The 57,671-nt window shown below is 68.0% G+C and carries 47 protein-coding genes and 1 tRNA gene (2 of these 48 cut by a window edge); 16 read left to right on the top strand and 32 right to left on the bottom strand.

Features of this window, described 5'->3' with window-relative positions; all coding sequences use genetic code 11:
- From ABD798_RS17405 to ABD798_RS17390, 4 genes are all read left to right on the top strand, one after another.
- A protein-coding gene (locus ABD798_RS17405; protein WP_344875983.1) for an AAA family ATPase crosses the window boundary here: on the top strand, positions 1 to 10,762 show its 3' portion. It extends 5,075 nt beyond the left edge of the window; only the last 10,762 of its 15,837 coding nucleotides appear in the window; its start codon lies beyond the left edge, outside the window; the stop codon is at positions 10,760 to 10,762.
- Between the two features lie 141 nt (positions 10,763 to 10,903).
- Entirely contained in the window at positions 10,904 to 11,467 is a 564-nt protein-coding gene (locus ABD798_RS17400; RefSeq protein WP_344875981.1) for a hypothetical protein, read from the top strand.
- On the top strand, positions 11,464 to 12,534 hold the full coding sequence (locus tag ABD798_RS17395; protein WP_344875979.1) for a C40 family peptidase: 1,071 nt from the start codon (positions 11,464 to 11,466) through the stop codon (positions 12,532 to 12,534). Before ABD798_RS17400 ends, ABD798_RS17395 begins: the two co-directional genes overlap by 4 nt.
- A gap of 100 nt (positions 12,535 to 12,634) precedes the next feature.
- Positions 12,635 to 13,489 carry a hypothetical protein gene (locus ABD798_RS17390; RefSeq protein WP_344875977.1) on the top strand — a complete coding sequence of 285 codons (855 nt, stop codon included), beginning with the start codon at positions 12,635 to 12,637 and terminating at the stop codon, positions 13,487 to 13,489.
- 89 nt (positions 13,490 to 13,578) lie between these two features.
- Here ABD798_RS17390 and ABD798_RS17385 read toward each other — a convergent pair whose 3' ends face one another.
- From ABD798_RS17385 to ABD798_RS17310, 16 genes are all read right to left on the bottom strand, one after another.
- Positions 13,579 to 13,896 carry a hypothetical protein gene (locus tag ABD798_RS17385; RefSeq protein WP_344875975.1) on the bottom strand — a complete coding sequence of 106 codons (318 nt, stop codon included), beginning with the start codon at positions 13,894 to 13,896 and terminating at the stop codon, positions 13,579 to 13,581.
- Positions 13,893 to 15,326 carry a hypothetical protein gene (locus ABD798_RS17380; protein WP_344875973.1) on the bottom strand — a complete coding sequence of 478 codons (1,434 nt, stop codon included), beginning with the start codon at positions 15,324 to 15,326 and terminating at the stop codon, positions 13,893 to 13,895. The genes ABD798_RS17385 and ABD798_RS17380 overlap by 4 nt, the downstream gene beginning before the upstream one ends.
- A 40-nt stretch (positions 15,327 to 15,366) precedes the next feature.
- Entirely contained in the window at positions 15,367 to 16,899 is a 1,533-nt protein-coding gene (locus tag ABD798_RS17375) for a hypothetical protein (RefSeq protein ID WP_344875971.1), read from the bottom strand.
- 430 nt (positions 16,900 to 17,329) lie between these two features.
- A complete protein-coding gene (locus tag ABD798_RS17370) occupies positions 17,330 to 18,904 on the bottom strand; it encodes a relaxase/mobilization nuclease domain-containing protein (protein ID WP_344875969.1) in 1,575 nt (524 codons plus the stop codon).
- Positions 18,901 to 19,350: a hypothetical protein gene (locus tag ABD798_RS17365; RefSeq protein WP_344875967.1), complete on the bottom strand. Its 450-nt coding sequence runs from the start codon at positions 19,348 to 19,350 to the stop codon at positions 18,901 to 18,903. Before ABD798_RS17365 ends, ABD798_RS17370 begins: the two co-directional genes overlap by 4 nt.
- 467 nt (positions 19,351 to 19,817) lie before the next feature.
- Positions 19,818 to 20,225, bottom strand: a complete 408-nt coding sequence (locus ABD798_RS17360) for an SDR family oxidoreductase (RefSeq protein WP_344875965.1) — start codon at positions 20,223 to 20,225, stop codon at positions 19,818 to 19,820.
- 94 nt (positions 20,226 to 20,319) lie between these two features.
- Positions 20,320 to 21,234: a phosphoadenosine phosphosulfate reductase domain-containing protein gene (locus tag ABD798_RS17355; protein WP_344875963.1), complete on the bottom strand. Its 915-nt coding sequence runs from the start codon at positions 21,232 to 21,234 to the stop codon at positions 20,320 to 20,322.
- 95 nt (positions 21,235 to 21,329) lie between these two features.
- Positions 21,330 to 21,935 (bottom strand): hypothetical protein, encoded by a 606-nt coding sequence (locus ABD798_RS17350; RefSeq protein WP_344875961.1) that lies wholly within the window; start codon positions 21,933 to 21,935, stop codon positions 21,330 to 21,332.
- 152 nt (positions 21,936 to 22,087) lie between these two features.
- Positions 22,088 to 22,339 carry a hypothetical protein gene (locus ABD798_RS17345; RefSeq protein ID WP_344875959.1) on the bottom strand — a complete coding sequence of 84 codons (252 nt, stop codon included), beginning with the start codon at positions 22,337 to 22,339 and terminating at the stop codon, positions 22,088 to 22,090.
- 158 nt (positions 22,340 to 22,497) lie between these two features.
- Positions 22,498 to 22,911, bottom strand: coding sequence for a hypothetical protein (locus ABD798_RS17340; RefSeq protein ID WP_344875957.1), 414 nt, complete (start codon positions 22,909 to 22,911; stop codon positions 22,498 to 22,500).
- Between the two features lie 399 nt (positions 22,912 to 23,310).
- Positions 23,311 to 24,042 (bottom strand): hypothetical protein, encoded by a 732-nt coding sequence (locus ABD798_RS17335; RefSeq protein ID WP_344875955.1) that lies wholly within the window; start codon positions 24,040 to 24,042, stop codon positions 23,311 to 23,313.
- 152 nt (positions 24,043 to 24,194) lie between these two features.
- Positions 24,195 to 24,782, bottom strand: a complete 588-nt coding sequence (locus ABD798_RS17330; protein WP_344875953.1) for a hypothetical protein — start codon at positions 24,780 to 24,782, stop codon at positions 24,195 to 24,197.
- A gap of 697 nt (positions 24,783 to 25,479) precedes the next feature.
- Positions 25,480 to 26,151 carry a hypothetical protein gene (locus ABD798_RS17325; RefSeq protein ID WP_344875951.1) on the bottom strand — a complete coding sequence of 224 codons (672 nt, stop codon included), beginning with the start codon at positions 26,149 to 26,151 and terminating at the stop codon, positions 25,480 to 25,482.
- A 568-nt stretch (positions 26,152 to 26,719) separates the two neighbouring features.
- On the bottom strand, positions 26,720 to 27,739 hold the full coding sequence (locus ABD798_RS17320; RefSeq protein WP_344875949.1) for an adenine nucleotide alpha hydrolase family protein: 1,020 nt from the start codon (positions 27,737 to 27,739) through the stop codon (positions 26,720 to 26,722).
- Positions 27,740 to 27,808: 69 nt separating this feature from the next.
- Entirely contained in the window at positions 27,809 to 28,351 is a 543-nt protein-coding gene (locus ABD798_RS17315; protein ID WP_344875948.1) for a hypothetical protein, read from the bottom strand.
- Positions 28,352 to 28,437: 86 nt separating this feature from the next.
- Positions 28,438 to 28,899 carry a hypothetical protein gene (locus ABD798_RS17310; protein ID WP_344875946.1) on the bottom strand — a complete coding sequence of 154 codons (462 nt, stop codon included), beginning with the start codon at positions 28,897 to 28,899 and terminating at the stop codon, positions 28,438 to 28,440.
- A 733-nt stretch (positions 28,900 to 29,632) separates the two neighbouring features.
- Here ABD798_RS17310 and ABD798_RS17305 point away from each other — a divergent pair.
- Positions 29,633 to 29,806 carry a hypothetical protein gene (locus tag ABD798_RS17305; RefSeq protein WP_344875944.1) on the top strand — a complete coding sequence of 58 codons (174 nt, stop codon included), beginning with the start codon at positions 29,633 to 29,635 and terminating at the stop codon, positions 29,804 to 29,806.
- Between the two features lie 445 nt (positions 29,807 to 30,251).
- On the opposite strand, the gene ABD798_RS17300 is transcribed toward ABD798_RS17305, so the two are convergent.
- The gene (locus ABD798_RS17300; RefSeq protein WP_344875942.1) at positions 30,252 to 31,922 is read right to left on the bottom strand and encodes a DNA cytosine methyltransferase; all 1,671 of its coding nucleotides are present in this window, start codon (positions 31,920 to 31,922) and stop codon (positions 30,252 to 30,254) included.
- A 469-nt stretch (positions 31,923 to 32,391) separates the two neighbouring features.
- Between ABD798_RS17300 and ABD798_RS17295 the strand changes: the two genes are divergently transcribed.
- Positions 32,392 to 32,856, top strand: coding sequence for a hypothetical protein (locus ABD798_RS17295; RefSeq protein WP_344875940.1), 465 nt, complete (start codon positions 32,392 to 32,394; stop codon positions 32,854 to 32,856).
- A gap of 240 nt (positions 32,857 to 33,096) precedes the next feature.
- On the opposite strand, the gene ABD798_RS17290 is transcribed toward ABD798_RS17295, so the two are convergent.
- Positions 33,097 to 33,636 carry a hypothetical protein gene (locus ABD798_RS17290; RefSeq protein WP_344875938.1) on the bottom strand — a complete coding sequence of 180 codons (540 nt, stop codon included), beginning with the start codon at positions 33,634 to 33,636 and terminating at the stop codon, positions 33,097 to 33,099.
- Positions 33,637 to 33,685: 49 nt separating this feature from the next.
- Positions 33,686 to 34,177: a hypothetical protein gene (locus ABD798_RS17285; protein ID WP_344875937.1), complete on the bottom strand. Its 492-nt coding sequence runs from the start codon at positions 34,175 to 34,177 to the stop codon at positions 33,686 to 33,688.
- Between the two features lie 1,097 nt (positions 34,178 to 35,274).
- Between ABD798_RS17285 and ABD798_RS17280 the strand changes: the two genes are divergently transcribed.
- Complete coding sequence (locus ABD798_RS17280) at positions 35,275 to 36,516, top strand: tyrosine-type recombinase/integrase (RefSeq protein WP_344875935.1); 1,242 nt, start codon at positions 35,275 to 35,277, stop codon at positions 36,514 to 36,516.
- A gap of 113 nt (positions 36,517 to 36,629) precedes the next feature.
- Here ABD798_RS17280 and ABD798_RS17275 read toward each other — a convergent pair.
- The 3 genes from ABD798_RS17275 to ABD798_RS17265 all read right to left on the bottom strand — a co-directional run bounded on the left by ABD798_RS17275 (position 36,630) and on the right by ABD798_RS17265 (position 38,312).
- A tRNA-Pro gene (locus ABD798_RS17275) sits at positions 36,630 to 36,703 on the bottom strand.
- A 96-nt stretch (positions 36,704 to 36,799) separates the two neighbouring features.
- Positions 36,800 to 37,222, bottom strand: coding sequence for a Pycsar system effector family protein (locus ABD798_RS17270; RefSeq protein WP_344875933.1), 423 nt, complete (start codon positions 37,220 to 37,222; stop codon positions 36,800 to 36,802).
- Entirely contained in the window at positions 37,212 to 38,312 is a 1,101-nt protein-coding gene (locus ABD798_RS17265; RefSeq protein ID WP_344875931.1) for an adenylate/guanylate cyclase domain-containing protein, read from the bottom strand. Before ABD798_RS17265 ends, ABD798_RS17270 begins: the two co-directional genes overlap by 11 nt.
- 223 nt (positions 38,313 to 38,535) lie before the next feature.
- Here ABD798_RS17265 and ABD798_RS17260 point away from each other — a divergent pair, with 223 nt between their 5' ends.
- The 4 genes from ABD798_RS17260 to ABD798_RS17245 all read left to right on the top strand — a co-directional run bounded on the left by ABD798_RS17260 (position 38,536) and on the right by ABD798_RS17245 (position 45,587).
- A complete protein-coding gene (locus ABD798_RS17260) occupies positions 38,536 to 39,342 on the top strand; it encodes an SDR family NAD(P)-dependent oxidoreductase (RefSeq protein WP_344875929.1) in 807 nt (268 codons plus the stop codon).
- Between the two features lie 497 nt (positions 39,343 to 39,839).
- Positions 39,840 to 43,472: a transglycosylase domain-containing protein gene (locus ABD798_RS17255; protein ID WP_344875927.1), complete on the top strand. Its 3,633-nt coding sequence runs from the start codon at positions 39,840 to 39,842 to the stop codon at positions 43,470 to 43,472.
- Between the two features lie 315 nt (positions 43,473 to 43,787).
- Positions 43,788 to 45,077 (top strand): aspartate--tRNA(Asn) ligase, encoded by a 1,290-nt coding sequence (gene aspS, locus ABD798_RS17250; protein ID WP_344875925.1) that lies wholly within the window; start codon positions 43,788 to 43,790, stop codon positions 45,075 to 45,077.
- Between the two features lie 9 nt (positions 45,078 to 45,086).
- Complete coding sequence (locus tag ABD798_RS17245) at positions 45,087 to 45,587, top strand: hypothetical protein (protein ID WP_344875923.1); 501 nt, start codon at positions 45,087 to 45,089, stop codon at positions 45,585 to 45,587.
- Here the strand turns inward: ABD798_RS17245 and ABD798_RS17240 are convergent.
- The 5 genes from ABD798_RS17240 to ABD798_RS17220 form a co-directional block, all read right to left on the bottom strand.
- Entirely contained in the window at positions 45,584 to 46,108 is a 525-nt protein-coding gene (locus tag ABD798_RS17240) for a hypothetical protein (RefSeq protein WP_344875921.1), read from the bottom strand. The genes ABD798_RS17245 and ABD798_RS17240 overlap by 4 nt on opposite strands.
- On the bottom strand, positions 46,105 to 46,461 hold the full coding sequence (locus ABD798_RS17235) for a DUF6114 domain-containing protein (protein ID WP_344875919.1): 357 nt from the start codon (positions 46,459 to 46,461) through the stop codon (positions 46,105 to 46,107). Before ABD798_RS17235 ends, ABD798_RS17240 begins: the two co-directional genes overlap by 4 nt.
- Positions 46,461 to 47,063: a DUF6230 family protein gene (locus ABD798_RS17230; protein ID WP_344875917.1), complete on the bottom strand. Its 603-nt coding sequence runs from the start codon at positions 47,061 to 47,063 to the stop codon at positions 46,461 to 46,463. Before ABD798_RS17230 ends, ABD798_RS17235 begins: the two co-directional genes overlap by 1 nt.
- Before the next feature lie 323 nt (positions 47,064 to 47,386).
- Positions 47,387 to 47,911: a hypothetical protein gene (locus ABD798_RS17225; RefSeq protein WP_344875915.1), complete on the bottom strand. Its 525-nt coding sequence runs from the start codon at positions 47,909 to 47,911 to the stop codon at positions 47,387 to 47,389.
- Entirely contained in the window at positions 47,908 to 48,801 is an 894-nt protein-coding gene (locus tag ABD798_RS17220) for a hypothetical protein (protein WP_344875913.1), read from the bottom strand. Before ABD798_RS17220 ends, ABD798_RS17225 begins: the two co-directional genes overlap by 4 nt.
- A gap of 144 nt (positions 48,802 to 48,945) precedes the next feature.
- Here ABD798_RS17220 and ABD798_RS17215 point away from each other — a divergent pair, with 144 nt between their 5' ends.
- Positions 48,946 to 50,103, top strand: coding sequence for an outer membrane protein assembly factor BamB family protein (locus ABD798_RS17215; RefSeq protein ID WP_344875911.1), 1,158 nt, complete (start codon positions 48,946 to 48,948; stop codon positions 50,101 to 50,103).
- 9 nt (positions 50,104 to 50,112) lie between these two features.
- Entirely contained in the window at positions 50,113 to 50,529 is a 417-nt protein-coding gene (locus ABD798_RS17210) for a hypothetical protein (RefSeq protein WP_344875910.1), read from the top strand.
- 1 nt (position 50,530) lies between these two features.
- Here ABD798_RS17210 and ABD798_RS17205 read toward each other — a convergent pair whose 3' ends face one another.
- Positions 50,531 to 51,400 carry a class I SAM-dependent methyltransferase gene (locus tag ABD798_RS17205; protein ID WP_344875908.1) on the bottom strand — a complete coding sequence of 290 codons (870 nt, stop codon included), beginning with the start codon at positions 51,398 to 51,400 and terminating at the stop codon, positions 50,531 to 50,533.
- Complete coding sequence (locus tag ABD798_RS17200) at positions 51,397 to 52,281, bottom strand: NAD(P)/FAD-dependent oxidoreductase (protein WP_344875906.1); 885 nt, start codon at positions 52,279 to 52,281, stop codon at positions 51,397 to 51,399. The genes ABD798_RS17205 and ABD798_RS17200 overlap by 4 nt, the downstream gene beginning before the upstream one ends.
- Before the next feature lie 78 nt (positions 52,282 to 52,359).
- On the opposite strand from ABD798_RS17200, the gene ABD798_RS17195 reads away from it, so the two are divergent.
- On the top strand, positions 52,360 to 52,953 hold the full coding sequence (locus ABD798_RS17195) for a helix-turn-helix domain-containing protein (RefSeq protein WP_344875904.1): 594 nt from the start codon (positions 52,360 to 52,362) through the stop codon (positions 52,951 to 52,953).
- A gap of 356 nt (positions 52,954 to 53,309) precedes the next feature.
- Here ABD798_RS17195 and ABD798_RS17190 read toward each other — a convergent pair whose 3' ends face one another.
- The 3 genes from ABD798_RS17190 to paaI are packed head-to-tail and all read right to left on the bottom strand — an operon-like array spanning position 53,310 to position 55,574.
- Positions 53,310 to 53,906: a TetR/AcrR family transcriptional regulator gene (locus ABD798_RS17190; protein WP_344875902.1), complete on the bottom strand. Its 597-nt coding sequence runs from the start codon at positions 53,904 to 53,906 to the stop codon at positions 53,310 to 53,312.
- A complete protein-coding gene (gene paaK, locus ABD798_RS17185) occupies positions 53,899 to 55,203 on the bottom strand; it encodes a phenylacetate--CoA ligase PaaK (RefSeq protein WP_344875900.1) in 1,305 nt (434 codons plus the stop codon). Before paaK ends, ABD798_RS17190 begins: the two co-directional genes overlap by 8 nt.
- Positions 55,200 to 55,574 (bottom strand): hydroxyphenylacetyl-CoA thioesterase PaaI, encoded by a 375-nt coding sequence (gene paaI, locus ABD798_RS17180; protein ID WP_344876340.1) that lies wholly within the window; start codon positions 55,572 to 55,574, stop codon positions 55,200 to 55,202. The genes paaK and paaI overlap by 4 nt, the downstream gene beginning before the upstream one ends.
- 118 nt (positions 55,575 to 55,692) lie before the next feature.
- Here paaI and ABD798_RS17175 point away from each other — a divergent pair, with 118 nt between their 5' ends.
- Together ABD798_RS17175 and ABD798_RS17170 are read left to right on the top strand one after the other, a co-directional pair.
- Positions 55,693 to 56,859 carry a thiolase family protein gene (locus ABD798_RS17175; RefSeq protein ID WP_344875898.1) on the top strand — a complete coding sequence of 389 codons (1,167 nt, stop codon included), beginning with the start codon at positions 55,693 to 55,695 and terminating at the stop codon, positions 56,857 to 56,859.
- Between the two features lie 25 nt (positions 56,860 to 56,884).
- Positions 56,885 to 57,671 carry the 5' portion of a 3-hydroxyacyl-CoA dehydrogenase family protein gene (locus ABD798_RS17170; protein ID WP_344875896.1) on the top strand. The gene runs 62 nt beyond the window's last position, so only the first 787 of its 849 coding nucleotides appear in the window; its start codon is at positions 56,885 to 56,887; the stop codon falls past the right edge of the window.

Genomic DNA, 57,671 nt, shown 5'->3' with positions numbered 1-57,671 from the left:
AGCCCGCGTGGCCCGTGCCGCGGCTTACCGGGAGGCGATGGACGAACTCCGCCACGAAGCCACAGCGGAAGCCTTGCGTCACGGCCATGAACCCGTGCTCGCGGAGCGCTTTGCGGAGTGGTATCTCGCGATCGTGGAAGGCCTGATCCCCGACCAGCGACCGGAATTCGCCGTGTCGCTGAAGGTGTGGGGCGAACTCGGCTCACCCGACGCGCGTTCCCCCGGCCAGAAGGTCAATCCGCGCCGACGCCCCTCCGAAGCAGCCGAGACCTTCGACGCACTCGGCGCGCAGCCACCCGCGAAACCGACCGCAGAAAGCATCGAAGCCGCGATCGCCTCATCCGCAGTCCTGTCCGCCCTGCAGGAAGGCGAACCGCACCCGAGTATCCCGCTGGCCACCACTGCTCGTGGTCAGGAACCTCCGCGCCGCAGCCGCCAGGGTTCCGTCCACGGCCTCGCCGAGCGCCGTGGGCGCGCTGGCGAAAGGCGGCCCGCAGCCACGGCGGAACGAACTCGCGCCGCGTTGCCGGATCTGTTGCGGGAATGGGGGAGCGCTACCGGACACCGGGTCGAGATCAACACCGTGACCCGCGACGGCGATACCCGCACGGTTTACGCAGTCGACGACACCACTTTGGAACGTCACCACCTCATCGAGGTCATGCGAACCGGCACGCTCACCTGGCCCCTACAACCCGTCCCGACCCAACTCGACGACGCCACGCGCACGGCGGCACACAACCTGCTCAGGAGTCTGGACGTGGGCGCGCCCGCCCAGCGCCGAGCGCGGCTGGAGGATGAGATCGCCGCCGCCGCCTACCGACATCACCGGGCCGACGGCGCCGGAATCGGCGTTCTCGATCACGACCGGAGAGAAGTCGTCACCGACTCCTCAGGATTGCCGGAGGATGAACTCCTCGCCCTCGCAGCGCACGTGCACTCCCTGCGCCAGCACCTCAACCGCGACGCCGCGACCGCAGCGATCGAGACGCTGCTCGGTGATCCCACGCTGGAGCACGGCCGAACATCGCAGGTGGACGAACGACTGACCGCACTGGGTATTCCCGGGCACGAGCTGGCTTTCACCCGAAGCACGCTCCGTACCGCTTCGGCCCTGCGGCTGCTCGCCGCCGCAACCGACTCCCGCGATGCCCGTCCGCTGACCACGCTCGACGGAGCACCCGTCGATGCCGCAACCGCGCTGCCGCCCGAAGGCGGTGCCGAGCGGGCGTTGCGCTGGGGTGAGCTGACCATCACCGTCGCCACCGCACTTGACGGCGCGGTCGCCGTCTCCCTCGCCCTGCCCGACGCCCAGCACGCCAACCACGCCTTCGGCGTCGACACCGCCACTCCGTTCACCAAGCCGCAGCTGGAGCAGCTTCTGCAAAGCACCAACGCGGTCGCGGCCCAGTTCCGTGAGAAGCTCGTGGCCGCACTCGCGCTCGCTCACCCAGCCGGCACCCTGCAGATGCCACCCAGCCCACCCGCAACCGCCGAGGCCACCACAGGCTCGCGGGTGCTGCCCGGCGAAGCAGCCACGCCACGTTCGCCGTCCACTGTCTTGCCGGACCTTCGGACGGAGCTGAGCCTCACCGACGCCCAGGCTGACTGGGTTCGCCATCACCTGATCGCTCTCGCCCTGAGCGACGAGGTACGTGCTGCGGTCGCCACGACGTCGGACACCCTCGATCCCACCGTGACTCGGCTGCTGCTGCAGATCATGACCGACCCCGCAACCCAGGCGAAGCGCCCCTACGGCTCGGCCGTGCACCCGGAGTTGCTCGCGCTGTCGGAGCGCTACACAGACAACCGCGACACCCTGGCGCCACGGCTTCGCGATGTCGCTGTGAATGTCGTTGCCGCACGGGTGAAACGAGACCTCACCGCTGACCTCACCGCGCTCGTGGACAACCTGGTTGCCGACCTTGGGCAGGCGGCTACCCCTCGGCAGATGGCGTGGCTTCGGTCCTGGATCAGCGACGCCGCCGCCGACGCCCGGATGCGGCAGTCCGCGCGCGTCAACCACCGCAGCAACTTCGGCTTGGTCCTGCACGATCACATGATCGACTCCGCCGTCGCAGCCGAGTCTGTCGAGGGAATCGAGGTTCCCGAGGACATCCCGGAGTACATGCTGGGCCCCGCGCCCGGCGAACTCGACACCGCTTTCCTGTGGCGCGAAGCCGCGCGGCACGCGATCTACGACAACGTCCACGGCATCCACGACCACGGCCTCCCCACCGAACCCGAAACCTCATCCACCTCGACCGCAACGGAAACCCAGAAGCAGCAACCAAAACCGGTCGCGCCGAGTGCGGGCGGTGAGCGATCCAGCGGTGGCCCTGAACTCGGTGCGATGGCGGTGGCGCACTACTCCCGCGACTACGGCGTGCTGATCTACCACGAAGGCAACGAAGACGGCATCGGCGCGGTCTTGGCCCAGGAGAATGCGCAGTGGGAGCAGGGAGTTCTTGCCACTCCCGCCGGGGATCGTCCGGCCTGGAGGCTGCCACGCAGCCGGGGGAGTCCGCCCGAGGGCAAACGCGGTGTGCGCTTCCACGATCGCCTCGTGGTCGTGCTCAGCGACGTCGTCCCCGCGCTGCGGCTGGCGGGCATCCCCACCCGCGTGGACCTCCCGGACGGCGCGCTCGCGGCGGATCGCCTCGCCGCGCTGCTGTTGTCCCCGGAGTTGCTCGCGGTGCAACCGAGCGACCCGCGCGTGCTGACCTCCAGCGAGCACCAGCTCCAGGTGCGTCGGCAGCAGGAACGCAGAGCGGCGGAGGCCGCGAAGCTCAACGGCCTGACCGAGGACCTGCGGCACGAGCTGAAGAGCGCCTCCTACAGCTGGCGGCGCGATGCCACCCCGGAGGAGGAACCGCGCTGTGACCACACCGCGCGCACCGTTCATACCGGCGCAGGCCTCACGCGGTTGGAGGAGATCAACGACCTCATCGGCCTCGTTGACGAGGTCACCGATCACCGTGCACTGCTGCGGACGAAGGCCCGTGCCGCACTCGACGCGCTGTCCGCCCAGGACGACCGCCGCCCAGCGGTCGAATCCGCGGTGGTGGAGGCGGAGACCCTGGACTCGCTCGCCTCGGACGTGCGCGCTGGTTCCCGGGGCGTTCCGGGTGCCTTCCTGATCCCCGGGCCGGTGATTCACTCGCTGCTCAACGAGTTCACCACGACGCGCACCTTGGCCTACTTCGCCCGTTGCGCGCGCGCCGAGACCAGTCCCGCGGGCACCGCGCCCGAGAGAGATTTGTTCATCCCCAGCGATCACCTGCGTTTCGGCGCCGCCACCATCACCTTCGCGCTGGACGAGCAAGACGAGGTCACCGCTGTGCTCGCCCCGATCTCGGGGCTCCCGCCGCTCAGGCTCGCCATCCCCGAGCAGTGGCTGGAGGACCCTCGTGGAGGCGAGCGAATCGAGGCGTTGCTGCGCGCCCGCTTGGATGCTCCCGCCCGACGCGCCGATGACCTCCGCCACCAGATCCTCGCCCCGCCACCTGAGCCAGACGTGCCAGGGTTGGCCCCAGGTTCCGCCGCTGCCCGCGCCCGTGTCAGCGACGCCCCCAACTCGGAGGCGCTTGCACAGCGCCAGACCGCCGCGAGCGCGACCGACCTGCACGATCAACTCCCGGCCAGGGACCAGCCCGGCGAGCCGGAACCGGAGTTGCGGTGGAGCCGCCGCTTCCAGATCGAGACCGAAGGCCGACTCCCCGTCGTCACCGGCACGACAAAGGACGATCCCGCAGCCTTCCGGAAAGCTCTGCACGCCAACGGGTTCACCTTCAACCGCGCTGTCGATGGCTGGATTTTCAGTCCCACCAAAGCCAAGGGGATCACCGCGGAGGCCGGTGTCGCTGCTCTGCACTCTGTGTTGGCTGAGCTGGACTCGGTGCGCGTCATCGAGAAGCCAACGTTTCCCCCTACTCCACAACAGCAGAAGATCATCGACGCCGCGCTGGCTGGGCAGACGATCGCGGTGCTCGCGTTGGCCGGGACCGGCAAGACCACCACGCTACGCCTGATCGCCGAGCAGATGCCGCAGAAGCGCATCGTCTACGTTGCCTTCAACTCCAGCATCGCCCGCGAGGCCCGCGGCGCCTTCGGCGCCAACGTGAAGGCGATGACCATGCACGCCATGGCCCGGCGAGCCCTCGCGTCCAATCCCGACTACACCGCGAAACTCGCCGACGTCGCAGCCAACGACGGCTTCGCCCGCGACATCGCCCCCAACCTGGGGCTTGATCCGAAGCGGGAATACACCTTCCACGCCAACGGATACACGACCTCCAGAAGCGGCCAAGCCCTCGCGACGTCCGCAATCGCGACCGTCAAGAAGTTCCGGGAGAGCGCCGATCCCAGCATCACCGCAGCGCATCTTCCCGACCTCGGCCCGGACGCCTCTCCTCGACTCGGTGACCAGGTTCTGCGACACGCCAACGCGATTTGGGGCGACAAGCTCGACCCGCACGGGCGCCTGCGATTCACCCACGACGACTACCTGAAGATGTGGGCGCTCACCAACCCTCGCATCAACGCGGACGTGATCTTCTTCGACGAAGCCCAAGACGTCAACGCCGTCCAAGCCCATCTCGTCCAGCAACAGGAAACTCAGACAGTCGTAGTGGGCGATTCCTACCAGTCGATCTACGGATTCCGAGGCGCCGCAGACTATCTCGCCACCTGGCCAGTAGACGCCGTGTTCCCGCTGACCAAGTCCTGGCGCTTCGGCACCCCAGTCGCTGACCTCGGCAACGATTTCCTTCAGCTGCTTGATGCCACGCTCACCCTGGAAGGCAACGCGGCGAAATCCACCGAGATCGGCGTCGTTCCTGAACCTGATGTCGTGCTGTGTCGCAGTAACGCCGCCGCAGTCAGCACCGTGCTGACCGCGTTGGAGGCCGGAACCCGAGTGGCTCTGGTCGGCGGAGGCGATGAGATCAAGAAGATCGCCACCGCCGCACAGAATCTCCAGTCCGGACGCCGCACCCAACACCCAGACTTCAAACGGTTCGGCTCCTGGCACGAGGTCCGTGGTTACGTCCGGGACAACGAGGACGCAAAGTCCCTGCGCACCATCGTGAAACTGATCGATGAGTACGGCCCCTCCGGGCTCATCGACATGGCCAACCAACTCACCGACGAAGCGATCACCGAACCCGACCTCGCAGCACAGCTCGTGGTCTCCACCGCTCACAAAGCCAAGGGACGCGAGTGGGACAACGTCGTCATCGCCGACGACTTCCCACAACCCGGAATCGACCCGCGCACCGGCCAGAATGTCCTGCCCGATGCGGAGGAGCTCCGGCTGGCCTACGTCACGGTCACCCGTGCCCAACGCCGACTGAGCCTGGGATCGCTGTCGTGGATCACTGACTACGCCGACCCGATCCGTTCTGCCGCAACAGAAAAGCAGCCCGCCGAAGAACGCGCTCCCGGCGGCGAAATCACAGCGGCCGTCGACAGCACACCTGTCGACGCTCTGTCAGAGGACCCCGACGAACTCCCGATGCTCGGCGAGTTGCCCGGAGTGTCGGAGCTGTTGCGCACGCACGGCTGGCAGCTGCTGGAGCGCGAGGTCACGGAGTTCGGCGGCGTGGCCACCGAACACTGGAGGCGCGCGGACACCTCGATCGCGCTCGGCATCGACCTCGACGACCAGCCCGCGGTGTGGATGGCCCTGCGCCACGGCCCCCTCGACACCCCGTGGACACAGAGCCACGAACGCGAGGTCGACACCGCCACCCTCCGCGCGATCATCGAGCACGCCGGGCTGCACGGCCTCGCCCATCCCGCACGGCTGCCCGGACTGTGGCGCGTCACCACCTGCGACACCGCAGCCGTCGCCGACACCCTCGCCGCCAACGACCCCACCGGCCGCCGCGTCCGCCGCTCCCCGGACCAGGTGGCGTGGGTCGATGAGAACGAGGTCACCCTCCCGGTAGCGCCGCCACTACCAGAGATCGCGGTCGACACCGACGAGCAGGTGAAGCACTACGTGCTCGGCGAGCACCGCGCGGATGCCGCGATCCGCACCCAGGTCGCGGTGATTCTGGGCAAACGCACCTTCCAGAAGGTCACCCCCGAGGACGCGGTCGGCGAACTCCAGCAAACCGCACCCGAGGTGTACCGCCGGGCCGTGACCGCCTCCGTCGGCCGCAAGCACCACCGCGTGCCCTTCGACGTCGACCGAGCGCGAGAAGCGCTCGTCCGGCTCGCCGAAGGCGATCCGAGCCTGCCCCTGAACAGCATCGGCGAGTACATCGAGTTCAGCGAACGCGACCTCACCCACGACCCGCAACCCCTGGAAGAACCCCGCCAGCGCACGGAGCGCGGACTCATCGAGCGCGTCCTAGCCGACCCACCGCACCGCCTGACGATCATCGTCGAACGCGACGTCCCCGCCGTCACCGGCCACACCCGCGCGGCGGTGACCGTCGAGCCCGACGCGACCCTGACCCGGCTCGACCCCGCCAGCCGCCCCACCGTCCAGCAGCGCGAAGCCGCTCGATCCGCGCTAACACCGAGGATCGCCGCCTACCAGGCCAAGCACGGCCCACCCGGTCCCGAACCCGGAGCGGCCCCAGCACCACCGCCTCCCAGCCCAGCCGCAGCCCGCCGCGCCAGCGAACTCGACCACATCCTGCGGCAACTTCGCGACACGAACCGAGTCGTGAACGCCCTGGGAGACAACGAACGCATCACCACCGAACACCGTGAGAACGCCGTGTTCCACACCGTCCACGACCTCCGGCACGAGGACGAATGGACGACGCTGCGCCGCTGCGACTCCACCACGCGCGAGGATGCCGCCAGCACGCACCAGCGCACACTGCGCGAAGCCGACGCCACCCTGCGCCGCCACGCCGCGATCCTCACCCACTTCGGTACACGCAGCGGCGCGGCCCTGTTCACCGGCGCCCCCGGCAGCGACGTACCGCCCGAGCAGCTCTACCTCAGCGAGTTCCCCGTCACCCTCTCCGCTGCCGACCTCCTCGACCGACAGGTCTTGGCCGCGCGCCTGCACAACGCTGCGGAGAACCTGCCGGACACCGAAACCGCAGCCCGCCGGGCGCTGCTGATCACTCGCCAACTCGTGCTCGACGACCGCTCTGTGGTTCCGGCGCATCTGCTCGCTCGGCGCAGTGCCGCAACAGATCCGTACCCGCTGCACACCGCCGTGCGCCTGGGGCAGCTCGCCGGGATGCTGAACGACCTCTCCGACGAGCCCCACTCGGATGCCATCCGGCTCGCCGACGGCCCGGAGGAGCGCGCGCTCGACGCGCATCTCCACGACACCGCAGCCGCTCTGCGCGCGCTGGGCGCCGATCCCGTCGCCCTGCACCGGGCTCGCCTCTCCCACCTCTACGACCTCGTGCCTGCCGAGGCGATCCGGAGATTCCGAGCGGGGCTGCGCGCAGGCCGCCCTGTCAAACCCTCCACGTTCCTCGGTCAGCCACTGCCACCGAGCATCCCCGCGATGGAACCGCTTGTCCTGGACACGTTCACCGCCGCGCTCGCCGCCCGCGCCCGGAACCTGCCCCTGGACCCGCGCAAGCCCCTGCGCGGCGTGGTGGGCACCGGCCGCGAACCGGCCGTCATCGCCGCCCTGCGCGCGCTCGCGGAGGAGGGACGGCGCCGCTGCGTGGAACCCGCCGCCGCTGCCCGCGTGCTGCGCGAGTGCGAGCTGGCCACGATCTGCGATCACCTCGACGCTGTCGCCGCTCGCGTGGAGCACGACAGCGGCCTCACTCCGCGCACGGTCGACGAACCCACCTCCGACCGCGAGAGGCCGACCCAGCCGGAGCGAGTCGAGCCCGAGCCGATCACCGACGACGACCTCGCCACCGTCCTGCACCACCTGCCCGCGACCGCGATCGACGCCGCACGCCCACCAGCCCCGCTGCTCTCCGTGCTCGCCGAGCAGGTGCTCCCCGCACACCACACCCGCGGAGACACCATCGTCGAATGGGTGCCCACCGACGCCGGGATCGTGGTCACCGCGACCTCCCCGACCGAGGTCCGCTCCTCCCACCTGCGCTGGTCCGAGGTAGCCACCTGGCTCAACGCACCCAACACCGCCTCCCCGCGACACGCGATGGAGCAAGGGCTGCGGACGCTCCAGGGATTTCGCGACGCGGCCCTGGGCTTCGACGTGCTCGGCGAGCGCAGCCTTGCTGAGCGCGCCCGCGCCGAACTCGACGCCCACATCGCAGCCGCCCAGACCCGGCTCATCACCACCGCGCGCCACGCCCGCACAGCCGACGCACCGCCAGTACTGCTCACCACCGCACCGGCCGACACCCACACCCTGAACCGGATCGGCGAGCTGGCAGCCGCGCTGCCCGCCTCGGCGCGCAGCGTGCCCCGCCGCGCACTCACCGAGGGCCACGTCATCCTCCACCCGAGCGTCCCCGACTGCGCCCTGCGCCTGACCGAACCGGCCACCATGACCGCCACCCACGTCACGGTCACCGGCGCGAACACCTTCACCGGGCGGCCCGACACCGTGCAGCTCGACGGCCCACCCGACCAACCGATTCCCCTGGTGCCGCTGCCCAGCTCGCTGCGGCAACTGGGACCCGACCCCGCGCGCGCGGACGGGCCCCCCATCACCCCGACGACCACGATCACCGTGCCCGAAGACCTCGACCCCACGACTTTCGGCTGGCAGCGCACCCGCCAAACGTTCAACACCACCGGGCCCCTCGAACACTGGGAGCGCGAAGCAACCCGCCTGACCCTGCAATGGACAACCAGCGACAACGGCGACCTCCTGCTCGTCTCGCCCCTGCGCGTCAACGACATCGCCGTCGCGATCGCGACCGTCGACGACGTGACCGAAGTACTCACCCAGGCCGGGCACTTCGGCATCGCCCACCACAACGGCCACACCTGGCAGGTCACCCCCACCCCGACCGCCGCCTCAGCCGACACCCAACGCCGCGCCACCCACCACCCCGTGCACCGAACCCACGCAGGCTGGGCCTTCACCACCACCGACCAGCCCCTGGCCACCGCGCCCGCCCCAGCACCCGCACCCCGGCCTGCCAAGCCCCGCACGCCCCCGCCCGCCCAGAACCAGATCGGGCTCTGGGACCCCACCTACCCCGACGCCGTCACGACCCCACCAGCGAAACCTCCACCGCCACACAGCGCCGACACCACCGCCCCCGAGGCCCCCGCGCGCCCACCACGCCCATCCACCGACGTCGCCAAACCTGCTGCACACGCCCAGCCCGACGACGCGACGCCGCAACCGACCCCGACGCCTGCACAACGCCGTCCCACCCCGCCCGCGCGCCCGCCTAGCGCCACACCGGAACTCACGTGGGAGAAGCTGGTCGACCTCGCCGAGGCGTGGGGCTACACCGTGATCAAGCAACGATCGGCCACCAAGGCATTCCGGCTGCGCGAACTCTCCACGATCACCATCCCCTGGGTAGCCGAGCCCGAAGCCCGCGCGCTGCTGCACACCCAACTGCGAACCATGCTGCACGAGCGCATCGCTCACCACATCCACGCCAGCCTGCCCACAACAACAGAAACCGTTGCCTCACCGGAGAAGACGCACACCGAGGAACCTGCCCTCGCGCAGGCCACCGACCCCGGCGCCGAACGAGCGCCGACCCCGACTCGCATCCCAGCTGACAACACCGCCCCCGAGACGAGCCCACCGCGCGTCGACGACACACCCACAGCCGCCGCTGCCAGCGAACCGCAGCAGCGACCGACCGAGCCTGCCGAGGACTCCTGGGAGGAAGTCGTCGAGCAGCCGCCGCCCGCCACACTCGCCGACCTCGCCGACCTCTACGCCGACTTGGCCGATGCCGACGAACTCGACCCGGAACCCGTCTCCACCCCGCCCACGACCGCCGCCGCACCCCCACCTCCGGAGCGCGCCACACCAGCAACCGCGCCTGCCCCGGCGACAGTCGAGGACGCACGACGCTCGCCCCAGCCCCAGCCCCAGCCCCAGCCCCAGCCCCAGCCCCAGCCCCAGCCCCAGCCCCAGCCCCAGCCCCAGCCCCAGCCCGGCGCCCGGCCCCAGCGCCCGGCCGAGGCTGACGTCTCGGCGGAGATCGGCAGGCACTGGTCCGCTCTCCGGGCGCGAGCCGCCGCACACGGATACTCCGTGCACACCTCCTACGACGGCTCGTCACGCATCGATCGCGCTGCCCGCACGATCCACATCGCCGGGAACCAACCGCCGCTGGACCGCCTGGTCGCGCTCGCCCACCAGGTCGGCGCGCTCGCCACCGCCACCCCACCACCCCCTGCGTCCCCGCAGCCGAGCACCCGCCCGGCACCGGTTCCCGCCGCGCGAGCACAACGCAACTCCACCGCGCCTACCACCGACAACTCCAACCCGACCAGCCCCGTGCCTGACACACGAAACGCTGCTACGCCAACACAACCGCACGGCGAACCGAAGCCGATCACCGAGGATGCGCGCGAAGGTCCACATCGCTCCGCGACGATGCCGGAAGGCGTCCCGATCGATGATCCACGGTGGGCGGACACCCCAATTTTCGCGCAGATGCAGCGGGACTATCCGGGCTACGTCACCGTGCCCGATTCACTGCCCACCCCGGCACCGGGCCGAGGGCCGCGTCGCGGCGACCGCGCCACGACGCACACCGGCCGCACGAGTTCGATCACCGAACGAGGCGGCGGACGCAGCCCCATTCCAAGGCACAGCAACGCAAACCTGATCATCGCCCCGCCCATCGTCATCAACTCCCAGCACCGATAGGAGAGCCCGACACAACGCCCTGACCAGAACCGCCAACTCGACGTGGCAACTAGTCGTTCGCCGTCGCGCCCGCCCACAACTCAGCGAGGCTCGCGAGGAACCGACTCGGAGCGCTTCGTCCGACGCACCTCGGGGGGACCCATGAAAACCACGCCGACCACGAACACGCCGACACCACGTCGAAGAAGGACGCTCGCCGCTCTGGCCGCGACGGTGATCCTGCTCGCATCCGCCTGTACCCCACCAAACACCCCGCCCACCACGGAGGGACCCGACGCGCTCGATGCTCGCCGTACCGACCGGATTGCCTTCGGGCTGTGCTCGGCCTACACCGTCGCCGCGCTGAGCAACAACACCTTCACAGACACCGGCCCCGCCGACGCCCGTACCCGAGCAGCTGAGCAGTTCGGCACCCCAGCGTTCATCCGCGCCGCACAAGGGGAAGGACGCGATCCACTGTGGCCCGTGCTCACCGAACACCGAGCACGCGTGGAGACCACCACGGAAAGCGCCGAAGATGACCCGCCACCGGCAACAGCGCACAACGCCAGCACCGCCGTGCTGGCCCACCGCACAGCGACCAACGACAGCGGCTGGACGCAGAGGCTGCCCAGCCTCGTCGTGCACTGCTCATTGGCCCGGAGCACCGCGGGTTGGCGCATCGCGGAGGTGACCGTCGCCGATTCCGACAGTGAGCCGCGATGACCGCCCGGCTCGCCCTGTCAGTCGTAGCCGCACCCCTGATCCTCCTCCTGGTTGCCATCGTCGCCGTGCTCGGCGCGGGAGCATCACAGTCCGGCGATGCTGTTCATAAGCCCAACGTTCCCGACAGCGCCGACTTCAACGAGGACGCCGTACCCGCGTGGGCACGGGAACCATTGCGTGCCGCCGCCGCGATCTGCCCGGAGATCACCGCGAACCTCCTGGCAGCTCAAGACGAAGCGGAGTCGAACTGGAACCCTCTGGCCCGCAACGCCAACTCCGGTGCAATCGGCTTGGCGCAGTTCATGCCCGAAACCTGGAAGCAGTTCGGACGCGACGGTGACGGCGACGGTCGCGCCGACCCCCGCAATGGAGCGGATGCGATCATCAGCCAGGCGCACTACATGTGCCACCTCGTCCGCTGGGTCAAGGACACCGACGGCCTCGCCGGAGAGGTCATCGACCTCGCGCTCGCCGCCTACAACGCCGGGCCCGGCAACGTCAAAAAGTACGGGACTGTCCCGCCCTATCAGGAAACACGCACCTACATCACCAAGATCCGACGCCTCGCCAACACCAAGTACGCTGCCGCACAACAACATCCCACTCCCGCGCCCGTGGAAGGCACTGGGCGCGCCGCTGCCATCATCGCCAAAGCCGCCATGTACGTCGGCAACACCCCATACGCCTGGGGCGGCGGCACCCTCAACGGACCCGGGCCAGGATCGGCCCCAGACAAGGGAGTGGTCGGCTTCGACTGCAGCAGCTTGGTGCGATTCGCCTTCCACCAAGGCACCCAGCGGGCAATCACCCTGCCGCGCACGAGCGGAGAACAATGGCGCGCCACCCGAGGCCAAGCGGTTGCAGTCGAGGATCTCCAACCAGGGGACCTCCTGTTCTGGGGCCGCTCACGCATCCACCACGTCGCGCTCTACGTCGGCAACGGCAGGATGATCGAGGCCCCCCAATCAGGACGCCGGATCACCGAAACCAAGATCCGCATCAACAACGACTTCGCCGGCGCCACTCGCGTCCTCGGCGGCCCACTCGACGCACAGCGCCGAAGCTGAACGCGTAGCCGTCCGCCAAGTGCCAATGCGGCGCCACGCGATCGGATGGAAATCGGTGCACCGCCGTAGCGCCAGCTTCGGTTGCACCGATACGACCAACATGATCGCCACCGAATTCGACTGGCTCCATCCTGAGAATCCTTGGTGCGCCAAAGCCGCACGGGCGTGGGACCACATCGGGGATCTGCGCTCGCGGCTGCTCGACTTCCGGTCCGCCGAACCGTATTCGCTCACGCCTCGCATGACCGACGATGCCGAGCGGGTGGACTACGTGCTGAACATCCACCACGCCGTCCCGGCCGTCTTCGGGAGCATCGTCGGCGACGTGCTGCACAACCTGCGTAGCGCCTTGGAGAACCTGGCCTTTCGCCTAGCCGTCCTCAGCAACGAAGAGGAGCTGACCGAGCGGCTGCAACACCGCGCGGCATTTCCCATCTGCGAGACCCCGGACGCGTTCGACGCCTGGCTCAGGAATCGCCCCAAGGAGATGTTCTCCGAAGCGGCACGAGCGGCGCTGCGCGAGGCCCAGCCGTTCGCCGAGCTCGACCGCTTCAAGGCACGGGAACCCTGGCGGGACGAAAGCTACGAGCAGCATGCGCACTGGCATCCACTGCACCGCATGAACCGTCTGTGGAACATCGACAAACACCGCCACCTCGCGGTCATGGCCTGGTGGCCCGATCTCGTCTACTTCTACAACACCACCAAGGCGAAACTCACCGCATTCCGTACCGCCGACACCTTCGAGCACGGCACAGTCTTGTACCGCGTGCTCGGTGAACACGGCGACGAGCCACCGGAGGTCGGGCACGACTTCCTGCTGACGCTGATCGACGACCCCGCCTACACCACCGAGGGGCGCCACAACCAAGACGTTGTCGAAGCGCTCGAACAGTTCCACCGCACGGTCGCCAACGGCGTGATCCCGACCGTGGCAAAGGCGATGACAACCTAAACTCCTCGACAGCTTGCGTCCTTCAGCACAGCCGACTCGCTTCGCGATCGACAGCAGGCGCTCGGCCCGCCCGAGGGCGGGATGGTCGGTCAGCGCGAAGAAGCGGCGCCCCCGCTCGCGGGGCTCGGCTGCGACGGGGTGTTGCGTCGCACAACCTCCTGCACCCAGTCGAGGATCTTCATGCATTCCGAGAGTGTTCGGGCGCTCTCTCCGTCTGCCAGTTCGTAGTCCTCGGCGTCGCGGCGACGGAGGTACCAGGCGCCGTCGACCTTGGTGGCATTCGGCACGGTGTTGTCGGGCGGCAGCGGGCTCGTCCAGGGCTGCGCACGCCCGGAGGCGATGAGGGTGGCCATCTCGGTGGCGGTGACGCGGTGGGCGGGCATCGGGCTGTCCTCCAGCAGGGTCATCGTGAAGCCGAACGAGGTGCGCGGGTTGGTTCTGCCCAGCTGCTGGCCTGCGCTCGCCGCGAGAGCGCGTTCAGCACTGTGGATACCGCTTGGACTGCGTCGTGGGTTTCCACGGGCCCGTTGCCGGTGAGGACTGCGAGGGTTTTCTTGTCGAGCCTGGACTGGCTGGCTTCGAGCTGCGCGCTTCCCACGATGGTGACTAGGGCCCGGTTCACCGTGCCGACGCCAGCAGAGGGAGTGCCCGCCCACTTGAGAAACGACAAGGTCGATGGAACCGGCTTGTGGACGAAGCCGGGCCTCTTGGTCTCGGCGAAGACCTCGGGAAAGTTCACGGGCGCACCGCGACCGCGGATGTCGTGGATCGTGCGCCAGAGGTTCGCGTGCTCGGGCTTGGAGAACACGTCCGGGCCCAGCGCGAGGATCGGAGCTGGGACGCCGCTCAGATCGCCTCCGTGCATCATGACGTGCAGCAGCCGCTGTTCGTAGTAACTGCGCACCGGCCGCAGCACGGGGCGCAAGAGCTGCGGGATCTTCACCCGGCGGGCGTGGGCTGGTGCTGACGCGGAGGCGACGTCGGGCCGTTGCATGGAGTTGGCGAGGTTCTGGGCGTGGGTCGAGAGCTGCGCGAGGATGCCTTCGGCGGTCGCCAGCTTCGTCGTCGCCGGGTACGGAGCCGGGGCGGGCGTGGTGGAAGCGGGCTGAATCCCACCGGCTGACTGGATGATGCCCCCGAGCGCGTCGAGGCTTCGCTTTACCTTGGCGGTGACGACTCGTTGCGCCAGGTGTGCCTGGGCCTGCGGCGCGTAGGTGCCTTGGAGAGGAACTGACTCCGGCGGAGCGGTGGCGCGCATCATTGCGATCACCGGGGCCGGGTCCGCCAGTTTGATCGGCGTGTAGCTCGCTGGCGGGTTGCGGAGCGCGTGCAGCAGCTTGGAGTAGTTCTCCGTTGCGGCGCGCTGGCGGGCTGGTTCGTCGGCCAAGCTCGCCACGTCGAAGAGCGCTCCGTCGCGCTGCAGTCCGGCCAGACACCCCCACACGGCCTGGGTCTCCTCGGTGGAGAACGCCCTGGGGGCGAGAAATGCCAGCTGCGCCAGCATTGCCGGGGCGTGCGTGAGGGAGCCGAGCAGTGCGTGTTCAGAGGCTAGCTCCGGTTGCTGCTCGTAGAGGTCCGCCATGGCCCGCAGGACCTGGTCGTGGGAATCGAAGGAGCCCGTTGCCGTGAGCCTCGGGTGCGTGCTGGAGAACACCACGGGGTTGGCCACCCGTACCGGTTCCGGATCGGCAGAAGGTGCGCCCTCGCCGGGGGAGGGCTCGGGGTCGGTCGCCGGGGCGGGCGGCTCGGAAGCGGATGCTTTCTGCGGCGGCGGGTTGGGCGGGTCTGCTGCCGTGGGCTGCTGGACGATGACGGGCGTGGGATCGGTGTCAGCCATTGGAATCCTCCACCTCGGCGACGGGAATCACTTGGACAGATCAGGGACGCCGTGACGGCGCGCGCTGCGGGGTCGGTTCGGGTCGTGGCCCGGGTCGACGTTGCTGGGAGGCCGCTGCGGCGATCCCGCGTTGCCGCGCGGCGGAGGCGTGTTCCTCGTGGGACTCGACGCGGCCGTCGGAGTCCTCCCGGCGCGCGGTGCGGGGATCATCCACAGTGCGGGCGTGCGCGGCAGCGGCATTTTCGTGCTGTTCGGCGCGTTGCAGCCACGCGGCGAGATCGACGTCGGGAATCCCGTCCGGGTACAGCTCGTCGATCTTCGCTTTGATGGACTCGTCGCCGGCGAACTTGGCGGCGATGAGGTGGCTGATCGGATCGGGAACCCGTCCCAGCATCGTCGCCGCGGCGAGGCGGTCGTTGCGGCGCTGCGGGTCGAGGCGTTCCACGTCGGCGATGAGCGTGCGTGCCCGCTGCGCGTCGATGCCGGAGTCATCGACCACGACGGGCGCATTCTCCGCGCGGGGGCGTCGCGCGCGCACGGCCTTGTTGATGTCATCGAGCAGGCCGGGGAAACGCATGGCGAGCATGGCATTGACGTCGTCACCCCACTCGCCGAACCCGGCCTTGGCCTCCATGCGGTGTTCGGGGTTCCCCGGGCTCAGGCGTTGAGCCCACTGGCGAGCCTGCTCCCGGCTATGGACCTCGACCAACCGCAGCGACGTGCGGGTCGCCGATGACGCATCGGCGTTAGCTGTCGTCGCGGAGTTCGCGCCAGGCGAGGCGTTGGCGCGGTTCGCGGAGGCGCTCGTGACGAAGGAGAGATAGCCGGGATTCTCGCGTCGTTGCGTGATCGCCCAGTACGCCAGGGACGGTGGGTCGTCTGAGGGCTGGTGCCATTTTGGTCTGGTGGCCACGATCTCGGCGAGACGATCCGGCAATGCACCGACGCGACGAACTTCGGAGTCGGCGAGCCGGTGCAGTTCGAGCCATACGTCGTGACGAGGTTGGCGCGGGTCGGACTGGATCACCATCCTCGCGATGTCCGGGGGAAGCTGCCGCCGCAATGCCGCGATCCATTCCTGTTCTGTCAACACGAACTCCTCAGGCGCCGGTTCGCTCGCACCGGGCTGCAGCACCCTTGCTTGCGAAGTGAACCGACCTCCCGCGTGGCGCGCGAGTTGGTGGAGACGGCCGAGTGTCTCGGCGTTGCCGTTCTTTTGGAGGTAGTCCGTCATCGCGAGGGCGTCGTTGGCATCGGCCACCACGACGAACAAGTCCTTGATGGCCTTGCCGTCCTCCCAGACGTGGGCCTCCACGCCCCACTCGGGCGGCGAGCCGTTCGCCGGGCGGGCCATCTCCGCTGTCCACACAGTGAACGGCTCGGTGCTGCCTTGCGTGATCAGCTCGCTCGGGACGCGGCGCTGCCACTCGGACTGCTCGTCCTCGCTCATCGCCCGCAGAACCGGGTGCTTCAGATGCTCGGCGACCCGGGCGGAGTTCTCCTTGTCGCTGAAGGCCAACCGGCCCTCTGCCTCACGCGCGTGCCGAAGCCGTCCGAGCATCACCGCCGCCACGATCGTGATGCTGGCCCACTGACCCATCTCCTGCGCGCTCGGCAGAACGCTCGGTGCGTCATCGCCCATCTCGCCCTCCGGAAGTTCCCGGAGACCCGAGTCCGCACACCACGGTCAGGGACAGGGCCTCCGCGACGTGTCGTCGCTCGCCATTGCATCCCCAGCCATCAACCAGCGGTGCCACGAAGCCGTCCACACGGGACGAACGGCTGTGGGCTCGTGAGGACCGCCCATCCGCACGCGTCGCGTTCCCAGAAGCGGCAAGCACATCAGGGACGAACTGCCCGCGTCGGTTCGGGTACGCGCGCGTGCAACACCAGCATATGCGCGGAAGCGACCCGCCTCCACCAACTCCCGCATCACCGTCCCGAAGCCGTGCGATCGCGACGACGTTCCCGGGCCCGCCCGGCGAAGGCACATGCTGAGCTGCTCACCCCGGCCGCCGCGGGCGCCCCTGGTCAACCACCAGAGCTGGCGCCGACACACCCGCGCGTCGGCGGCCTCCGCCCGCGCGGGGCGGATGAGCGGAGGGCCGCGCCGCTCCCTCCGGCCGCGAGGCGTACCGGGGCAGGGCCTGCGCGACCGAGCGCGAGGCTCGTGCCTGATGCACACGCCCCTTCTGCTGCTGCCACGCGGCGATCTCGGCGACCAACCCCGCCAGCGCCAGCACGAGGGACACCAGCGCTGCTTTCTCCTTGCCTCGACCGGAGAGCGCGCCGAGCACCGCGATGCGACGCGAGGCGACTCGCAGTTCCCGCGCCACCGGCCCGAGCCCTGCGGGCACCACGCGATGCGGCGTGCGTGCCGCCCGGTCATAGCCGGCCGCGCTGGCCGCCAACGGACCGGCGTCACGCCCCTCCCGCGCACGGCTGACACTCCACAGCACCTCGGCGGCGGCATGCACAACACCATCCTGGGACTCCGCGCCGCCGCGCACCGCCTCTGCGGCCCGCTGCACAACCACCTGCGCCTCGCGCAGCACGTCCCGACGCCGCTGCCGAGCCGCCACGTCATCACCACTGTCCGCAGCCGTATCGGCGGGCTCGTCGACAGTGCTCCAGCGCTGGGCAAGCTTCGGCCACGTCAGATCCCGCGCCAGACTGCCACCGGAGAACCGCACCGGACGGCCCGCCGCAGTGAAATCTCCGGGCAGGGACACGGTGTAGCCCACGACCGTCCCGCTGCGATCGGACACTGTCAGCGGCGCGAGCCCCTCGCCCTTGAGCAGGCGAAGAAACTCGGTGCCCTCGCTCGCGCTCGCCGCCGCCTGGGCGACCACCCGCGCCAACTCCTCCCGCGCGGTCTCCGCGCGCTCTGAGCGCTCGGCCTTGCCGATCTCCTGCCGCGTCGGTGTCCGCTTGGCGGTGCGATCCATCTTCGCGGTGGAGTACAACCCGAACTCCTGCTCCAGCGTCTCGCACTCCTTGCGCAGCTTCACCCAATCGCCGTGCGGGTGGTGCCGCTTGCCGGTGTTCTCCGACACGAGCGTGGCCACCAGGTGGATGTGATCGTCCGCGTGACGGACCGCGATCCACCGGCACCCGGCCTGATGAATCCCCGACGCGCGCATCAGGCGCTCGGCGATGTGCTCCCACTGGGCATCGGAAAGCGTCGGGTCGCTGGGGTGTAGGCGCACTGGGCAGTGCCAGACCCAGCCCTGCCGCAGCTGTACCGAATCGGTGCGCTTGTCGTAGGCGTAGTGCTGCAACCAACTTGGCGCCCCGGGGGGAAGCGGCGCTCCGCTGCGAATGTGTTCCGCCCATTCCGGGGTGATCGCTGGAGGATCGCTCTGCGGGAGCCCGGCGTCCATGCTCGGCTGCCGAATGGTGTGGATGAGCTGCCGAAGGTCGAACTGTCCGTCCTGCTGCGGGGGCTGGTGCAACCACGGCGCACCGTCCCAACTCGCCACCACCCGCTGGTTCTGGTGCTCCTCGAACTTCCCCGGGCCGAACAAGTACTTCAGCAGCCCGGCGGGCTTGAAGCCGCGCACTACCTTGGCGATCACGACCTCAACCTCGCGCGCGCCGCGTCCATTGTACGGTCCACGTCACGGATCTGGTCCGCCACCACACCGAGCAACGCCCGCGCCGCGCGGTGCGCCTCCGGAGAGACGGATGCAGCGGTCGCTCGCGCAACCGCGTTGAGTCGATTTCCTAGAGACACCAATGCCTGTCGGCACTGCGCCATCTCTCGGACGAGGCTCACCACCTCCGACCTGCTGGCCAGTGCACCGCGCTGTCCGCGCACCGCCGCCTCATGCGCGACCTGCGCGACCCACGCCCCGGGCTTGCGCTGCTCCCGCGCCGCGGCCACTACGATCTCCGCCCACTCGGTGTGGGTGTAAGAGACCGCAGTGCGGGCTCGGCGCGCGCCTTCGTGTGCGGGGCGCCGATCGCGATAGGACGCCGGCGGGCAGCGACGCTCGGCGTGCTCCTGGCTCTCCTCGCTCATCGCCTGCCCCCTTCCGATCCGGCCTCCCGGCCCGAGGGCACACCGCAATCCTGCGGGCTGCCCGAGGTCAGCTTGCCAGCGCGGGCTGCGCGCTGGCGCGAAAGCTATTAGCTTTTGCCTATCTTGCTCTCCGCTGCGGACGCGCTTCTACCGCACCACGAAGGAACGGTTCTCTTCAAAGGGCTTCATGACGCGTTCACACGCTCGCGACCTGCGCCAGGGCAAGAGCCTGTCGCCGACGGCACCTGGCACTCCGACGGACGTGCCTCTGTAGCAGCGCCAGGGCAGCAAGACCGCGCCTTTGCCCGCCTGACCGCGGCGTTGCTGACCGGCTACGGAGCCTTCAATGCCACCTACAGCGCAATTGGACGGGCTGCGACTCGCCGATCCCGCACGAGACACGAAAGGCCCCACAGCGCGCGTGCGCTGTAGGGCCTCACCCAAGCGGGGCTTGCGACCGATTCGACCTAGCTCGCGAAGTCGGCGTCTCGCGACGCGGTCGGATCAAGGGTGCCGATCAGTTCGTAGATCATCTCCCCGGCCGACTCGAAGTCGTCGGCGATGACGCGCAGGCTTCCCTGCTCATCGTTCGCTTCGTCCAGCGTGGCGCCGATGTGCTCGTTCCAGGCGTCCACGACTTCGAGTACTGCGGAACGAACATCGTCGATCTTCTCCAGGACCAGGGCACGTCGGACGTCAGCCTGGACTGCGATCGCTTCGCCCAACTCCCTCGTGCCTTCGCGCTGCACGGTGTCGGCGAAGCTGCGGGCCGCCTCCACCAGGATTTCCACCAGCGAAACAGCTGTGGAGCTTTCGGCCGTCGACGCGTCTTCGGCTTGCCCGGCGTTGCGCGACTGGTGGCTGTCGTTGTGCATGAGTTTCCCCCATTTCTCGATCTTGGTGATGATGGCAGTGTGCGCCGAGTGCAGCGCATTGCCTTGCGCCAGTCAGTCATCCGCCTGCGGCACACTACGAAATGGACAGCTCGTCGGGTGCTTCGTTTGCGGCCTCGATGATCCTCGCCATCGAGAGGTTCCCCTTGAATGGCTTGCCCATGATGGCCTCGGTCCTGGCATATTCCGCCGCGAGACCGGGGTTGAGGCGAGCGGACTGGACGAGGTCATTGCGGGCCGCAAGCGGACACAAGCGACACGACAGCCGACGCATCCCCCAGTCGTACGCGGCGTGGTAGGGAAGAGCTTGATCGCGGATCGTGCTCCACACGGTTGACTCGTCGAGGTGATGGACGGGAAGCCACGCGTCTACGATCCTCTTGGATCTAGCTGTCATGCGGTGCCGAGTGACGACTTCTTTCCGCGCTCGCAAAGCGGACTCCTCGGCGCGCATACCAAGCGCGTACCCGGCCCGGACGGGGCGGCGCAGGTTCAGTTCACGGCCGACTTCGTCGATGTAGTCGCGACCGACGGTCGTCTTGAGATCGCTCGTGCAGTAGCGAGCGAAGAAGCCCGGCCACTTGCCGTGCGCAAGAATGCGTGCGTACAGACTGGTCCAGCGGCTGCTGCGGCGGATGGCGAACGGGACACCGTAGCGCTCGGCCTGTCGCCGAGCGATGGCGGCGGCGCCTGGCCATTCGATGAGGTAGCCCCCAGGTGTGGAGCCCAGATCGCAGTGCAGCACCCGAACCTTGTGCAGCGCGCCAGCAGAATTAGCTTGGCGGCACACGGTTTCGAGGCAGACGCTGGAGTCTTTACCGCCGGAATGGCCGACGACCACGACGTCCTGTGCATCCCAGTCGAACTCCGCACGCGCCGTGGAGAACAACGCCAGCTGTCCGCCGCATCGCGAAAAACACGGCGCCGGTGGGGAAACTGCCGCAGTAGACACAGGCGACACAGTGCTGTTGGCGGGGCTGATACTTGCCATTGAGGTGATCGTCTTCCTTTGCTGACAAGAGGTTCGGCTGCTGGATAAGGCTGCGAAAGCAGGGAGCCGGTACGCGTCCACCGGTGAGACCCGTCTCAGTCGCACAGCGCCCGAATCACGCGGGGTAGCGCGGCACGCGCTTCGGCGATGACCTCGTCGACGACATCGGTGTAGTCGACAACAACCTCGATGAGGTCATCCGGGTAGGCAGCTGCGGGGCCGAAGGTGACCGAAATGCTCGTGGCGGCAAGCTCGATGTCGGCCTTGCGCACGGAGACTTTGAGCACGCGGTGATCCAGGAGTTCGGCGGCTCGTGCATCGGCACGAGCCTCGCGCTCGGCGAGTTCGCTGGCGACTCCGCGTGAGTAGCCCCGCGCGGACAGGTCCTTGCGGCGTTGGCTGATCGTGTAGCAGGGAACGAAGTAGCGGCCCGCGTTCTGGCGCACCTCGGTGGCGTCGGAAACTCGGGTTTGAGTGAAGTATCCGAGCCAGGAGTCATCCGGATCAGGGTCAGGCTCGGCCGTCACCACGATGGAGAATTCGGGCGCGCGGTCGAGCTGGAGGTGCACCGTGCCGTCCGCCTCGTCGTTGTAGGCCCCGGGGAACGGTGCTCGCGTGGCGTAGTGGAGTGCGAACTGGGACGGGAGCCCGCTTCGCCGAAGCCGACGGTATTGCGCGAGTGCGACTGCTTGCAGGGCCACGTTAGCTCCGAATCCTCGGGCGGTCGCGTCGCGCGGGCCGAAGGGCCATAGGGCTGAAGCGCGCGACCGCTTCTACGGGCTTGATTGCTCGATCTGGGGATGTGCGCCGAGGTTCGACTCGGCGCACATCCGCGCACCGGGCCGTGCTCGGGTCATTCGTCGATGGCGTCCGGGTGCTCTTCTGGGTGGTGGTCGAGCCACGCCTCGACGTCTCGCCAGAGCACCGTGTCGTTGTCGATCTCGGCTCCGGGGTCGCCCTCGACCCACCTGCATTCGCGTCTGCTGAGCGTCACGATGTGGGTGTCTTCGACCCACACACGCACGATGTCCGCGAGCTGTTCAAGCGGAACCGAGAGGCCCTCATCGCTCAGGTACTCAATGGTGAACAACTGGTCGTAGTCCACGAGTCCCTCCGAGTAGAAGTATTGGCAATAAAGGAAGAAGTCGACTAGCCGTGCAACTAGCTGGATGACGTCGCTGCTGTCCGGGTGGTGCCGGAGCGGAGCGCGCCGGAGCGTGAACGTGACGGGTCGGAGGTGTGGTCCGTCCCGTCCCGCCGCGTCTACGAGAAGGGCAATGTGGTTGCTGGATCGAAGTGGCGGAGGACTTTCGGGTGCTGGGCTTCGAACATCATCTGAAGCGCCTCCACGGCGAAGTGGCCCGACTCGTGGAGCTTGGTTCGCGAGAACCGTCCAGCCCGGCCACTCCAGATCCTCTCGCCCGTCGAGCCCATGTGCTGATAGTCGTCGCTGGCGTAACTGGCGTTGGAGACGTGGATGACCGTCGCAAGGGTGGCGGTGTAACCCCATCCCTTGTGGAAGGTCACTCCCAGACGCGCTTGGCGCTGGCTTCCGTCAGACGCGGCGTTTCCGATGTTCCACCGGAAGGCGAGTTCCCGGCCGTCCTGATGCGTGGTCAGCTCGTAGGCGTTCTTTGGGGTGAAGGGCAGTGGCGCGGCTTGATCGTTGCGTGGCAAGTGATCCTCGATTTCTGAGGTTGCAAGCTCAGGCTCATCGGCGGCGCGGCTCTTGAAAGCCTTGGAGTGCAGGCAGATGAGAGATGTGAACCGGACTGAGTCTGGATGCGATCTCGGTACGGGCCAACAATATTGCTGCCATTTAATGACTTCTGGTCGACGATATTGACTGACCTGTTCGTGGTGGCGTTGAGCAGGAGGGAGGTGGGGTAGGAGCGTGCGCCTGTGGTCAACGGGCGGGGTAGGCGTTGTGTCGCAACGAGAACTGTTCGACGACACGGCCGTTCGAGTTGGTGATGACGTACTGGCGCCGATGCTTTCTCGGAGAGACAAGTGGTCGGCGAGGGACGTGCATCGTCGCCTCGCCGACCAGATCGCAGTGGAGTCGTTGGTAGAGCGCTAGTTCTCCGGGGTCGACACGAGAGTCGTCGTGTTGGCGTGGTAGGTCGGATCGACCTCGCGCACGAGCTCGCGGGTCTCGCAGGCAATGGTGCAGAGCAGCGTCACGATCGATTCGGCGCGGACTTGTAGCTGCTCGGTGTCGGCTGCTCCGGCGATGGCGGCGAACGCCCCAATCAGGCCACGTGTGAGGTCGTCGAGCACGTCCAGGACCTTCGCGTATCCCGGTTCGGGGAGGCTCTGCGCAAGCTCGGCCCAGTGGCCTGCGGCGGCCGCGTTCAGTGCACGGGCGAGCGTGGTTCCGCACTCGGTGAGGCTGTGGACGATTTCGCGCGCGAGGACGAATCGTGTCTGGGACTGGGCCGATTCCTGATTCCCGCAGGCATCAGAAGACAAGAGTGCAGCGCGCTCGGAGGCTCCGTTTCGCGCTCGACGGACACTCTCACGGTCGATGCTGCGGACTGCTTCGTCGATGCTTCGGTGCTGGGCGGTGCACCATGTCATCGGCTTCTCAGGAGTGCTGACGAGCACGCCCCACAGCCATTCCGGCTCTGCCAGCGAGATGTCGGGCCTAGGCTTGCCGCCGATCAGCATGATGACCTCGCCGCTGTCGGTGCAGCCTCGGTAGACGACCGTGTCGGCGGCGACGCGCGAGGACCGGTGCAACTCCGCCACGAGCAGGTGCACGGATTGCGGGAGATTGAGGTCATGGTGGATGTTGCTCTGATTCATGGTTTTGCTTTCCTCTCAAGGGATTCGAGGTGGGTAGGGCACGGCGTGAAGCGCGCCGGGTCCGACGGTGAGGTGAACTGGAGTGGAGTGACCGATGCCGCTGAGATTGCGCGCGCGGCTTGATGTCGTGACGGCGCCGCGTTTGGCGGTGCTCAGCCGTCGATGGAGAGTTCGCCCTGACGCACCTTGGCGATGAGCCAGTGGAACTCGGATTCGATGGCGAAATCGCGGATTGCGGCGTCGTAGGTGACCTCGGGCGCGAAGAAGAACCTCGTCACGATCACCCGGTTGTTCGCGGGGGAGGACCGCTTGCTTCGCCGGAGCCCGGCGGCTTGGTCGAGCTGGCTCGTCGAGACCTCGCGCTCGTGCCCGTAGCGCGGCGACCATGCCAACGGCGTCGGGCCGGTCGTGTGCTGGGATTCCGGGGAGAAGGTGCCCTCGATCCAGACAGGCTCGTAGCGATGTAGTGCGCGCAGCTCAGGGACCAGGTGCATGAGGGTGGCTGCGGCCGAGTGCACGTCGTCCCTGATTGCCATCGTCCAGCGGCTGCCGTCCGGTCGTATCGCCACAGCGCACTTCCGGTAGTCGTAGCCCACGATCACGCGCCCGAACGCGCTCGCGATCTCGACGAGCTGGTCGCGGAGGGACGGGTGTGTGCTCGGAGCAAGCGGGGTTGCGGCTGCGCCTTGGCGGCGTAGCGCTCCCGCAAGAGCGTGCGCGTAGAGGCGACGCTCGACCATCGCGCGCCGATCCGGGGCAGCGACTTTCGAGCTAGTTCCGTAGTCCAGTGGCAGGCGGCGTGCCCTCTGTTCCAGCAGGGAAGCCGAATCCTGAAGGCATGCGCACGGCGTATCCAGGGACCACCGCGACCAGCCCGTGCTGTCGCAACGCTGGCAGTCCGATTCCGCGAAGATGCCGAGTCCGACGGCCGTGAACCCCTCTCGGCCACGCTCGTCGAAAAGGGTGCAATCACAATCGCAGTGAACGCCTGGTGCGCTCCCGCATTCACCGCAGAGGAAGGCTATTCGTGCCAAGGGAGTCGGTAGTGAGCTGATCGTCAGTTTTCTAGGCATGCGCATCTCCTCGATGAGATCGCAGGAATCTGCGAGATTGCGGGGGTTGGATGTGGCAACCGTAGTGCGGAATTTGATCTGGTTTGCGTGGTGGCGGCCAGCGTCGTTGCGCTCTCTCGTGGTCTGCCGTGTGGGTCGAATACGGGCTTCATCGCGGCGGCCGGTCCCAGAACTCTGTGCTGGCCGGACATGCGATTCCGGCAGGATGCTCGTCTCTGTATCGAAGATGCTTCGATCGAAGTTTCAGAAAACCTCGTCTGTATGGGATTCTGAGACAGCGGCGACAGTCCACTCGCCGCATCGCGCACCAGTCGGACACCTCGCGGTGGTGAGGGTGTGCGGCGGCGAGTGGCTCTGCCGTTGGTCAGCCTTCGATTGTGAGTTGTCCGCGCCGGATTTTGCTTGTGAGCAGCTCGATGTGGGAGGTGATGGCCTCTGCGAGCCGGTCGGCGTTCTGCGCGATTTCGGGCGGATAGAACAGTCGGGTTGCCATCACAACGTCGGCCTGCGGAAGCTTTGCGCGGTTGATCGAGCGGTGATACTCGGCTCGGTTGAGCTGCTCTGGTGACACGATTCGCTCCCACCCGTAGGTGCGGCCCAGTGGCAGGTGCGTCCACATGATGTGGGTCTCGCCGGGGGCGAACTGGAGCAGAGCTTGCACCCAGACGACTTGGTCGCGAGCATCTCCGATCAACTCCGGGATGTGGCGCGCAATCGTGGCAGCGGCCGAAGTGACGGGGCCTTCGACGGCAAGCGTCCAACGGCTGCCGTCTGGTCGCACGATGGTTGCCCGCTGGCCTTGGTCAAAGCCCGCGATCAGGTCACCGAACGCCGTGGTGACGTCCACCAGGTAGTCGTGTCCGAGGAGGTTCAGTGCTGTCTTCCTCGGTACTGCCTCGATCCCTTGGCGGCGCAGCGCTCCCGCTAGCGCATGGGCGAGATAGCGGCGCTGCACCGTCGCGCGCCGTGATCGCGCACTGGGGTCTACCTCCATTTCTGCGATCGGGGCCAGTGAGCGGGCTCGCTGTTCCAGCACGGACGCGGAGTCCCGCAGACACCAGCACGGGTGGCGTGCAGCTCCAGAGCGCCGACCGGTGCCCTCGCACGTGAGGCAATTGCGTTCGGCGAACACGCCCCTGCCGACCAACTTGAGAGCAACCTCAGTAGGTGGGACGGATACGGTGCAGCTGAAATGGCAGCTATCGCCAGGCTCGCTTTCGCAATCCGGACAATGCAGATCGATGCGCGAAACGGGAATAGGGAGGTCGTCAAGTGTCAATCTTTTGTTCATGAAATCCCCTGGAGTGACGGTCTGCTTGTCGTCAATCTCTCGGATCGACAAATGAAACACTAGGGGAGCTTTTAGTCTCAATTGTCGCGAACGCTGGACTAGAGTGGCAGCTTTGCCGTGTGTTTCTCTGTCCATTGGGCATTGAATCCGGGACGTTGTTTCGGCAGTGCTCCGTGCGGCACCACGGCCCATAGGATCTCGATCGCCGGATACACGATCTCTGAACTCGGCGGAAGTCGGCGGCGCCACGCACGCGTGATCCCGTAGTCATCGGTCTCGACCGAGACGCGCGGCAGCGTGTGCAGATGGGCGATCATGTCCGCGCGGGAACCGGATTTCTCGACTTGGACAGATCGCCATGCCTCTCCCTTGCGGCGGGCTGATCGGCTTGGTCGAACACTCGACGTACCGAGAGCACATCCCAGACCTCGACGCGAGCCAATCGCTCGCGGGCGAGACCCAAGCCAGACAGTGAGTGACGTCGAGCAAGATCGATCGCGGTTTCGCCAGAGCCGAAGGCCCCACAGCGAGGATTGACCGCTAGCGCGGTGTACTCCAGTTCCAGCGTGTCGGCGCACGCCTCGGGGTATTCCGTCCACCGCGCCAGGAGCTCCACACGGCTTCCCGCCGTTGCCTGAAATGGGCAGAAGGTGCAGCACGAGCGCCGGAAATCAATCTTGAAGACGTCCTTGAGGTAGGCGGCGCAGGCTGCTCGGTCCATGCCCCACGCGAGCAGCGGGTACTCGACCCGGCACGGGACCGTTGTGCCTGCGGCGGCCTTGCTCCGGCGGGCGTGGGTGTCCCGGTCAGCACGGTCGAGTTCCTCGGCCGCGAATCCGACAACGTGGGTGTAGCCGGGGAGGAGGTTGTCGTTGACCCACCAGTCGAGCGGGTCGCCTTTTGCACGCTCGCTGCACCACCGTCGCTGGCGGCGAATGCTGGGCATGGTGGCGCCGGTGCGCAATTCGAACGACAACCACCATGGCCCGCGCATCACCATCGTCTCGGTGGTGCGGCTGTCGGAGAGGACGGTGTAGCCGGAGGATTTCCGTTGCCCAGTACGGCTGATCTGGACGTAGCGGACTCCGTGCTCGCGCATCAACGGGAGCACGTACTCCTCCATCTGCTCGCGGGTGTAGTCGTGCTCGTCGCCGGTCATCGCGGTCACGACCACCAGGTCGTCGAGGTCGAAATCGCGGCTGCTGGGGTCGAGCAGCCACCGCACCAGCAAGGCAACGGAGTCAATGCCCATGCCAAGGCTCAACACGACGCTCTGAGGGCCCAGACGTGCTGCTTGGGATGAAGCGGGCAATACGAACAAGGGCAGAGACATAGCGCGTTTCCTTGTGATCACAGAGGAAAGGCAGCCCGGTGACGCGCGTGCGCCACCGGGCTCCGGGGGTCAGCGTGCGGCGGCGAGTTCGCCTGCCCGGTCGAGCAGCTTCGCGGCGACGTCGAGCTGGCCCCCGCAGAAGCGCACGACATCGAGCGCGGTGAGACCCGTGCCCGCGAGGTCGGACTCCGAGATGACCCACGGCGCCCCGAAGCGATCAGGGACCTCTTCCGGTGATCGGAAACTGGTCGCCTCGATGACGTGATGGGCGAGCCCGTGCACGCAGGCCACCCCGAGCCGGACGTCCTCGACGTAGACCGAGGACTCCTCACCGCGGCGGGCACCGGCTTCGATCAGCTTGCGCGCCACCGGGTGCCAGTGGTGCTCGCGTGCCGTGTCGGTGACGCGTCCCGCGAGCACCAGCCGGGCGTAGGCAAGAGCGGCTCGGCGAGGCTGCTCGGCCCACCTACCCAACCCCCGGGCGATGACCGTGGCGACGCTGTCCAGCCGGACCGCGCGACGCCGAACCTGTCGACGCTTCTTGGACGTCGCGGCGTGGAGGACTATGGCGCCAATTCCGAGGCTTGCGAGGATGCCGACTACCAGGACCATCGGGTGCCTCCATCGGGAAAGCGAGCAGGCAAAGAGGGATGCGAGGTGATGGCGGGGCGATGTGCGCCGCCCCGCCGCGCTGCCGGTCAGGTGCGGCATGTGCAGCCGGTCGAGCCGTAGCGCTTATGGCCTGCGACTGACTCGTGCACGGCGCGAGGGGGCTTCTGTGCGGCCACGGCGGCGGCGAAGGACTGCTCGACACGGTCGAGCCAGCGCGCATCCTCCTCGACCGACTCGCTCGTCGGAGGTCGGCAGTCGTCCGTGCAACCGCCCCAAAAGTGCTCCCAGAGCAGAGCGTGCGCCGGTGCCGTGTCGGCTGCGTTTCGCAACACGATGACGATCGCGAGCGCTTCGACGCACGACACCGTCGCGGCGAGTTGAGCAAGGTCTTCGCGCCTTGAGAGAACGGCGGCGTCGGCCCGTGTGATGAGGTCGGCGACGACGGATACTGCAGCGCGAGACGTCGGTGTCCCCAGCAACTGGAGTACCCGACGTGGACCGTCCGATTGATGGCGCAATCGCGCCTTGAGCGCAGACAAAGAGAACATGGATAGGCCTTTCGGGTCTGCAATAGAATGGGTTCGCACGGAAGTGGATCGACAAGCGTGCCAATTCCCCCGTGGGCTTCCTGGCAGGTTCAAGTTAGTAGCATTTTTAATGTGAAGACTTTGGAGGCAAGAATGCTCGTTGAGGCCGTGAAGCGCATCGTTCACGGCGTATGGGGTTGCGTGAGCCGCTGCCGTCTGTCGGCCTAGGTCACTCGATCCGCATGAGGCTGCGACAGTCGTCGTCGCGGTGGACCTCGCCAGCGCAGATCAGGGCCCCGCCGTCGGCGCGTAGCTCGAATCGAGATCGCTCGCGCGCTGTCGAGGTACAGGCACACCACTTACTAAGTTGAGGATCGGGGCCTCCGTCTCCGATGAAGAGTCGGGTCCCGTCAACATGGACTTGGACTCGCGATCCGCTAGCTGTGATGGCCCAGCACGCGAACGGCGGGTTTCCAAGGAGGCGAAGAGATTCACTGAACCATTCGGTCGAATCGCTTTGCTGGCCGTGAGCCTCAGGAACCAGGGGAATCCAACGCTCGCCGTCAAAGAGTTCCCAGTACGCGTCCGGCAACAACGGTTCCCCGGCCAGGATGCCCTTGAGTAGCGCCATGCGCTCATCGCGCCGACACGGAATGCGAGACAAAGTGGTGGCAGCGCCACGGATAGGCGTCGTCGAGTAACCAGGGTCCGGGGTGAACGGTCGCACCAAGCTGTAGCCGTGGTGACGCATGGTGTGAACGAGTTCATCGGTCTCAGCCTCGGTGAAGATCTCGCGCAAGACCCCATCTCGATCAATGGGCATGTCGTTGTGGCGGCACTCAGCGACGAAAGTGTCGAGGTCCGCCGAGGAGAACCTGGAGCTGTCCGAGGGAAAAAATTCGACCTCGCCGTCTCGGCCATCGTGTAGGAGTTCTCCGATAGGCCCCAAAGTTGGGTGCACAAGGGAGGCGCCGAACGCGACGGAGGCGCCCTCCGCGAGGCTCTGGAAAAGCCCGTTTGCGTTGATCCGGTAGGGTGCGTAGAGCTGGGTGTGGGGCCATTCTTCGCCTCCGTGGCCCGTCGATGCGACTGCTGAAATGTCGCTGCTGTTGGTTCTTTCGCTATTAGGCATGGCGTTGCGACTCCTTGCGTGGATTCAGGGGTTGATCGCCTGGCGCGATGTATTGCCCAGAGGGCTATCGTCGCGCCGGATTCGGTTTCGGAAACGACGATAGCCCTGCGTTTAATCTGGGCAGCTCACGTGAACGCTCTCGCAGTGGTGGAGAACTTCTCGTGCTCGATCTTGATGCCTCGATTTAATGGTGTCGTCGACGTTCTTAGAGGCAGCACAGCTGGCCGGGAACGTAGATCATCTAGGCGGAGGTGAGGGTGCTGCTTGGAAGTGCATGGGGCTCCGGCTGGGGGTATCCGAGAGATTCCGCGATACGGGCAATCAGCCATTCTGCGGCGGGCGGCGTGACCGCGTTACCGAGCTGTTTTACTTGCTGGCGGCGGTTCCCGAGAAGGATGTAGCCCTTGTTGAAAGCCATCGCTGCCCGAATCTCGTCGGGGTCGAGCATGCGGAATGTGGAGTCCGCTAGCGCGGGGGGCAGGTTGTCGTGATCCACCGTCGCCCCGGAGGCAGCGACGGAGAAGCGTGCGAAGTTCAGCACGCCTGCCCACCAAGCGGCGTTGCCCGCCGATGCGGCTCCGCCGTCGCGGCCTCGCTGGAGGGGGCCGCGTAGCTCGTCGTGGCGGACCAGCATGTGGTGGTTTCCTTCGGCGGTCACGGTGGCGAGCGGCTCCTGTACCGACCGGACCTTCGTCTTGCATCCCCCGCCGCGCAGACTGGCGACGAAGGCGATGCCGAATCGATCGGTGCCGGTCACCGTGCGCAGCGGGGCGCTGGCAGGGAAGGCCGTCGTTTCGTTGCCGTAGTAGGGGGCGATCAGCGCGGCACCGGGCGGCTGGAGCAGCGCCGTTTCGGCGCGGGTCGTCTGGGTCCGCATCGGCATCGACACCGGTTGCGCGTACTTCCCGTCCCTGCCTTCGCACGGCACGAGCAGTCCCGCCGGAGGCACGGTCAATCCTTCAGTTTCGGTGGTGGTGCGCGTCCGCATGGGAAGGTCCACGGGCATGCAGTCCTCATTCCAGCCGCCGCCCGCCGGAACCAGCATCGCTTTTCCGTGCTGCTTCAGCCCTGTAGTGATCCGCCTCAGAGTCGCTGGTTCGAGCGGCTTCTTCCGGTCCCCGATTCGCTGCCCCAGATTGGACCAGTCGATAGCCTCCATTGCGGGCGCCGTGAATGGCTCGACCTGGGAATTGCGACAGGAAGCCTGTGGGCATCGGTAGATGTACTGAGCGCGGTAGCGGCCCCACCGTGCCCATGGCCACGTCTTTTTCTGCGGTTTGAACGCCTGCATCGCCCGCACGACCTCATCGCAGTTGGGGCAATAAGCTTCCGGGCGCAGCTCGAAATCTGGAGCCTGATTTCCCTTCTTCGTGAAAGCAAAGTAGACCCGGTCGCGAGATTGTGGCGCACGAGGTGTTTTTGCTGATGGGACGTGCATCGAGTTGACAAAGACGATGGTGTAGTCGTAGCCCTCGTTGACCATAGCCGTCAGCCAGGCAGGGAAATCCGTCCAGAACAGGACGTCCACCACGTTCTCCACCACGACGGCTTCGTATCTGTGCACGCTGGTGAACCTCACCACGTCCCACATCGTCGCCCGCGACCGTTCCGCCATCTCATCGGGAAGGACTTCCCCGAACAGATCGGGTTGACGGGCGCGCTTAACCCCCTTGGCCTGACTGTGGTTCGTGCATTCCGGACTGAACCACGCGAGATCGGTGCGACGAAAGTATCGCGGGTTGATCGTGGAGAGGTCAGTGATGGAATGATCGACGTGCGGAAAGTTCGCTGCATGGGTCCTTAGGGCCAGATCGCAGTGGTTGATCGCGTGGGCGCATCGGACGCCGTCGACTGCCTCAGCTCCCTGAGAGCTGCCCCCGGCGCCACTAAAGTGGTCGATAATTTCGAGCATGAGATATCTCCTTGCGAAGGGAGAGATTCGATTGAATGCCGATCGAATTGCACCTTGCCGATCGGCTGGTCGGCGTGCTCGAAATGTATTACGGAGGTTAATCGGGTACTTTGGGGGCGACTGGGTCGAAAAGTGCTCCAATGTTGAAAGATGCGCGGCCTGTACTTGGGTTCTGTCTAGGAGAACGTCGGCTGATTTGCGTGATTTCCGACGCGCGGTCCACTTTGAGGTCGTCGCCCCGCATGAGAGGACCGCGTTCGGCTCGCTCGCGGTGGTGCCGAGTCCGCTGCATGCGCGTGGCGCGATGGCGCTGGAGGAGTTCGGCGTTCGCCGTTGACGTCGGGGCCTGGCCGAGGTCGCGCAGACCCGGTCTCTGCGGCCGAGACATCAACCGCTCCAGTCATCGCCACACCATTTGTGCAGGTCAGCGGCGGCGGCGCAGTAGCCGCACGGTGCCTACCATCGGGGTATGGGGGAAAAACGACACCGAACAGCGATCGAACAAGCTGCCGTCGACGAGCTACAACCAATGGTGAAGACGCTCGCGGCGATCGTCGAAGCCGAGAAAGCCGCCGCCGAAGCGCCCGCGCTCCTGGCAGACGCGGAGCGCCAGGCACAAGAAATCAAGGCTGCGGCTCGCGCCACGAACGCGCGACGGCTAGGACACTGGCAGGACTGCTGGCGCGCCTGCATCCAGGCCGGCTGGAAACCGGACCAGCTGCTCGGCGAACGCCTGGGCCTTCAACGCCCACCGATGGCGGGCCGCAAACCCCGTGCTGCCAAGCACAATGCCAAGCCACCCCAACACGACGTCGCTGACACAACGCCGACCGCCCAGAACCCCGACACGGCCGGTTCGAGGTCGGACCGTCCCACGCTCCCCGCTACCCCAGCGCTTCGCGCCTCTGAACTTGAACTACCGGGGGCGCCCTGATGCCAGCGGACGTTCGGGCGGCCGTGGGCGGCTCGGCTTCCACCGCTGAGCCAGGAAGGCCGCGGCCGATGTTCCGTTGTTGGCAACGCGGTGGAGGGCCGCTGGCGCCTTCGCGGCCGTGATGACATTGCAGTGAAACGAAATCCTCGGCTTCGCCAGCAGTCGCCTAGTCGGAGTCTGCTGGCGCGGCCAACGGCCTCATTGCGCAGTCGCGCCAGCGCAGCCTGCCAGGTTTCAGCTTCAGCGCACCCGCGCCTGAGCATGCTCGATCACCACGCGCAGCGCGGGCATGTAGAACCCCGTGAGCCGAGCCGGCGGGGAGCCGACAAACTCGAACTCCAGCGTCTCGACGCCCGGACACCGCATTGATGTGATGGTGTCGAAGTCGAACTGTCGCCAGGCACCGGGACCAGTACTGGTCGCAACCTGACACCAAAACCGCCGGTCGGTCACGACGAGCTGCAGCATCGGCGCGCTATGCCACCTGGGTTCCATGGCCTTGCGCGCCCGGCGGTCGCGCAACCACCTGCCCGCCAGGAAACCAGCAACGGCGGGAAGCCCACCGATGATCACCGCTGGTTCGTTCCCGTGGACCAGGTTGAGCGCGCCGAAGCGCTCGTAGGTCATGGGCTTGGCTAGCCGCTGCGTGTCCAGGACCGCGCGCTCGCCGTGGGCGCGGTCGGGAAGGAACGTGTCGAAGACCTCGATGCCCTTCCCGGACCGAGACAGTGCGACCCGTAGGCGGTTCGCGAAGTCAACGCTCGCCAATATCGAACTCACACCGGCCCCCTGACCCAGCCGAACCGTAGTTTGGCGCGGATTGGTCAGCCTATCGTGTTGAACTCGATGCGTGGAGCCGCTTCGTGCGGTCGCAATCACCCGCGGGGTGTGTCGTTGCCGCGCCGCGTTGCTTGGCGCTCTCGGGGCGCGGGTGAACACCTGACCAGGTCAGCTCAGCATCGGTACCATCGATGTTGGGAGAGAGGGAACCCGTTGCTGGGGGACCTTGATGAGCACCGTCACCGAGCCAGTGTTTGTCAAGCGCAAAGCCCAGTGCTGTGGTGTCGTCGCCTTGGTTACCCATGCCAGCTGGGGAAGCGGACTGACAACCGCGCAAACCTTGGCCGCGGCCGTGCAGCACGTCGCTGGCGCTGCGCGCGCTACCACATTGCATTTGGCGGAGCTTGCCGCCTCCACCGTTGCGACCGACCTTGATGTCTCCGCCGCGGTCCGTCGCCTTGTCGACCGCGGCCTCGTTGCCCTCATCTGCGCGATCAATGATCTGGTCGGTGATGACGTCGCCGATTTTCGGCCAGGTCACGCTGGACTGTTCTCTCTCAAGGCGTGGCGTTGCTTGCTCGACGGCAACCTCATGGTGTCGATCTACATCACCCTGTCGGCCCGGTCGCTCCTTGAAGCAAGCGTGGACCACCGCGCCAAGGGCTCGGCCGTCAACGGCGCGCCCGCTGAAGCGACCGCCCCCAGCCCATCGCCGCCCAATGCAGCTGAACCTGCCTTGAACAACTGGAGTCGGGCTCTGGTGCGCGCCGTCGTAGGTGCGGGGATGGGCGTCCGCTCGGTCTCGCCAGCGCCTCCCTCCTGGACAGGAGGTCGATCCCTCGGCGGCACGTTGGCCGTAGGTTCACGGTTCGACCAAGGGGTGCTACTCGACGCTGCGCCAGCCTGTTGGGCATCCAGAGCGGCCGGTTCCTCCGACCAGATGAAGTTGCTGGGGTCGTTGCCGTCCTCGTGTCGTCAGCTGCGAGGGGCGTCGCAGCTGACGGCGGTCCGCTTACAGACCGTTACCAGTTACAGATTGCCTGGAGTTTCCCCGCAAGCCAGACCGGCGCAGTTGTGGCGCGCTGCATCCAGAACGCGGGACGGAACGCCGGATCAATGCTGCTGTGACGTGTTGCAGGACAAAAGAGGGTGCGGAGCCCCGCTGTGGCGCGCGCGAGGACGACGAAGAGATCGCCGTGTATCGAGCAAGTATGGGCGCCAGAGTCGGTTCACGGATGACGTTTCTCGGAGTAGCGCAATGAGCGCAATGGTCACCTCCTCAAATGTGCGCTTCTTCTGTGGCAGTCATCGTGATCGAAATTTGGAAGAGTATGACCAGAGTCGGCGACTGTGAAAATGGAAGGGTTTCCGTGCGCCTGGTGATTCCTGGGTGGGGCAAAACTGACAGTTCATCATCGGACGGCCCAGCCCGTCAAGGGGGACGAGGGGTCACAAGGTCGGTCGGTGGACGGCGGGCATCGTCAAGTGATGAAGTTCCAGCGTCAAGTGAGCGACATCGCCAATTCGGCTAACGCGCCTCTGTCAGATGCCTTAACCCGAGATTCTGCGCGACCTGACGTATGGCCAATTAGTCGTGGGTGTGGCGGTTGATCGCTTTTCGGTGTAGGGGGTTATCTCGTGGACGACAGAATCAAGAAAATCGTTCTAAAGGGCGGCGTGGAGAGATATCGGTTTAAGATTGACATCGGAAAAGATCCTGTAACGGGAAGGCGGCGCCAGGAGACGCACACCTACGATTCTCTGACCGAAGCTGAGACTGAGCTGTCGAAGATCATCGTGGCGGTTGCGAAGGACATCCACGTTGCGCCAAGTCCGACCACGGTCAATGAGATCCTGAACGAATGGCTGGACTTCGAGGCAAGGAACATCGAGGAGTCCACGCTGCAGAACTACGTCGACGCGGTGAAGCCTGTACGTGCCCTCTACGGTGAGCAGCCAGCGCAGAGCCTCACGGAGAAGCACGTCGAACGCCTGATCGACTGGATGTGGACGAGCGGCCGAACTCGCAACCAAGGGCTTGGACCCGGCCTGTCGTGCCGCACCATCGACTTGACTCTGGGCCGCCTGCGCCAAGCCCTCAAGTACGCCCAGCGAAAAGAGCGGGTGCACCGTAACGCCGCCGAGTACGTGAGCATCCCGCGTCAATATCGAAAAGAGGAGAAGGCTCGCAAGGGGAAACGTCAATGCTGGAACACGGCTGAGATTCGGCTCTTTATCACTTTGGCTCGGTGTAGGCGCTTGTTTGCCATTTTTCTCTTGTCGTTGATGGGGCTTCGGCCGGCCGAGGTCTGTGGGCTTCGGTGGGATGAGCACATCGACTTCGAGAAACTGCTGCTCTACGTCGGCAGCAACACGCGAACGCTGTCAGGTACGAAGATTATCGAAAAAGACGCCAAGACGCGCGCTGGAGTGCGGGCTCTGCCACTTCCGCGCTTCATCGCCAAAGCCTTGATGGAGCTGAAGAGGCGCCAACGGGCTGAGATGCTCAAGGCCGGGGATGCCTACGTGTACACCGGATACGTTCTGGTGGATGAACTGGGGCAACCTCAGCGGCCAGATTGGCTACGTCGCCGCGCTCAGTGGGCTATGAAATCGGCGAAGCTGCGGAAGGTTCGGCTCTATGACTGCCGCCACGCCTGCCTGACCTATCTCGCGTCGCGCGGTGTTCCGGATTGGGTTCTGGCGGCCTGGGCGGGGCACGCTGATGGTGGAGAGTTGGCGAAGCGTGTCTATGTTCAACCCGACCACACGCACCTGCAGGTTGCGGCAGACGCACTCGACGAACTCTTCGACGAGAAGGTGCCCGACGACACCGACTTGGCCGAGGAGTACGCCGCGCTGGTGCGTGACTTTGTGTGACACCTCCTCGCCCTAAGTAACAGTACGGGCGTTCGTGATACGACGTGTGACACGACAACAGGTCAACCCCTGTTTTGCATTCGCAAAACAGGGGTTGACCTGCGTCTAGACCGTCGGGACGACAGGATTTGAACCTGCGACCCCTTGACCCCCAGTCAAGTGCGCTACCAAGCTGCGCCACGTCCCGGTCTGTCCGCGCTCTCTCAAGCGCTGGGGAAAGATTAACGCACGGCTGATCAGGTTCCTAATCGGGGGTTGTCAACGCTCTGACCTGCGGTGTTGCTCAGGGTGGGAGGAGGGTGGAGCCGACGGTGAGCACGGCGAGGGCGAGGGTGGCGAAGAGCAGGTCGACGGCGAGGCGGACGCGGCGGAACTTGAGGCGGGCGACCCGGCTCAGCGCCTGCCAGCGGCGGTCCCGCCAGGCGGCCAGGTCGGTCTCGGTGATCTCGAAGACGCCGGGCACGGTGGTCGGGCGGATGACGAGCATCAGGCTCACGACGGCGGCGGTCCAGGGGAGCAGGGTGGACATGCCGAGGATCGCGGTCGCCGGGGTGATCGAGTCGCGGCCGAGGTTGGCGACGGCCACGCCGGCGGTGACGGTGAAGGTCGCGATGAGCAGCAGGTCGCGTGCCTTGCCGTCCAGGCGTTTGAGCTCGTCGCGGACATCGGCGAGCTCGGCGGCGAGCACGTCGGGGTCATGCGGCACCGGAGGCCCCCTTGTCCAGCTGGCCGGACAGGCCGCGCGGGTTCGGACGGATGACGAGGTTAGCCCTGTCGCCGGGGCGCAGGCGCCGCGAGGCCTCGCCGAGGTGCACGAACAGCGTGAGGGTGTTGCCGCGCTGGTCCTTCACGGCGACGAAGCCGTAGCCGCGCTCGGCGAAGACCTTGGTGAACTCGGCGCTCACCCGCCAGCCCTCCTGCACGAGCGCGCCCGCGACGGGGCGGCTGTTGGGGCGGAGCGGTTTGATGGGGACGAAGCGGACGGTCTTGCCCCGGACGAGGTTTTCCTTCGGCACGGCAAGGAACCTGCGGTCGACGAAGTACTCACCGCGCTCGGTGCGCAGCAAGCCCCGGCCCTTTTCAGCGCTCCACTGCTCGACCGTGCCCTGGAGAACGCCGTCGGCGGCGGGCGCGGGAACGTTCTGCGAGTGGCGCAGCGTCGCGTTGCGCGCCCCGAACTCGCTCTGCGACCAGATGATCTCGTAGTAGCTGACGCGGTGGCCGAAGCCCTTCAGGCCGACCTCGCCCGCGAGGTGGTACTCGTTGGTCGGCCGGTCCAGCGCGTGCCCGATCTCGGAGCTGATCCGCGTCATGTCCGCGGCGTGGAAGGTGTTGGCGTCGATCCACACCGCGTTCGGGGCGGCGGCGGAGGACAGCCGGGACGCGAGGTCGGCGGTGCTGCCGATGACGTCGGTGGTCTGCGCCGGGGTGCGGTACTCGACGATGTGCCCGGTGGCGATGCCCACCGTGCACTGGCAGTTCTGGATCAGCGAGGTCTCCTGCTGGAGCCTGCGCAGCTGCTCCTGCAACCGGATTCCCGCTCGGATGGCGTTGCCGCTGCCCGCCGCGTCGAACATCGCCAGCACCCCGTCGCCGAGGTACTTCACCACCTCGCCGCCCTCGTGCTGGACCGCCTCGGTGACGATGTCCAGGAACTTGCCGATGGTCGGCAGCCAGTTGACCTCCGCGGTGCGCTCCTTGAGCTTGGCCGAGTCCACGATGTCGGCGAACATGATCGTCTTGCGCGGCCGGTCGCCGCTCCTGAGCGCGTCGCTGAACACCTCGAAGTACCTCACTGCGCCTCCTCGGACTCGCCTCAAGGGTGATCGAGAAGGTCCGGGCCGGGCACGCTCCGTTCCGCACCGCAAGGAAACCGCGTCCTGCCCGAGATCTGTCCACAGTGGACGGTACGGTTCGCGGGAGAACGGATCTCCTGGACGCGCGCGGGCACAAGGATGTGCGCAACGGACACGAAAGTGCCGTCTTCCCCCGTCCTGCGGCGAAACCCAGGATGGAACCGTGAAGACAGTGATCATCAGCGGTGGGACCAGCGGAATGGGCCGCGAGACGGCCCTTCGCCGGTTGGCCAAGGGCGACAACGTCATCGTGATCGGCAGCGGCGAGGCCAAGGGGCGTGCGCTGGTCGACCGGGTGTCGAGTCCGAACCTCCACTTCCTGCGTGCGGACCTCTCCTCGGTGGCGGAGGTTGAGCGGGTGGTGCGCGAGGTGTCCGACCGCCACGAGTCCGTGGACGCGCTCGCCCTGTTCGCCAACCGGGTCAACGCCGAGCGGGTCGAGACCGAGGACGGCCTCGAAGCCACCTTCGCCCTCTACTACCTGAGCCGGTACCTGTTGAGCCACCGGCTCCGCCCGGTGCTCGACGCGAGCGAGAACCCGGTGATCATCAGTGTCGCCGGGGTCGGCGTCACCGCGGGGCGCGTGCACTGGGAGGACCCCCAGCTGACCGCGAAGTACGGGCGGGTTCGAGCGCAGTTGCAGGCGGGGAGGGCGAACGACCTCCTGGGTGTGGCCTTCGCGGAGGAGGGCGGCGGGCGGGCGCGGTACGTGATGTACCACCCGGGCTTCACCAGGAGCGGGTTGGACGGTGTGGCGAATCCGGTGGTGCGTGGTGCGGTCAAGCTGGCCGCGCGGTTCTTCGCGCGGTCGGTCGCCGAGTCCGCGCGCCCGGTCGTGGACTGGATCGATCGGCCGCCGGCCGCGCCGCTGACCGCCGTCGATCGCGGGCGCCCGGTCGACCCGGCGCTGCGCACCCTCGACAGCGCGGATGCCGCGCGCCTTGCCAGGTACACTGAAACCCTTGTGTAGCAACGAAAGAGTGCTGAGAGCAGTGATGTCACCGGGTGCGCCTCCCTTCCGTCATCAGTGATAGACAGAGGTCTCGGATCCGTCAAATCCGCCGCGTGCCGGTGACTGTCGGACCCCCGGTCTACCTTCGGGGTGTGGCGTCGCGGAGTTGACAGTTGATCTTTCGGGATGCCGTGAGCGAGGTGGGCGGCGCCGGAAGGCCGTGGGGAGCGGCGGTGGTCGCCTCGCGCGGGTTCTCTTGGGGCCCTTTTCCTCCCTATTCGCATTTCGGTGAGAGGAGTGGTTGGTCTTTGCCTGAATAAATGGAAGCGGGGCAACCTCGCGGATCGATGGCCCCTGCCTGCGGGTTTGTCGCCGGTGCAGGCCGGGACACGAGTCGGAGAGGTCGTGTGGCAGGCTTTTTGCGCTCACGTTCGACGACGGTGTGCAGGTGGAGGTCGGTCAGTGACCCGGGCCGGGGCGAGGTACTGGGTGGCGTCGGTTGTGGAGGCTGAGGCGTGAACGACGAACGCGACCGGGGCGGCTACCCGGGCCGCCGTGGTCAGACGCGGTCCGGTGCCGAGCGCCCCACCGAGAGCACCGGCTTCTGGAGTCCGGAGTGGGACGAGGACGAGGGCCAGCCCTCCCACGACCCCCGGCGCCCGGAGCAGCACCGCGGTCAGCAGCCGAACCGCCCACCCACCCCGCCTCGCGGCAATCCGGTGAACCAGCCGCCCGGTCGACCCGGTGCGCGGCAGGGAGGTCCCCAGCCGCCAGTCCCGGGAGGACGGCCCGGCCCCGGTGGACAGCGCCCAGGAGCGCCCGAGGGACGCGGCGGCAGGCAGGAGCCTCCTCAGAGCCACGACGTCGGCGGTGCGCCGAACGGCTCCGGAGGACGGCCGAACGGGCCCGGGGGGCCGCGCGACGGTTCCGCGGCGGGAGGCCCTCGGAGTGGCCCGGGAACGCCGCGCGGCGGTCCCGGTGCGGGTGCTGCCGGGGCTGCGGCGGTCGGCGGTGCGCTGGGCGGTGTCGCGTTGGGGGGCGGGTTCTCCGGTGGTGGCCCGCAGAACGGCCCTGTCGGTGGCCAGCAAGGCAATCCTGGTGACGGTCCCCAGGGGGCCATCGGTGGCCAGCGCGGGGGCGGTCCTGGTGGCGGCCCGCAGAACAGTGGCCCGCACAACGGTGCGCCGCAGAACGGTGGCCCGCAGAGCGGTGCGCCGAACCGGGGCCAGCCGAACGGCGGACCCCAGGGTGGTGCCGCACCGATGTCCGGCGGCCAGCCGAACGAGGGGGCGCCGAACGGCGGCCGGGCGAACGGCGCGTTCGCGAACGAGGGGCGCCCCAACGACGGCGGTCAGTACGGCGGCGGTTCCCCGAACGGGCGCGGTGCGCTGAACGCCGGTGGTGGTCCGCGTGACGGTGGGGCGCAGAACCGGCCCGGTGATCCGCGAGACGGCGGGTCAGGAGGACAGCGCGAGGGCGCTGGAGCGCTCGGCGCGTGGGACGACCGAAGCGCCGGACCACGCGGTCAGTACGACGCGACGGCGCAGCACGGCGGACCCGGACCACGTGCCGGGAACGGGATGGCGCCGGGCATGGAGCTGATCCCGGGACCGAACGGGGCCAACGGGCCGAACGGGTACAACGGACCCAACGGGGCGCGGCCCGGCAACGGTCCGCGCGGGCACGACGACCGCACGAGCGTGGTCAACCGCAGCGGCGCGCCCGGTGGCGACGGGCCGCCCACGACGGTCTTACCGGGCGGGCGGGTGCGTCCAGGCGCTCCGGTGCCGCCGAGGCGGGACCCGGGCGACGCGCCGACGGAGCTGATCGAGCCGGAGACGGAGATCATCGACCTCGTCGACGACGAGGACGACTACCCGCGCGAGCCGCAGCTGCTCACCCACCGCGAGCCGGACGACGACGAGTACGACCACCACGCCGAGGACGACGACGAGGACCGCGAAGACGACGAGGACCGCGAGGACGATGCGCTCTCCGAGGAGGAAGAGCGCAAGCTGCGCAAGAAGAAGATCTGGAAGCGCGTCCGGCTCGGCTGCTACATCGCGGCGGCCGTCGGCGTGATCGGGCCGGTCATCGCCTTCGTCATCACCTACTTCCTCGTCACCATCGACAACCCGAAGGACGTCATCGCGGCCCAGGAGAAGACGGTCACGCTCCTGTTCTCCGACGGCCAGAACGAGATGAGCAAGCTCGTGCCCCAGGGCGGCACGCGCGCGTACGTCTCGCACAACGAGGTGCCGAAGATCGTGCGCGACGCGGTGACCGCGACCGAGGACGCGTCGTTCTACACCAACCCCGGCTTCGACGTCATCGGCATCGCGCGCGCGGTCCTCAACCAGATCACGGTCGGCGTCGGCGGTGGCTCGGGCATCACCCAGCAGTACGTCAAGGTCTCCACTGGCGACAAGGAGAACAGCCTCAGCCGCAAGTGGAAAGAGCTCGTGAAGTCGTTCAAGATGAACAACGAGCAGACCAAAGAGCAGATCATGGAGGCCTACCTCAACACGATCCCGTTCGGGCGCGGCGCGCTCGGGATCGACGCCGGGGCCAAGGCGCTGTTCGGCAAGAGCGTCAAGGAGATCTCCGATCCGGCTCAGGCCGCGCTGCTGGCCACGGTGATCCAGGCGCCGTACCGGTTGGACCCGGAGAAGAACCGGGCGGAGACCGAGCAGCGCTGGCGCAAGCACGCGCTGCGGCGGATGGCGGAGAACGACTACATCACCCAGGCGCAGGCGGCCAGTCTCAAGTTCCCGGACACCGTTCCGCGCGCCGAGGCGATGAAGCGCAACCCGGTCTCCGGGCCGACGCTGCACATCCAGGAGCAGGTGCTCGCGGAGCTGGAACAGAACGGTTTCACCGACGACAAGCTCAAGCGCGAGGGGCTGACGGTCGTCACGACCATCGACTCCAACGCGCAGCAGAAGGCCGAAGCCGCGGTCGCGAAGTACATGAAGAACAACAAGGAGGGGCTGCGCTCCGCGCTCACGGCCATCGATCCGGCGACCGGCGGGGTGCGCGCCTACTACGGCGGCGAGAACGGCACCAGCACGGACTACGCCGACTCGTTGCAGGAGCCGGGGTCCTCCTTCAAGCCCTTCGTGGCGCTCGCGGCCCTGCAGAAGGGGATCGGCATCGGTACGCCCTACGACGGCACGTCCGGTATCGAGATCGCCGGCAAGGCACGGCTCAACTCCGGCAACAAGAGCACCTGCGGGACGCAGTGCTCGATCCGGGACGCGATGACGTTGTCGGTCAACACCGTCTTCATGAAGATCACCGCGGACCTGAACCCCAAGCGCGTGGTGGACGCCGCCTTCTCCGCGGGCATTCCGGAGACGCAGCGCACGGGGCTGGTCGGCACCGACGGCTTCCCGGACATCAACATCGCCATCGGTGGTGGTGACACCCGGGTGCGCCCGAGGGACATCGCGGGCGCCTACGCGACCTTCGCCGCCGACGGGGAGGTCCGGCCGACGCACTTCGTCAGCAGGGTCATGAAGCCCGGCCAGGACGTGCCCCTGTGGGACGAGAAGGACAAGATCGTCGCGCAGAAGAAGCTCGACTCGAACGACTCGGAGAACAACAAGCAGTTGGCGCGCAACGTCACCGAGACGATGGTGGACGTGGCGAAGTCCTCCGGCCTCGCGCTGAACAAGAACCGGCCGGTGGCCTCGAAGACCGGTACGCACGAGAAGGACAAGACCGAGAACGCCAAGGCGTGGATGGTCGGCTACACGCCGCAGATCGCCGCGTCGGTGTGGGTCGGCAAGGACGGCTTCCAGGCCATCCGGGGTGACTGCTGCGGCGTGCGCAACCACCCGATCTACGGCAAGGACGAGCCGGGGCACATCTGGAAGGAGTTCATGGACACCTACCTCAACAACGTCCCGGTGGTGCCCTTCCCGAAGGCGACGCCGATCGGCACCTACGAAGACCCGGTGACCACGACCACCGCGCCGAGCAGCACCACGCCGTTGTCCACGACGCCGCCGTCCGGGGGTTCGAGCGTGCCGAACCCGTCGTCGGCTCCGCCGTGCACGACGAGCTTCTGGACCCCGACGTGCCCGTCCTCCTCGACGAAGCGGACGACGACCTCGCAGCCACCACCGGAAGAGGGCGACAGCTAGAAAATCGCGAGCGCGCGGCGCCGGGAACGACCTATCCTCGGCGCCAACGCGGTGACGGAGACGAGTAGCCGGGGGAGCACGCGGGCTGGCAGAGAGCCGCCGGTAGCTGGGAAAGCGGCCCCGCGCCCCTGGGCGAAGACCCTCCTGAGCGCGGGGAGGAACGGCGCACGCGCCCCATGCCCCGCCGGCTGGCCCCCGTGACCGGGCCGCGACGAGTCCGCCCCGCCTCGCGGTGGGGCGGAGAAGGTGCGGTGGTACCGCGAGTCCCCTTCTCGCCCGCACCCCCAAGGGATCGCGCACACACCAGGAGTGTGGATGATCTCCCGTTCTCTCGCCGCCGACCTGCCCACCCGCATCGGCGAGCGCGTCCGTCTGGCCGGTTGGGTGCACCGCAGGCGCAGGCTGAAGTCCGTCACCTTCCTCATCCTGCGGGACCGCTCCGGGCTGGCCCAGGTGGTGCTGTCCGAGGCGGTGGAACCCCCGACGGAGGAGACAGTTGTCGAGGTCAGCGGCCTCGTCGTGGCCAACCCGAAGGCGCCGGGCGGGGCGGAGCTGGTCGAGCCGGTGATCACGCCGCTCGGTGAGCCCGCGCGGCAACCGGTGTTCGACCTCTACCGCCCGACCGTGCCCGCGGCACTGCCGACGATCCTGGACAACGCCCCGATCGCCTTGCGGCACCCCAGGTTGCGCGCGCGGTTCGAGATCGCCGCCGCGAGCGTCGCCGGGTTTCGGTCCACTGTGGACGGTCTCGGCTTCGTCGAGACGCACACGCCCAAGATCGTGGGCTCGGCGACGGAGTCCGGGGCGAACGTCTTCGGCATCGACTACTTCGGTCGCCCCGCCTACCTCGCCCAGTCGCCGCAGTTCTTCAAGCAGGCGCTGGTCGGGGTGTTCGAGCGGGTCTACGAGGTGGGGCCGGTGTTCCGGGCCGAGCCGCACGACACCACCAGGCACCTCGCCCAGTACACGAGCCTGGACGCGGAGCTTGGCTTCATCTCCGACCACCGAGACGTGATGTCCTTGCTGCGCGACACGATCGCGGGCATGGCCGACGCGGCGGCGGAGCGGGCGGGCGGGGCGCTCGACCTGCTCGCGGTGCAGCTTCCCGTTGTGCCGCGGGAAATCCCCGCTGTGCACTTCGCGGAGGCGCAGGAGCTGATCGCGCGGCACACGGAGGAGGACCCGCGCGGTGAGCCGGACCTGGCGCCCGCGCACGAGCGGTGGTTGTCGGAGTGGGCGTTGCGCGAGCACGGTTCGGAGTTCCTGTTCGTCACCGGCTACCCGATGGCGAAGCGGCCGTTCTACACCCACCCAGAGCCCGGAAACCCCAGGTACTCCAACAGTTTCGACCTGCTCTTCCGTGGACTGGAGCTGGTGACGGGCGGGCAACGGCTGCACCGGTACTCCGACTATCTGGCCGCGCTCGCCGAACGGGGCGAGAGTCCGGAGTCCTATGTGGACTACCTCGCGCCGTTCGCCGGTGGGATGCCGCCGCACGGTGGTTTCGCCATCGGCTTGGAGCGGTGGACAGCACGCGTGCTCGGCGCGTCGAACATCCGCGAAACCACGCTGTTCCCGCGTGACCTCACCCGGTTGTCACCTTAGCGTTCGGTCATGACCAGCTATGACCGTCGTGCGTTCGCGTTGGCCTACGTCGAGGTGCTGAGGCCGCCGCTGGGTGCGCTCGACTCGGAACTCGACGGCTACGTCCCGGCGCTGTCCAAGTACCTGAAGCAACTGCTTGACGGGTTGGAGCGGTTGTTCGAACTGCGGCTGGACCGCGACGGGATGCCCCAACGCATGGGCGCGCTGTTCATGCTCTTCCACAGCACGGCGGTCAACCACACCGAAGTACCCGGTTGGGGCTTCCTCGAAGCGGGTTTGCTGCACACGCAACTGGAAGAGGCTGGGGTGCACGAGCGCGTCATGGCCGACCTCGAGCGCGTCAGCGCGTGCAACGCCCAGTTGCGCGCCGCGTACCTGGACGTGCTGGAAAGTCTGCTCGTGGCCATGCTGGGCGAGCGGGCAGATCGGGTGGTCTCCGAGGCGGAGCTCGATGCCATCGGGGTGAGCACCATCCGGCCCGACCCCTGTGATTACGACTGGGATCTCTAGGAACCGTCGACCTCGTGCAGGGTCGCCGTGCGCGCGGTGACCCGCACGTTGTCGGCGGTGACGTCGGTCAGTCGCAGGTAGGGCAAGGGGATCGGGATCATCGGCAGCCCGTTGCCGAGCGTTACCGGGATGAGGCCGAAGAGCTTGCCGGACAAGGAGTCCGCTGTCAGCTCGACGGTGTCCAGGCGGGCGCTGCTGACGTGGAACTCGGTGCGTCCCTGCGCGGTCTCCACCGTGGCGTCGACGATGTCCAGCGATTCGGTGTCGATGCTGACGGTTGAACCGAGGCCGGGGGTGATCGCGCGGGCGGTGACGGCCTTGGCGCGCAACTGGTTGCGGGTCTGGCGCTCGCGCGCCGGGGCTTGCCGGAGGCAGGCGGCGAGGATGTCGGCGGCGGCGCGCTCGTCGGCACTGCCCGGCTGGGGCACGGTCTTGGGAAGCTTGTCGACCGCGCAGCCGGGTTCGGCATGGGCCGGGACGGCGCTGGCCGCGATCAGCAGCAGCGCGAGGCCGGTCCTCACCGCGCTTCGCCGGACTGCCAGGCCAGGGCGAGGGAGCCGGCGACGAGGGCGAGGAGCATGCCGACGAGGAACCCGCCGAGGTTGGCCACGAGGTAGGCGACGAAGGCCAGCAGCAGCACGCCCGCGCCGATCACCCGGCAGCGGTGCGGGTAGCGCCACAGCGCGAGTCCGCCCGCGATGAGCCCGATGGCGGTGAGCAGGGAGCCGATGCCGCCGATGCCTTGCACGAGCAGGAACTCGTAGCCGGTGATGGGCAGCAGCACGATCTCCGCGCCCGCGGCCATGGCGAGCAGTCCCGCCGCGAAGGGCCTGCCGCCGCACCAGGTGGCGAAGCGGTGGTCGAGCGTGGTCATCAGAAGCACTCCTGTCGGCCGGGCTTCACGGTGATGCTGAGCCCGGTCATCCGGAAGGTGCCCGCGGTGGTGGTGCTGGCGTTGGCCTTCAGGTCGGTGATCACGATCTTCTCGGCCTGGTGGGCGTAGTCCCCGGCGCGGCCGGTGATCCCGGTGGCGCCGTTCAGGCGGGCCGCGTCCACGCCGAGGGTGAGGTTGGTGGCGGTGGCCTCGGCGCGCATCTCGCTGAGGTTGAGCACGAGGTCGCGCGCCTCGACCGGCTTGTCGCCCCCGGCTTCGGCGCGGATGGTGACCGCGCCGAGCGGGGTGGGCACGAGCGCGGAGAAGCACAGGCCGCTGACCAGCGCGGAGGCCATGCCGGTGACCGCCATGGGGGAGCGCGCCTGGTTCCCGAGGCCGACGAACTGGGCGAAGCCCTTGCCCTCGACGCGTGTGGCGGAGAACTTGAAGTTCGTACCCGATAACGCGAACGAGGTGGGTAACGCCGCGCTGGCGGTGGCGTAGACCAGGCCGCCTGCCAGGGCGAGGCTCACGGTGACGATCACGGCGAAACGTGACCAGCGGGTTCCTCCGGCACGGTGAGCCGGGGCGTCCTCGGTCATGCGGGACCTCGCAGACGGGCAAGGGGGACAACGGAAACCGCTGAATACTAGGGCCTGGCCACCGTGAGGTGGACGCCTGATCGGGCGTCCACCGAAAAGGGTGCTTTGACTAGGGCTTGTCCTGTAAGCGGTTGCGCTGTGTGTTCCGGTCACGGTGTCGCCGGGGGTTGGGGTGTCTTCAAGACCCGCAAACCCCGCTGTTGATCATCGTTAACCGCCGCAAACCCTGCGGTTTTGCGGGGGTTTGCTGTGGTTGGAGACGGTGGGGGTGGGGGTTGGGTGGTCTTGAAGACCGGCGAACCTGATGACTTACAGGACAGGGACTAGGCGGTTCCCGGGCTGACCCAGTCCGTGCAGAAGACGCCGGAGACCCGCGGACCCCGGTGGTGCGGCGGGACCTGGGCGCACGCGCGGAACCACCGGGCGCGGCCGGAGCCGTCGGTCGCGAGCACGGCGGGAGTCGAAGCGCCCGAGGTGATCGACTGCGCCCCGCACTGCCGCCAGCGGGGTTCCGACGAGGGAGCGCGCTCGTAGCTCCAGTCGAACCAGAAGCGGTCCAGCGGGTCGCGTGAGGGTTCGAGGTGCGCCCACACGGCCGACCCGTCGGAGCGCAGCGCGATCGTCCTGTCCGGTGCGGGCGCTCCGACCGGGCCCTGAGCGGAGATCGCGATCGTGAACGGTGCGGTGTCGTTGGGCGGCAAGGACTCCGCGCAGTGGCCGTGGGCCATCAACGGGCTGTCGGGCTTCGGCGCGGAGGGTCCGATCGTCGCGAAGAACAGCGCGTGACCGGCGGCGAATCCCAGCACGGCGCTCACCAGCACGACCACGAGCCAGCGCGGGGTGCTCAATTGTCCGCTCGGGTGGGGCTCGTGCAGATCTCCCTGCCACGGCCGGGGATCTGGTCCCCCTGCGGCACTTGAACGCACGCGCGGAACCACCGGGGCCAGCCGTTGCGGTCGCGGGAGAGCACGCCGGGCGTCTGCTGGACCTTGTTGATCAGCTCCCCGTCGCACTCCCGCCAGTTCTCGCGCGGCGCGGTGGGCTGCTGGTAGCTCCACAGCAGGTACGCCTGGTCCTGCGGGTCGGGCGACTCGGCGAGGTAGGCGTAGGCGTGCCAGGCGCCCTCGGTGTCCTTCTGGACGCGCAGCTGGACGCGGCGGTTCGGGTTCGGCTCGCCGGGCGGCCCGACCTCCTCGGTGAGCACCAGGTAGCCGCTGCTGTGCCCGGTCGGGAACGCCTCCGCGCAGGACGGGAAGGCCAGGACCGACGGCGGCGGGTAGGAGTGGCTCGCCACCGCGAAGCCGATTCCGCCGGAGAGCACGAGCACCGCCGCGACGACCACCGGCCACCAGCGCCACCGCTTGGCGGGAGCGGGTTCGACCTGGGCCTGAGTACCGGGGACGCGCGCCTGGCGCTCGCGCAGCCGCGCATCGGCGATCCGGTCGTAGGCGTCGGCGAAGCCCCGCGTGGTCGCTTCGGGATCGGGCAGCTTCGCGGTCTTCGCCAGCTCCAGGACCATGCGGCACAGCGCGTCGCCGTCGCGCGGGGCGTGCTTTCCCGCGAGCCAGTTGCGCACGGTCGTGGCGTTGGAGCGGCCGCGCGAGCCGGGGAAGGCCTTCCTCGCCAGCGAGTCCAGGCTCGGCGCTCCCGCCAGCTGCCGCAGCGCTCTCAGCTGCTCGGCGAGGTCCTGTTTCGTCTCGATCCGCTCGGGATGCGGATCTTGTCCGGCCGGTGGCACGGCGCGAGAGGTTAGCAGGTTCGCCCAGCTCACCCCGAAAGTTGAACACCATTTCGGGCAACTTGAACGGCTCCTGCGCACCGCTTGCCCGAAGCTCTGGCCCGCGCGGCCCCGAGGCCGCGCGAAGAGGCTGGAGAAGCATCGATGAGTCACACATTCCGGAGGGCCGCCGTGGCGCTGGCGGTCCTCGCGCTCGCGAGCGGGTGCGCGGGCGAACCGGCGGTGCAGCCGCCGAGCGCGCCGCTGTCGACGGTGCCGCCGACCGAACTGGGCGACCAGGTCGCCAAGCTGCGGACGTCGGGGGACTTCGTCCACGACGACACCGCGGTCTACATGACCAAGAACGAGTCGGGCTTGGTCGCGCTCGCCATCGCGTCGGGAGAGCAGCGGTGGTCGGTCCGTTTCCCTGATGACGGGAAGCCGCAGGACCGGAGCAGGCCCGTGCTGGTGACCGCCAACGGCAGGCCGCTCGTCGTGCAGTCCTACTCGGCGAGCAAGCCGAACAGGGGGACGGTGGCCGGATACGGGTACGCGGGGATTCTCGCGGTCGACACCGGCACGGGCGAGGTCGCGTGGAACACCGAGTTCCTGAAGGGCGAGCGGCCCAGCGTCGAGCTGGTGGGGCGCGGCTCCACCCTCGCCGCCTCCTGGTGGGTGAAGGGCTCGGAGTCGAGCGCGTACTCCATCGCCGACCGCACCGCGGCTGGGGTGGACGTCACGACGGGCGCGGAGAAGTGGCGCCGGGACAAGTTCTCGCCCCGCGCGGTCGACGGGGACGTGGTCGCGGGCTTCGCGACGGGGCAGGCCAAGCCGATGGCACTCGACGCCACCACTGGCAGTCCACTGTGGACGATCGACAAGTGGCTGTTCAACGACAAGCTGACCGGGGCCGTTCCCGGACGTTTTCTCCTGGTCGGTCTCGGTCTCGCTCAAGTGCTCGACAGCAGGACCGGCAAGGTGCTGCTCGACCTGCCGAAGGACAGCTACTCGGACGCGGTGGACGCCGGTGACGACGTGCTGCTGCTGCACTCCGCTGGCAGCCACATGGCGGGTTTCGACGCGAAGAGCCTGGCGAAGCTGTGGGAGCTGCCCGAGAGCGGTACCGGGCGGGTCGCGCCGGACGGTGTTGGGGCCGCGTGGCGCGGAACGGTCTACGGCCGGGTCAGTTCGCAGCAGATCGCCCTGGAAGCACGCAGTGGCAAGGAAAAGCCGGTGACCCTGTCGTGCATGCCGACCGTCTTGGTGCCCGGCTACGCGCTCTGCGGCAGCAGCGACCTCGTCGTGCACACCTTCGAGAAGTAGGAGAAGTCCTTGCGCAGATTCATGATCGCGGTCGTCGTCCTAGTCGCGGGCACCGCGTGCGGGAGCCCGCCCGGTGAGGAGATCGCGCTGGCCTACCCGCACGCGAAACTCGGCACGCATTCGTTGGCGGACAAGGAATGCATGGTCTGGAATTGGAAGGACAAGACGGCGAAGACGGTCAAGAAGGAGCCCGGGGCGCTGTGCAACGAGAACTCGCGGTTCACCTACACCGCGAGCACCGTCGTCGCTTGGGAGGACTGCCGCCAGAAGCTGTCGGACGGGCTGAAGAAGTCCGGGGTCGTCGAGTTCGGCCGCTACTACTGCGTCGGCGGAGCTGGCTACAAGGCCGCGTTCTCGGCCGAGCTGGTCGACGACCGCGTGGTGGTGACCCACGCGGTCGTCGACAGGTGGCAGCCAGGCGGCTAGCTCATTTCGTGGTGGCCAGGTAGATCGTCCTGGCGCCGAGGACGAAGGTGTCCTTGCGCTTCAGCACGCCTGCGGGGTCCTCGGGATCGAGCAGCCGGGCGAGCGTCGCGGAGTCCTCCTCGGACAGCCGGTCCGCGCCGAAATCGCCCCACCGGGTGAAGATGCTGTGCGCGTAGTCACGGGTCCGCCCGTCGATCGGCGCGGGGTGGTCGACGAGGAAGGTCTTCGTGCCCGCGTGCCGCATCCCGGCCCGGTCGAGCATCGCGGCCCAGTCCTCGACGACGTCGACCTTGTCCGGCAGTTCCTCGCGCATCTCGGCGAAGCCGATGTTCACCGCCACGTCCAGCCGCGTCTCGAAACCGACGCGGCCGATGCCGATGTCGCGCGGCAGGAACCGGAACGGCAGCCCGCCCTCCATCAGGGCGAGCACGCCGCCCGGTCGCAGCATCCCGGCCAGCTGGGCCAGCGCCGCTTCCTGGTCGCCGAGGTGGTGCAGCACCTGGCCGATCCAGATCACGTCCGCCGTGCCCAGCTCGCCGAGACCTTCCGGGAGCTGGGCCTCGCGGGTACCGATCCGGACGCCGAGCCGGTCGGCGCGCGCCTGCGCCAGCTCCAGCAGGGCGGGGGCGCCGTCGACCGCGACGACCTCCGCGTCCGGGTAGAGCTCGGCGAGGTGGCAGGCCGCGATGCCCGGGCCGCTGCCGATGTCCAGCACGCGCTCCGCCTGGGGCTGAACCTCTTGCAGCCACTGAAAACCCTGCTCGACGAGCGGGAACATCACCTCCCCTTCGAGCTCCATCGTGGCGCCGCGCGCGTTCCAGTCGAGGTGGTCGTGGTGGTGCTTGTGCCCGTGGTGCTCGTGCCCGCTCACAGTCCGTGGACCCTTCTCTCCGGTGCGGCCTCGTCCAGCACGAGGTCGCTGTTGACGTTCATGCCGACCTTCGCGCCCTGGGCGGCCGCGATGATCACTTGCGCCATCGGGTCGACGACGTTGCCCGCCGCGTACACGCCCGGCACGGTGGTGCGCCCGTCCTCGGTGTGCTCGGCGCCCAGCTGGGTGAGCAGCGTGTCGTTGGCGGAGAACACGGTCGGGACGAACAGCGCCGACCGCTTGACGCACGAGCCGTCGGTCAGCTCCACCCCGATGAGTTCGTCGTTGTCCGCCAACACCTTCACCACGTCTTCGTCCACGATTCGGACGCCGCGCGCGAGCAGCTTCGCGCGGTCCTGCTCGGCCAGCTGCGACCCGAAGTAGGTGACGTCGGCCGACCACTGGCGGATCAGCAGCGCCAGGTGCGCGCCCCTGGGGTCGGTGCCGAGCACGCCGATCGGCTGGTCCCGGACCTCCCAGCCGTGGCAGTAGGGGCAGGCCGCCACGTCCCGGCCCCAGCGCTCGCGCAGTCCCTCGATCGGGGGAAGCTCGTCGCGCAGCCCCGTGGTCACCACCAGTCGGCGTGCGGACACCTCGTTGCCGTCGGCCAGTTCCACCACGAACCCAGTACCGTTTCTGCGCGCGGACACCGCTCGCCCGGACCGGATCTCACCGCCGTACCCGGCGACCTCCGCCCGGCCCACCGCGAGCAGCTCGCCCGGCGGCATCCCGTCCCTGGACAGGAAACCGTGCATGTGCGCGGCGGGCTGGTTGCGCGGTTCGCCCGCGTCCACCACCAGCACGCTCCTGCGCGCCCTGCCCAGCACCAGCGCCGCGCTCAGTCCCGCCGCGCCTCCGCCGATCACCACCACGTCGTGCATTCCGACCACCTCCGGGACCGACACTGCGCCCGAGGCGGCGGTCTTGACAAACTTTGTTGCTGATTCTGCAATTATGGAATGGACGCGGTCGAAGCGGTGCTGAACGAGGTTGGTCCGAAGCTCAAACAGGTGCGCAAGGAGCGCGGAGCCACGCTCGCCGCGCTGTCCAGGGCCACCGGGATCTCGGTGAGCACCCTGTCCCGGCTGGAGTCCGGGCAGCGCAAGCCCAGCCTGGAGCTGCTGCTGCCCATCGCCCGCGCGCACAAGGTCCCGCTGGACGAGCTCGTCGGCGCGCCCGAGGTCGCCGATCCGCGCATCCGGCCCTCCGCGGTGCTCCACGGCGACATCACCGTCTACCCGCTGACCCGCCAGCCCGGCGGGCTCCAGGCGTTCAAGATGATCATCCCGCCGAGCCGGGACACGCCGAAGCCGCGCACGCACGAGGGCTACGAGTGGTTCTACGTGCTCAGCGGGCGGCTTCGGCTGGTGCTCGGCGAGCACGACGTGATCATGCGCACGGGGGAGGCGGCGGAGTTCGACACCCGCGTCCCGCACTGGTTCGGCTGCGCCGGGACCCGCCCCGCCGAGATCCTCAGCCTCTTCGGACCGCAGGGCGAACGCATGCACCTGCGCACCGGCTCCCGCGCTCGCCGAACCGACGGAAAGCCCTGAACGACCCGTTTGGGTACTTCAACGCACCAAACGACCCGTTGAGGTCCTTGTGCGCCCTGAACGACCCGTTCAGCGCGCTCAACGCACCAAACGGGTCGTTCAGGGCGTTGGGGCGCCCCCCCAATGGGGCCTTCGGGTACTTCGAACGCACTGAAAGGGTCGTTGGGGGAGTTGAGGTACCTGAAAGGGTCATTCAGGGCTTCAGCGCGGCCGCTGAGGGCGGGGATGTGCGCGGAAAGTGTTGGGGATGGGGGAAACGGCGAGCTGGGCCGTGTTCTGCGAGTCGTCTGGTGTGGGGGTCTTCAAGACCACCCAACCCCCGCCGTCGTCAATGGAAGCTCCAACCCCGGGCGAGGCTAGGGGGCGCGGAGGCCTGCGAACGCGAGGGTGCAGACGGCGTCGGCGAGGGCGTCCTGGGTGATGTCGCCGCGCGGGCGGTACCACTCGATCACCGAGTTGATCATGCCGAAGAGCAGGCGGCTGGTGGTGGAGGGATCGATGTCGGAGCGCAGGTCACCGTCGTCGGCGGCCTGCTGCACGAGATCGGTGACGAGTTGGTCGAACTCGCGGCGGCGGGCCAGCGCGGCGCGTTCGACCTTGGTGTTGCCGCGAACGCGGAGCAGCAGCGTGACGAAGGGCAGGCGCTCGACGAGCACGGCGACGCTGCGCCGCACCACGTGTTCCAGGCGGTCGATCGCCCGGCCCTCCTGGGAGCGCGCCTCCAGCGTCACCGCGAACAGGCCGTCCAGCGCGCGGTCGACGGCCAGCCGCAGCAGCTCCTGCTTGCTGGGGACGTGGTGGTAGATCGCGGACTTGGTGATGCCGAGCTTGCGGGAGAGCTCCTCCATGCTGGTGCCGTCGTAGCCGCGCTCGTTGAACAGCTTCACGGCGATGGCCAGCAACGACTCCAGGTCGTACCCGGGGCGCCCGCGCCGGATGCTCTGCTCAACCATCGTGCCGCCGATCGATCACACGCCGCAGCTTACCGACCGAGCGCTCCAATGTGGACGGTTCGACGATCTCGACGTCCACGGTGACGCCGACGCCGTCCTTGATGGCGCGCAGCAGCTCGGTCGCGGCGCCGGGGAAGTCCTGGCCGGGCGCGGACTCCACGCGCACGGTCATGTGGTCCATCCGTCCGCGCCGGGTCAGCAGCAGCTGGAAGTGCGGGGCGAGCCCGCGCGTGCGCAGCACGATCTCCTCGATCTGCGTGGGGAAGACGTTCACCCCGCGCAGGATGATCATGTCGTCGCTGCGCCCGGTGACCTTCTCCATGCGCCGCATGGGTCGCGCGGTCCCGGGCAGCAGCCTGGTGAGGTCGCGGGTGCGGTAGCGGACGACGGGCATGGCCTGCTTGGTCAGCGAGGTGAACAGCAGCTCGCCGTGCTCGCCGTCGGGCAGCGCCGAGCCGGTGGAGGGGTCGATCACCTCGGGGTAGAAGTGGTCCTCCCACACGTGCAGGCCGTCCTTGGTCTCCACGCACTCGCTGGACACGCCGGGGCCGATCACCTCGGACAGGCCGTAGATGTCCACGGCGTGGATGCCCATCCGCTGCTCGATCTCGGCGCGCATCTGCTCGGTCCACGGCTCCGCGCCGAAGATCCCGGTGCTCAGCGAGGAGGTGCGCGGGTCGATGCCCTGCCGCTCGAACTCCTCCAGCAGCGTCAGCATGTAGGAGGGCGTGACCATGATGATCTCGGGCTCGAAGTCGGTGATGATCTGCACCTGGCGCGTGGTCATGCCGCCGGAGGCCGGGATCACGGTGCAGCCCAGGCGTTCCGCGCCGTAGTGCGCGCCGAGCCCGCCGGTGAACAGGCCGTAGCCGTAGGCGACGTGCACCTTCTGGCCGGGGCGCCCGCCGGCCGCGCGGATGGAGCGGGCCACGACCTCCGACCACATGTCGATGTCGCGCTGGGTGTAGCCGACCACGGTGGGCTTTCCCGTGGTGCCACTGGAAGCGTGCAGCCTGCGCACGTCCTCCTGCGGTACGGCGAACATGCCGAACGGGTAGTTGTCGCGGAGGTCTTCCTTGGTGGTGCACGGGAACTTCGCCAGGTCTTCGAGCCCCCGGCAGTCCTCGGGGTGCACGCCCGCCTCGTCGAACTTCTTGGTGTAGAGGGGAACGTTGCGGTAGGCGTGCGCGAGTGTCCACTGTAGACGTTCGAGCTGGAGCGCGGTCAGTTCGTCGCGCGACATCCGCTCTGCCGCGTCCAGGCTCGCCGGATCGGGGGCGGGGCCGAGTCTGCTCATGAACGTTCTCCGATCACCCTGCTGCGGCCCCGGAACTCGGCGATGAGCCGGTCCCCGCTGTGCACGGACACGTCGTAGATGCCGCTGCGGCCGTAGCGCGCCCGCTCGACGGCGACGGCGGTCAGCTCCTCGCCCTCCTCGGCCGCCGCGACGAAGCTGATGTCCGCCCCCGCGGCCACGGTGACCGGGCCGTGGCTGTTGCACGCGAAGGCGAAGGTCGAGTCGGCGAGCAGGAAGACGTGGCCGCCGTGCACGATCCCGTGCCCGTTGACCATGTCCGCGGTGATCCGCATCCGGGCGCTCGCGTGCCCGATCCCGGCTTCCACCAGCTCGATCCCCGCCGCGCGCGAGGCGTTGTCGGCGTCGTACATCCGCCGGACGGGGTCGGGCACCTGCGGCTGTGACACTCGCTGACCTGCCTTGCTGGCTGACCGACTGTTCGGTTAAGAATGTGGATCTGCAATCGGGGTGTCAAGAGCGGAGGACGGCATGTCCGAGGTGTTCCTGGTCGACGGTGTCCGGACCCCTCAGGGCCGCTACGGCGGCGCGCTCGCCAAGGTGCGCCCCGATGACCTGGCCGCACTCGTTGTCGGGGAGGTCGTGCGGCGCTCCGGAGTTCCCGCCGACGCCATCGACGAGGTGATCCTCGGAGCCGCGAACCAGGCGGGGGAGGACAACCGCAACGTCGCGAGGATGGCGGTCCTGCTGGCCGGGCTGCCCGAGCACACGCCCGGCTACACGGTGAACCGGCTCTGCGCCTCCGGGCTGACCGCCGTCACCTCCGCCGCGCAGGCGGTGCGCGCGGGTGAAGCTGACGTGGTCGTCGCGGGCGGCGTCGAGTCGATGACGCGCGCGCCGTGGGTGATGGCCAAGCCCGGGACCCCGTGGGCGCGTCCGGGCCAGGTCTTCGACACCTCGCTGGGCTGGCGGTTCACCAATCCCGAGTTCGACGCGAAGACCACGCTGTCGATGGGCGAGACGGCCGAGGAGGTCGCCGCGCTCGACGGCATCACGCGCGCCGACAGTGACGCTTTCGCGCTGCGCAGCCACCAGCGGGCCGTCGCGGCGGTGGACGCGGGCCGCTTCGACGCCGAGATCGTGGCCGTCGGCGAGGTCGCCGCCGACGAGGGACCGCGCCGCGAAACCACCCTGGAGAAGTTGGGCAAGCTGCGCACCGTCTTCCGCGAGGACGGCATCGTGACCGCCGGGTCGTCCTCGCCGCTGTCCGATGGCGCGTCCGCGATCGTGGTGGCCAGCGCGGAGGCCGTGCGCCGGTACGGGCTGACCCCGCGCGCTCGCGTGATCACCGGCGCGAGCGCGGGCGTGTCCCCGCACGTGATGGGCATCGGCCCGGTTCCCGCGACGGAGAAGGCGTTGGCGCGCGCGGGCTGGGGGATCGGCGACCTGGACGCCGTGGAGCTGAACGAGGCCTTCGCCGCGCAGTCGCTGGCCGTGGTTCGCCGCCTGAAGCTCGATGAGGACCGGGTGAACGCCGACGGTGGCGCGATCGCGCTGGGGCACCCGCTCGGCTCGTCCGGCTCGCGCCTGGTCGTCACGCTGCTCGGGCGGATGGAGCGCGAGAACGCCCGTCGCGGCCTCGCCACCCTGTGCGTCGGCGTCGGCCAAGGCGCTGCCCTGCTCGTCGAAGCCGTGTGACTGGAAGCCGTCTTAGGGAGCTGACATGGGACCGCAAACCGTTGGTGTGATCGGCGGCGGGCGCATGGGCGCGGGCATCGCCCAGGTCTTCGCCGCAGTGGGCTCCGGCGTCACCGTCGTGGAGAGCTCCGCCGAGGCCGTCGCCGCCGCGCGTGACCGCCTCGCGACCGGCCTGAGCAGGGCGCACGAGCGCGGCAAACTCGACGGTGAGCCCGCCGAGGTGCTCGCTCGCGTGGTCTTCGTGACCGAGATCGACGCGCTGCCCAGGGACGCCGAGCTGGTCGTCGAGGCCGTGCCCGAGGTGATCGGCCTCAAGCTCGACGTGCTCGTCGCCGCCGAGCAGGCCGTCGGGGACGCGACCGTGCTCGCCACGAACACCAGCTCGCTGTCGATCACCGAGATCGGTGCCGCGCTGGCCAGGCCGCACAACTTCGTGGGCATGCACTTCTTCAACCCCGTGCCCGCGTCCACGCTGATCGAGATCGTCAGCGGTCCGGAGACGGCGCCCGCGACCACGAAGCGCGCCCTGGACTGGGTGCACGCGCTCGGCAAGACCGAGGTGCTGGTCAAGGACTCGCCCGGCTTCGCCACGAGCCGCCTCGGCGTGCTGCTCGGCCTGGAGGCGATCCGCATGCTGGAGGAGGGCGTCGCCGACGCGGAGTCCATCGACCGCGCCATGGAGCTGGGCTACCGGCACCCCATGGGTCCGTTGCGCTCCACCGACCTCGTCGGGCTCGACGTGCGCCTGGCGATCGCGGAGTACCTGCACAAGACGCTCGGCGAGCGCTTCGCCCCGCCCGCGCTGCTGCGCG

Origin of the sequence: Allokutzneria multivorans (assembly GCF_039537405.1) — a bacterium.
GTDB lineage: Bacteria > Actinomycetota > Actinomycetes > Mycobacteriales > Pseudonocardiaceae > Allokutzneria > Allokutzneria multivorans.
This window is presented reverse-complemented; position numbering and strand designations above follow the sequence as displayed.

Excerpts from the sequence above, each read along its gene's own strand:
- ABD798_RS17400 (WP_344875981.1), top strand. The coding sequence starts at position 10,904 with ATGAAAACCACGCCGACCACGAACACGCCGACACCACGTCGAAGAAGG.
- ABD798_RS17395 (WP_344875979.1), top strand. The coding sequence starts at position 11,464 with ATGACCGCCCGGCTCGCCCTGTCAGTCGTAGCCGCACCCCTGATCCTC.
- ABD798_RS17390 (WP_344875977.1), top strand. The coding sequence starts at position 12,635 with ATGATCGCCACCGAATTCGACTGGCTCCATCCTGAGAATCCTTGGTGC.
- ABD798_RS17385 (WP_344875975.1), bottom strand. The coding sequence starts at position 13,896 with ATGACCCTGCTGGAGGACAGCCCGATGCCCGCCCACCGCGTCACCGCC.
- ABD798_RS17380 (WP_344875973.1), bottom strand. The coding sequence starts at position 15,326 with ATGGCTGACACCGATCCCACGCCCGTCATCGTCCAGCAGCCCACGGCA.
- ABD798_RS17365 (WP_344875967.1), bottom strand. The coding sequence starts at position 19,350 with ATGAGCGAGGAGAGCCAGGAGCACGCCGAGCGTCGCTGCCCGCCGGCG.
- ABD798_RS17360 (WP_344875965.1), bottom strand. The coding sequence starts at position 20,225 with ATGCACAACGACAGCCACCAGTCGCGCAACGCCGGGCAAGCCGAAGAC.
- ABD798_RS17355 (WP_344875963.1), bottom strand. The coding sequence starts at position 21,234 with ATGGCAAGTATCAGCCCCGCCAACAGCACTGTGTCGCCTGTGTCTACT.
- ABD798_RS17335 (WP_344875955.1), bottom strand. The coding sequence starts at position 24,042 with ATGAATCAGAGCAACATCCACCATGACCTCAATCTCCCGCAATCCGTG.
- ABD798_RS17330 (WP_344875953.1), bottom strand. The coding sequence starts at position 24,782 with ATGGTCGAGCGTCGCCTCTACGCGCACGCTCTTGCGGGAGCGCTACGC.
- ABD798_RS17320 (WP_344875949.1), bottom strand. The coding sequence starts at position 27,739 with ATGTCTCTGCCCTTGTTCGTATTGCCCGCTTCATCCCAAGCAGCACGT.
- ABD798_RS17315 (WP_344875948.1), bottom strand. The coding sequence starts at position 28,351 with ATGGTCCTGGTAGTCGGCATCCTCGCAAGCCTCGGAATTGGCGCCATA.
- ABD798_RS17310 (WP_344875946.1), bottom strand. The coding sequence starts at position 28,899 with ATGTTCTCTTTGTCTGCGCTCAAGGCGCGATTGCGCCATCAATCGGAC.
- ABD798_RS17300 (WP_344875942.1), bottom strand. The coding sequence starts at position 31,922 with ATGCTCGAAATTATCGACCACTTTAGTGGCGCCGGGGGCAGCTCTCAG.
- ABD798_RS17295 (WP_344875940.1), top strand. The coding sequence starts at position 32,392 with ATGGGGGAAAAACGACACCGAACAGCGATCGAACAAGCTGCCGTCGAC.
- aspS (WP_344875925.1), top strand. The coding sequence starts at position 43,788 with ATGATCTCCCGTTCTCTCGCCGCCGACCTGCCCACCCGCATCGGCGAG.
- ABD798_RS17245 (WP_344875923.1), top strand. The coding sequence starts at position 45,087 with ATGACCAGCTATGACCGTCGTGCGTTCGCGTTGGCCTACGTCGAGGTG.
- ABD798_RS17235 (WP_344875919.1), bottom strand. The coding sequence starts at position 46,461 with ATGACCACGCTCGACCACCGCTTCGCCACCTGGTGCGGCGGCAGGCCC.
- ABD798_RS17230 (WP_344875917.1), bottom strand. The coding sequence starts at position 47,063 with ATGACCGAGGACGCCCCGGCTCACCGTGCCGGAGGAACCCGCTGGTCA.
- ABD798_RS17215 (WP_344875911.1), top strand. The coding sequence starts at position 48,946 with ATGAGTCACACATTCCGGAGGGCCGCCGTGGCGCTGGCGGTCCTCGCG.
- ABD798_RS17200 (WP_344875906.1), bottom strand. The coding sequence starts at position 52,281 with ATGCACGACGTGGTGGTGATCGGCGGAGGCGCGGCGGGACTGAGCGCG.
- ABD798_RS17195 (WP_344875904.1), top strand. The coding sequence starts at position 52,360 with ATGGACGCGGTCGAAGCGGTGCTGAACGAGGTTGGTCCGAAGCTCAAA.
- ABD798_RS17190 (WP_344875902.1), bottom strand. The coding sequence starts at position 53,906 with ATGGTTGAGCAGAGCATCCGGCGCGGGCGCCCCGGGTACGACCTGGAG.
- paaK (WP_344875900.1), bottom strand. The coding sequence starts at position 55,203 with ATGAGCAGACTCGGCCCCGCCCCCGATCCGGCGAGCCTGGACGCGGCA.
- paaI (WP_344876340.1), bottom strand. The coding sequence starts at position 55,574 with ATGTACGACGCCGACAACGCCTCGCGCGCGGCGGGGATCGAGCTGGTG.
- ABD798_RS17175 (WP_344875898.1), top strand. The coding sequence starts at position 55,693 with ATGTCCGAGGTGTTCCTGGTCGACGGTGTCCGGACCCCTCAGGGCCGC.